The sequence below is a fragment of the Alcanivorax sp. P2S70 genome (assembly GCF_000475295.1).
Taxonomy (GTDB): Bacteria; Pseudomonadota; Gammaproteobacteria; order Pseudomonadales; family Alcanivoracaceae; genus Alcanivorax; species Alcanivorax profundi.
Genome location: NZ_AXBZ01000041.1, coordinates 1 through 40,779, shown reverse-complemented (window position 1 = coordinate 40,779; position 40,779 = coordinate 1). Strand labels below are relative to the sequence as shown.

The window sequence follows — 40,779 nt, the reverse complement described above, 5'->3', positions numbered from 1 at the left end:
TTCACTGTTCACTGTTCACTGCCCGCTCGCATCCAGAGAGTCTATTTTCCAGTTGCCGTCATACACCCAGTGGCTGTCGACTTGATAGCTATCGCCATTTTCCGGTAAGAGATTGCGCCCACCCCAGACGATGGCGGTGAAGCGGACCCGGGCGGTTTTACGGGAGACTGGATCCACTTCGATGCGGATGCCGGCCAGCGTGACCTGTCGTTTGGGGTAGCGGAAAAATGCCGCTATCAGGGTTCGCTGCAGCTCCTTGCGATTCATGGGGTGCCCGCGGCTGACGTTGGCGTTGTCGGTCAGGCGGTCCATGATGGTGCCGGTGTCGCCGTCTTCAATGGCCTGTTCCAGTTCGTCGAGTGCGTGACGGATGGCCTCTTCCGGCGGTGACTGGCTACAACCGGCAATCATCAGTTGCAGCACCAAAAGCAGCAGGTATGCTGGAATTTTTCTGACTGGCAGTCCTGTGCCCATGGCGTTGTTTCCCCCTATTGAATGTTATCGGCAAGGCCATTTTTCCGTTGGCCAAGGCCACCAGTTGTACCTTGAAGAGAGCGGTAATCGCGACGGCATACCGGTCGTGGTGCTACATGGCGGTCCCGGTGGAGGCTGCTCTCCCGTGCTGCGGCGCTTCTTCGACCCGCAGCGGTTTCGCATCATTGTGTTTGATCAGCGAGGCGCAGGGCAAAGCCGACCGCTTGCCAGCATCCATGACAATACCACAGCAGATCTGGTGACAGATCTGGAATCTATCCGGGCGCATCTGGGGCTGGATCAGTGGATGGTCTTTGGCGGTTCATGGGGCGCTACGCTGGCGCTGGCGTATCTGGCAGAACATCCTCAGCGTGTCTCGGGCATGGTGTTGCGTGGTGTTTTTCTCTGCCGGCAACAGGACAGGGACTGGCTATACACAGAGGGCGGCGCCGCCCGGCTCTTTCCACAGGCCTGGCAGCGATTGTTGGCGGCGGCCCCGGAAGGAGAGGGTGGCCTTCTTGAGCGATATCGTCGTGGGCTCGAGACTCCCAAGGCGCGTCACTACGCTCGAGCCTGGTGTAACTGGGAGGCGACGCTGGCGTTGATGCCAACCCTGGCGGACGGGGCTGGCAGTGATGATGAGCTATGTATGGCAACGCAGGAAATCCACTATTTCCTGCATCAGGGGTTCTTGCCGTCTCCCCTGCTTGAGCGATGTGCGGGTAGCCAGGTTCCCACGGAAATCATTCAGGGTGATCGGGATTTTGTGTGCCCGGCGGATCAGGCTCTGGCGTTACACAAGGTGCTCCCCAACAGCGTACTTCACTGGGTTGAGGGCGGTTCTCACTCGTCGTCGCACCCCGCGATTGCCGAAGCGCTTGTGCAGGCCGTACGGCGGATGGAAACAAGGATAAGCGTGTGAAGGTATTGATGCAGCGGGTGCAGTCCGCCAGCGTGCAAGTGGACGGGCAGACCGTAGGGGCGATTGGCCACGGCCTGCTGTTGCTGGTCGGGATTGAGAAGCATGACGATGAAGCGCTGGTGGCAAAAATGGCGAAGAGAGTGGTTGGCTATCGGGTGTTTTCCGATGACGACGGAAAAATGAACCTGGACCTGCGCGATGTACAGGGCAGCGTGCTGGCGGTATCACAGTTCACCTTGGCTGCTGATACCCGCAAGGGGCGGCGTCCCAGCTTTAGTGGCGCTGCCGCGCCGGATGACGGGCGCAGGCTTTATGAGCACAGTGTAACTTGTCTGCGAGGGCTCGGGGTGCCGGTGGAAACTGGAGTGTTTGCTGCCGATATGAAGGTTTCACTGGTCAATGATGGGCCCGTGACCTTTATGCTCGAGTTGTGATGAATTTGGAATAAGCTTATTGCAAAGCCGTTGCCCTTGTTTATGATGAGTTGAGTTGCCTTGTAAAGGGGTGACGGGGAGAGCACCGCGAAGGGCACATTGGCTGTTTGCGGACAGCAGTGGTTGCTTGGCTGCATCCCCAGGGATGATTAATAAAAACTTGGAGGAATTCAGGATGAAAAAGACGCTGATTGCTGCCGCCATGTTGGGCGCATCAACTTCCGCCATGGCTGTTGCACCCGGTGGCCCGGGTTGTGGCTGGGGCAATATGCTCTTCGAAGGCCAGTCTGGTATGCCGATGCATCTGCTGGCAACCCTGGTGAACGGCACCACCGGTAACGCTACTTTTGGTATGACCACCGGTACCAATGGTTGTGACACCAGCGGCGCCCTGACCTACAGCGGCCAAAGCCTGCTGGGTATGACCGGTGTGATGGAAGAAGTTGCACAGGATATGGCCACTGGTGAAGGCGAAGCGCTGACCGCACTGTCTGTATCCATGGGCATTGAAGCGTCTGACCGTGCGCATTTCAACACGGTAATGCACGAAAACTTCGCTGCCATCTTCCCGCATCAGGACGTGACCGCCAAGCAGGTTATGGCCAGCATTAATGATGTGATGAAGAAAGATCAGAATCTGTCCAAGTACACTGTATAAGTACCCGGACAGGTGATCGCAGGCCCCGCCCATGGCGGGGCTTTTGTTTTATTGGGGAACGTGATTTCGTTTGACCCGCCTGATGGATTTTCCCATGCGCACTGGATTGCTGTGTGTGCTGCTGTGCTGGGCAGCAGTTTCTGTGGCGGTCACGCCACCCCGACCTGATGTTTCCATGGATGCCCTGGCGGCCAGTGACCGCTGGCAAGCGCTGTTGCACATCAATCCGGGGGCAACGCTACGCGACCGTCACCGCAGCTATGTGGATGATGATAACTTCTTCCTGTCGGAAACGGGCAAGGAGGATCCGCTTGCCGAGCTGCTGGCGACCCATGAGGCATTGCAGTCGCCCGGCGCGCAAGCTCGTTGCCGCTTTCCGGCCCGGTACCGTTTTCTGGCGCAGTCGCTGGGTTGGGAGCAGGCTGGCGCGTTTGATCATTGCGCGCAGTACCGTGAATGGCGGGCAGCGGTTACCGCTAGCCGAGCGGTATTGGTCTTTCCTGCCGCTTACCTGAATAGCCCCTCTTCCATGTTTGGTCATACGCTGCTGAGGCTGGACCAGGGCGAGGACTCGGCCGTCTGGTTATCCTGGGCGGTAAATTTTGGTGCCGTGTCCACGGCCCAGGACAATTCATTCTTCTATATTTATCGTGGGCTCGCCGGAGGGTATCCCGGGCGTTTTGCGCTGGTGCCCTATGTCCAGAAGATCCAGGAATACTCTCACATGGAAAATCGCGATATGTGGGAATACACCCTGGACCTGGACCAGCAGGAGCTCGACTGGTTGATTGAGCACCTTTGGGAGCTCAAGGATATCAATTTCGACTATTACTTTTTCGACGAGAATTGTTCGTTCCGGTTGCTGGAGTTGGTTGAGGTGGCCCGCCCTGGCTCGCAATTGCTCACGGAGCTGCGCTTTGCCGAAGTGCCGGTCAATACCGTGCGGGCACTGGATGACCGCGGCATCATCCGTGAGCGCCACTACCGGCCGTCCAAGGCGGTAGAGCTCAATAATTTGCGTGAGCAACTCAATGGTAATCAGCAGGCCCTGGCACGACGACTCGCCGATGATCCGTCGCTGCTGACCAGTGACGCCTTTCTGGCCGAGTCGGCATCGGACCGGGCGATCATGGCGTCGGTGGCTTACCGCTATTTGCGACTCAAATACCGAAAGGAAGAGCGTACCGATGCGGTGGCCAAGGACTCCTTTGCATTGCTCACGGCCATGAACCAGCTGCCGCCGGTAGCCGTGCCGGAGACCCTCGATCCGGAGCCGCCAGAAAAGGGCCATGGCACCCAGATGCTGGCGATCAGCGGCGGCCAGCGTGAAGGGAATCAGGATTTTGGCGAGCTCAGTTATCGCCTGACCTACCATGACTTGCTGGATAATCCTTATGGGTTTTTGCGTGGAGCAGAAATCGAAGGGTTGGATCTCACATTGCGCAGTACGGAATCAGGGGATGCCAAGCTGGAAGACCTGCAAGTGGTGAGTATTCGTTCGCTGGCCCCACGGAATCGGTTCATTCAGCCATTGAGCTGGTACGTGGACGGCGGTCTGGAGCGCGCCTGGGCTGGACGCAGGCGGTTGGTGCGTTATCTGCAAGGGGGGGCAGGAGGAAGCTGGCAGTGGGGGAATTGGCAGCCGTATCTGTTAACCAGCCTGCGGATGGAGAATAATAGCGAGTTCGACACCTTTGTGACCCCGGGGGCCGGGCTGGATGCAGGCATCCTGTATCGGCGGGGACGCTGGCAATGGCAGGCGGGCAGTGTCGGGCATTATTTCACCAACGATTTCTATCGCTATACCTCGCAACTGGCCGTGCAATGGGCGGTGACCCGTCAGCACGGTGTGCGTGCCTCTCTTGAACGTGAAGGCTGGCGAGGGGATGGCGATAACGAGTTTAAACTGCAATGGCGATGGTACTTCGACTGATAGCGCTGGGCTGGCTGCTTACCCTGATGGCAGGCTGCTCCAAACTGTATTTCTACCCCATGAAGCCCTGGGTGCAGAACCCGGAAAATCAGGGCCTGGCCTACGAGGATATTGTGCTGTTGCACCCTCGTGGCATGCGTATTCATGGCTGGTGGCTGCCTGCCCAGGAGGCTGCCGGAGTGAAGGGGACCGTCTATTTTCTGCACGGCAATGCCCAGAATATTTCGACTCATCTGGCCAATGTGCAGTGGTTGCCGGCACGGGGCTATAACGTTTTTCTGATCGACTACCGGGGTTACGGCCTCTCTGAAGGCAAACCAAGACTGCCAGAGGTCTATGACGACGTGCAGCTGGGGCTGGATTGGTTGCGGAGCGTGCACGACGACGCGGGGCCCTTGATTGTTTTCGGGCAAAGCCTGGGGGGCGCCATGGCGGCAACGGTGCTGGGTGAAGAGGAAAATGCCGGTGCGGCGGACTGTGTGGTGCTGGAGGCCGCGTTTGCCAGTTACCGGGATATCACTGATGACGTGATGAAGAAAAGCTGGCTGTTATGGCCGTTGCGCTGGATGGTGGTGCCCGGTATGCCTGCGCGTGAGCAGGATCCGGAGAACCGGATTGCCGGCATCGCGCCAACCCCGTTGCTGATACTGCATAGTGACGAGGATGAAGTGGTCCCTTATAGCCATGGAGAGCGGTTGTATGCCGCCGCTCAGGCGCCCAAGACCTTCCAGCCTCTGCATGGGGGGCACACCCAGAGTACCCGGGATCCGGACGTGCAGGACCGGCTGGTGGATTTCATGGAAACCTCTGGGTGTTCAGCCCGGGCTCCAGAACCGGTCAGCGACAAGCCTGCCCCACCGCCAATCCAGGGGCCAATCGTGCCCCCGCCGTCCCCGGACACCGGGAATGGGGCTTATCGGTTCTAGCAGGCTGTTGAACAGCCCCTTGCTGAAGGGGCGAGGCGTCTTGGCGACAGCGACAGGGGCGCAAGGAGGATGAGGGCCTTCTTGCGCCCGCCGCAGGCTGTTACTGATTCAGGCGGGTCTCAATCAGCTGATCAACGACGCCGGGGTCTGCCAGGGTGGAGGTATCCCCCAGGCTGTCCAGTTCATCAGCGGCAATCTTGCGCAGAATGCGTCGCATGATTTTGCCTGAGCGGGTTTTGGGCAGGCCTGGTGCAAAGTGGATCAGGTCCGGTTTGGCGATGGGGCCGATTTCCTGAGTGACCAGATCACGCAGCGCCTGTACCAGCTCATCACTGCCTTCCTTGCCGGCCATCAGCGAGACATAGGCATAGATGCCCTGACCCTTCACGTCGTGCTGGTAGCCCACCACGGCGGCTTCAGAAATGCTCGGGTGCAGCACCAGTGCCGACTCGATTTCCGCTGTGCCCAGACGGTGGCCGGAGACGTTCAGGACGTCGTCCACCCGGCCGGTAATCCAGTAGTAACCATCCTCGTCACGGCGGGCGCCGTCGCCAGTGAAGTAATAGCCTTTGTAGGTGCTGAAATAGGTATCGATCATGCGCTGGTGATCACCGTAAACCGTGCGGATCTGGCTTGGCCAGCTGGAGCGAATGGCCAGATTGCCGGAGGTGGCTCCCTCCAGCTCGTTGCCGTCGGGATCCATCAGTACCGGTTCAATACCGAACATGGGCAAGGTGGCAGAGCCTGCTTTCAGGTCCACAGCACCGGGCAACGGGGCGATCATGATGGCGCCGGTTTCGGTTTGCCACCAGGTGTCGACGATCGGGCAGCGCGATTCCCCCACGACCTTGTAGTACCACTCCCAGGCCTCGGGGTTGATGGGTTCACCTACGGTACCGAGCAGTTTCAGGCTGGCACGGGAGGTTTGTGTTACCGGTGCATCGCCCAGCCCCATGAGGGCGCGAATGGCGGTGGGGGCGGTGTAGAAGATGTTGACCTTGTGCTTGTCCACCACCTGCCAGCAACGTGAGGCATCCGGGTAGGTGGGTACCCCTTCGAACATCACGGTGGTGGCGCCGTTGGCCAGTGGGCCATAAACGATATAGCTATGGCCGGTAATCCAGCCCACATCGGCGGTGCACCAGTAGATGTCACCTTCCTTGTAGTCGAAGACGTACTTGTGAGTCAGTGCCGCATTGAGCAGGTAGCCGGCAGAGGTATGCAGCACACCTTTGGGTTTGCCGGTGGAGCCGGAGGTGTACAGGGTGAACAGCGGATCTTCTGCAGCGACCCATTCCGGTTCGCAGTCTGCCGAAGCATCGCCGATGGCGTCGTGGTACCAGACATCGCGAGCCTCCTGCCAGGCCACATCGCCGCCAGTGCGTTTCACGGTCACACAGGTGTGGACGCTGTCGATACCGTCCATGGCCTTGTCCGCATTGACCTTGAGGGGCACGATCTTGCCGCCGCGAACGCCTTCATCGGCGGTGATGACGGCGCAGGCGCCTGCATCAATGATGCGATCTTTCAGCGCTTCGGGAGAGAAGCCGCCAAACACAACTGAGTGGATGGCGCCGATACGGGCGCAGGCCAGCATGGCATAGGCGGCTTCGGGGATCATGGGCATGTAGATTACGACCCGGTCGCCTTTTTTGACGCCGCGCTGTTTGAGGACATTGCCGAACTTGCTGACTTCCTCGAACAGCTGCTGATAGGTGATGTGCTTGTCCTGGTCGGGCTCGTCGCCCTCCCAGATGATCGCGGTCTGGTTGGCCCGCTCGGGCAAATGACGGTCGACGCAGTTATAGCAGACATTCAGGGTCGCGCCCTGAAACCAGGCCGCGCGGCCCTCTGTGAAGTCCCAGTCACTGACCTTGTCCCAGGGGGTTTTCCAGTCCAGAAACTGATTGGCACGGTCTGCCCAGAAGGTCTCCGGGTCATTGATGGACTGTTGGTACCAGGCATCATATTGCTCGCGGGTCATCAGGGTCTGGGCTTTGAAATCGTCTGGAACAGGGTGAACGATGGGCTTGGACATCAGGGCCTCCTTGGAATACTGCCTGTAGAGAGCCGCGTACACCGCTCTCCGTTTTTCCTTCATTATTGTGGCTCGTTCCGCCTACGGGTATTCCACCATGGTCGTAGGGGAATCGGCGTGCCCCAAGAGTAAACAATGCGTAGAGGAATGGCCAAGTAGAAGAGCCGTGAATAGTGAATAGTTAACAGTGAATCGCGGGTTAGAGGGGCGGGGGGCTGTGCTTTGGGTGGGCACGAATCAGAGCTGGGGTGAAGCTGCTTTGGGGGCCTGTTGCCACGTAACGACATAAAAAAAACGCCGGCATGAGCCGGCGTTTCAGAATCCTGGCAGTAACGGATCGGGTATCAGGCAACCTGTACCGGGATCGCGTTGCTGGTGCCCTTAACTGCGTTGCCTTCATCCATGTAAATAAGGCTGGGCTTGAAGTTGACCAGTTCGGCGCTGGAGTAGCTGGCATAGGCGCAGATGATCACGCGGTCGCCGGGCTGGGCCTTATGGGCGGCAGCACCATTTACCGAAATGATCTTGGAACCGGCTTCGCCACGGATCGCGTAAGTTTCAAAACGCTCGCCGTTGTCGATGTTATAAATCTGGATTTGTTCGTACTCCAGGATACCAGCCATGTCCATCAGATCACCATCGATGGCGCAGGAGCCTTCGTACTCGAGTTCCGCGTGGGTGACACGAGCCTGATGGAGTTTTGCTTTCAGCATGGTGCACTGCATGTTGGTTACCTCTCACACTACCTGAAGCCTGCGATATACGTTGTTTCTACCAAGCAGGCGCTTCAAGGGGCCCGAAGTATGCACGAATCACTGGTTGTCTACAACGGCCAGTGAGACATTGTCTATCAATCGCGTTTGCCCCAGTTTGGCGGCTACGGCAATCACCAGATCGGTGTCGTTTTCGGCTGCGGGAGCGAGGCTTCGGGCGTTGGAAATGGTCAGGTAATCCACCGCAAATCCGGCTTCGTTCAAGGCATCTGAAAAGCGCGCCTCCAGGCTCCGGTAGTCGCGCTCGCCGGCCTCGACGGCCTGCTGGATCTGTTGCAGGTTGGCGTAGAGCTGCGGGGCAAGTTTGCGCTCACTTTCGCTGAGAAAGCCGTTGCGCGAGCTGCGCGCCAGGCCGTCTTCTTCGCGGCTGGTCGGCGCCCCGACAATTTTGACCGGAAACAGCAGCTCTTCGGTCATGCGGCGCAGGATGGCCAGCTGCTGAAAATCCTTTTCCCCGAAGACGGCGACATCCGGTTGGACGATATTGAACAGCCGCGACACGACTGTCGTCACGCCGCGAAAATGCCCTTCACGACTGGCGCCACACAGGTAGTCACCCAGGCCGTCTACGTCTACCCAGGTCTGGTTCTGGCCCAGCGGATACATTTCGTCGACGGAGGGGGCAAACAGCAAATCGGCTCCGGCATCGACCAGTGCGGCTGCATCGGCATCCAGCGTGCGCGGGTAGCGGTCGAAGTCTTCGTTAGGGCCAAACTGGGTCGGATTGACGAAGATCGAGACCACGACCACATCGCAGCGGGCCCGTGCTTCGCGCACCAGGCTGATGTGGCCATCATGGAGGTTGCCCATGGTGGGCACGAAGCCGACGGTGTGTCCCTTGCGGTGCCAGCCACGAACGTACTCACGAACCTGAGCGACAGAGTGAACAGTTTGCATCAGAAGCCCTCAGCAGTATGTTGGCGACAGCCGCCATGCCATTTGGCGTGATGGGGATGGTGCGCCGGGCCCGGGATGCCGGCCCCGGTCATGATCAGAAACAGTGCTCGTCGGCCGGGAAACTGACGTCCTTGACGGCCTTGTCATAGGCGGCAAAGGCGCCACGGATATCGCCAGCCTCGGCCATGAAGTTTTTCACAAAGCGGGCGGGTTTGCCGGGGCTGATGCCGAGCATATCGTGCATGACCAATACCTGGCCGTCGCATTCAGGCGCGGCGCCGATACCAATCACCGGTATGGCCACTTCCGCAGTGATGCGCGCGCTCAGTTCACGGGGGACGCATTCCAGCAGCAGCATGGCGGCGCCGGCTTGCTCCAGGGTGCGCGCCGCCTCCAGCATTTCCAGCGCGCTGGCGTCGTCCTTGCCCTGCACCCGGTAACCGCCCAGAGCATTTACTGCCTGCGGTGTCAGGCCCATGTGGGCGCAGACAGGGATGCCATTGCGGTTGAGAATGTCAATGCTGTCGGCCAGCCAGGCGCTGCCTTCCAGCTTGACCATGTTGGCGCCCGCCTGCATCAGGGCGGTGGAGGCTTCCAGGGCCCGTTCTACGGTGGCGGCGCCCATAAAGGGAACATCGGCAATCATCAGGCTGCCGCGATTGCCTCTGGCAACGCACTCGGTGTGGTAGGCCATTTGTTCCAGTGTCACCGGCACGGTGCTGGTTTGCCCCTGGATCACATTGCCCAGGGAGTCGCCCACCAGAATGGCGTCTACACCGGCTTCGGAAACCAGCTGGGCGAAACAGGCGTCGTAAGCGGTGAGAACGGAGAATTTTTCGCCGTCCTGCTTGCGTTTCTGCAGGGTACGAATGGTCACGGACATGGGAAACCTCCCAGGGAAATTCAGATGAAAGTTGAAAGTTTAAAGTTGAAACGCGGGCCTGTCTGTCGCTGCGTAAGGGTTGTGCCTGCGAGGCTGTCAAAAGTGTCGCGGGCAGTGCGTCATCAGTAAGCGACGTGCTGTTCCGCGCTTTTGAACTTTCAACGTTAAACTTTCAACTCAGCCAACCAGCGGCCGGGGGTTAAAATAGTGGCGCCCGGAACGGATGTCCAGCAGCTCGCTGACCAGTTGCTGATAATCCCGGTCGTGACTGACCAGATCAATCTCGGCGGCGTTGACAATCAGCAGTGGCGCGCGGTCATAGAAGTGGAAAAACTCGGTGTAGGCATTGCTCAGGCGGTCCAGATAGTCCCCCTGGATCCGCTGCTCGAAGTCATTGCCACGGCGGGTGATGCGTTGGCGCAGCACAGGGGACGGTGCCTGCAGGTAAATCACCAGATCCGGTTGCGGGGCATCGACAGTCAGATGGTCATCCACGTTCCGGTACAACTCGAACTCGTCCTCGTCCAGGGTGACCTGGGCAAACAGGCGGTTTTTGTCGATCAGGAAATCCGCGATGCGGGGGCCGGCAAACAGGTCCTGCTGCTGGATCTGGCGTAGCTGGTCGGCCCGCTGAAACAGGAAGAACAGTTCTGTCTGCAAGGCGTAGCGGGCCGGATCCTGATAAAAACGGGTCAGGAAGGGGTTGTCTTCCGCCTGCTCGAGAAGAAGGTCATAACCGAAGGTCATGGCAAGCCGTTTGGCCAGGCTGGTCTTGCCCGCGCCAATGGGGCCTTCCACGGCGATAAAGCGTGGCAGGCTGCCCACACGGCGGCGCTGTTCGATCCGTTCGTTCAGGGTTGTCTCATTCAATGAGTGCATCTCTGTCCAGTTCTGACATCGGGGTCACGGCCTGCTCGGCCACCTCTTCCAGAAAACTACTCAGTGCGGTGCCGTCCGGCAAGAGGGCGCCGGGGGCAATCTCCAGTAGTGGCTGCAGGACAAAGGCCCGACAAGTCATCTGTGGGTGGGGAACGTGCAGGTCAGGGGCGTCGATGTGCTGGCTGTCCAATAACAGGATATCCAGATCCAGCGTGCGCTCGCCCCAGTGCCGAAGCCGTTGGCGGCCAGCGGCCAGCTCCAGGGCCTGGAGGGTGTGAAGTAGCTGGTGGGGCGTGCCGTTGACCTGTAACCGGGCGACGGCATTGACGTAATCAGGTTGGTCCTGAGGGCCGATCGGGGCGCTGCGATAGAGCCGGGAGTGACTGAGCAGATCGATGCCGGGCAGCCGCTGCAGAGCATGCAGGGCGCTGATCAGCCGCTGTGCCGGCTGATCCAGATTGCTGCCAAGTCCGATAAATGCCTGCATGAAACCTGCCTGAAAGGGATTTTAACCTTCTGCCTTGGGCTTGCGAGGGCGGCGACGTCGACGGCGCTTGCCAGTGCCCCCCTGGTTACCCAGCTGGGTGATCATGTCGCGACGGCCGGTTTCGTCTTCTTCCTGGTAACGGGTCCACCAGTCGCCCAGACCCGGGTTTATCTCCCCTGCCTGCTCACGTAGCAGCAGGAAATCGTAGGCGGCCCGGAAGCGTGGATGCTCCATCAAAGCGTCGGCCCGGCGGCCTGCGCGTTTGTCCAGGCGGAATTGCAGTTCCCACATTTCCCGCATCACGGTGGAGAAACGGCGCGGGATGGCGGTGTGCTGAATCTGCTGATTGAGCGCACGGGTAGCGGCCTTGTGCAGGGCTTGTGCCGGCGGCAGACCGCTGGACAGGTAGCCTCCCAGGCGCTGCTGGATGACGGGCCACAGCAATACGGCATAGATAAAGGCCGGAGTGACGGGCTTGTCCGCTTCCAGGCGGCGATCGGTATTGTCCATGGCTGCGAGCAGCATGGTCTCCCAGATCTGGCCTTGCTCCCCTTCGAGGGCCTGTTGGGTTTCCGGGAACAGGAAGCGGAACAGGTTGAGCTGTTGCAGCTGCTCATAGGAGGCGCGGGCATGGCCGCTGAGGAATAGCTTGAGCACTTCATCAAACAGCCGGGCAGCCGGAACCTGCAGCAACAGCTCGGCGAGCTCGGGAATCGGATCGGCCGTGGCCGGATCGATATGGAAGTCCAACTTGGCGGCAAAGCGTGCGGCGCGCAGCATGCGGACCGGGTCCTCGCGGTAACGGGTCTGGGCATCGCCGATCAGGTGAATCACCTGATCGTTGATATCCTGCATGCTGCCGGTGAAATCATGCAGGCTGAAATCGGCAATGTTGTAGTACAGGGCGTTGATGGTGAAATCCCTGCGCAGGGCATCTTCCTCAATGCTGCCCCAGGTATTGTCACGCAGTACCAGCCCGGTTTCTTCATGGGCGTGATGCTGTTGTTTGTCCGGGTTGTCGTCAGTGTTCATGGCCCGGAAGGTTGAAACCTCAATGACCTCTCGGCCAAAACGGACATGCACAATCTGAAAGCGGCGGCCAATGATCCGGCTGCGCTTGAACAGGCGATTGACCTGTTCTGGTGTGGCATCGGTAGCCACGTCGAAATCCTTGGGCTCGCGGCCGCTAAGGATGTCACGCAGGCAGCCGCCGACAAGGAATGCTTCAAAGCCTGCTTTATGTAGCCCGTAGAGCACGTTGAGTGCGGCGCGGGACACTTGCTGACGGGAGATAGGGTGGTGGTCCCGGGGGATGATCTCCAAGGAAGGCAACGTTTCTTCTTGCGCTGAGGAACTTCCCCGTCGTCTTTGCGTCATAATGAAGAGTGCGATCAAGGCTACGGCGATGGTTGCGATGACGGTCGCCAATATAGACGGGCTGGTTAGCTGAGAAAGCATTAGGTGGCGTGCGACTCGTTAAAGGCTGTGAAGGGGCGATGGTAGCACTTTTTATCGCCAAGCGAGATGTTGCTGGCTTATACTCGGCAATTGGTGTGCGCCACAAAGTAAAAAGGAGCCACAACCGTAGTTGTGACTCCCATATTTTGCGCTGATTCTGTTGTTATTATTGTTTGTGTTGTTTTCTGCCTTGTCGCTGCAATCATCAGTTGCAGCAGCACTGCATTGGCTCGTGAAATTATTCTTCTTCTTTCTTGTTGTTATTGTTGAGCCGTTACGCCGTTGTTTTTGTTGTTTGCTGGCGTGGGATTCATAGTGCCCGTACGTCCCTGGCAATGCAACAAAGCAAAAAATCCATAAAAAACAGCTACATACGGAATTGTCTCAGAATTCCTCTTAAATCCCCCCTCACCTGAGTAACGAAGTTGTTACTCTCCTGAGTAGTGAGGTAACACTTGCTACTCAATTGCGGTAACAGGTCACGTTTTCACCCTGTCGGCACAGCTCACCCTGAAAATTTCTGTTTGGCAGTAGAGACCGGCGGCATGGAATCTCCGGTCAATGGATCGCTCTGGCTGAGTGGTCGCAGATGGGGGCTCAGCGGCGGCTTCCCGCCTTTTTTCTAGGAATTCCAAGGCGTTGGCGGCGTTCCCACAGGCTCTTGCGGCTGATGCCGAGTTTCTGGGCCAATTCCGTTTCGGTCATGCTGTCCTGGTTTTCCATGACGAAACGGGTGAAATAATCCTCCAGTGACAGGTCTTCACTGGGGTCCAGACTGGCGCGGCTGACGCGTTGAGGAGTGCGGTTGGGGTTCAGGCCCAGCTGCGCCGGGCCGATGCCGTCTTCCTCGCAGAGGATAATGGCCCGCTCTATGACATTCTCAAGCTCACGTACATTCCCTGGCCAACTGTAATTGTGCATGGCCTGGCGTGCGGCTGCGGTAAAGACGAGGTCTTGACGATTCAGCTTCTCACAGCCACGCGACAGTAACGCATCGGCCAGTGTATCGAGATCGTCCTGGCGTTCGCGAAGCGGGGGCAATGTCAGCTCCATGACATTCAGGCGGTAGTAGAGGTCCTGACGGAAATGGCCCTCTGCGACTCGGCTGGGCAGATCCAGCTGGCTGCTCACCAGAATGCGCACATCGACCTTGCGCGGTGCCAGGGACCCTTGGCGATGAATCTCGTGGTGGGTCATCAGTGTCAGCAGACGACTTTGGGCGTCGCTGGAGAGCTCTCCGATTTCATCCAGAAAAAGGGTGCCCCCGTCGGCTTCCTCTATGCGTCCGGCCGTGTCTTCATCGCCAAACAGTTCGGTCAATTGCAGGGTCTTGGGAAGGGCGGCGCACTGTACTGAGATCAGCGGCCCGTTGGCGCGTTCGCTCTGTTCATGCAGCGCGCGGGCAGTGAGTTCCTTGCCGGTGCCCGCCTCCCCCATAATCAGTACCGGCGTGTTGGTGGGGCCAACCCGGCCAATGCGATGTTTCAGTTCTTCCATGGCAGGGCTGTTGCCAACCATGTTGTTGACGGGGTAGCTGCGCTCCATATCCCTGCGAAGGGCGCGGTTGCCCCGGTTGAGGCGCCCCTCTTTTAGTACCCGATCCACGGCAATCAGCATTTCATCGTGATCAAAGGGTTTGGGGATATAGTCCACGGCGCCCTGGCGCATGGCATCCACGGCCGAGCGCAGGCTGGCGTAGCTGGTCATGATCAGTACCGGGGTATTGCCCGCGGCGTCAATCAGGGTAGTGCCGGGTTCACCGGGCAGCCGCAAGTCACTGATGATGAGATCAAACTGGTTCAGGTTATTGTCACGCGCTTGCTCGACAGAATCGGCTTCAGTCACTGAGTGGTCGTGGCGCTCGAGAAGTTTGCGCAACGCACCGCGAATCACTGGCTCGTCTTCAACAATAAGAATGTGACTCATGTTCTGCTTGTATCCTGTACTGACCGGTCGTCAGAAAAATTTAACCCTACAGTGCAGTGGCGTGAATCGGTAGCCGGATAATAAACCGGGTGCCCCCGGCGTCGCAGATCGGGCTTTCCACGCTGATGCTGCCAAAGTGCTCTTCGATAATACTGTAAACCAGCGCCAACCCAAGCCCGGTACCTCGCCCGGGGGCCTTGCTGGTGGCGAAGGGTTCGAACAGGGTGTCACGCATTCGATCAGGAATGCCGTGTCCCTGATCTTCGACGCGGACTTCCAGGTACGCCTCGGTCTCTTCGCAGTAAATGCTGATCGCTTGTTCTGGTGAACTGGCATCTGCGGCATTTCCCAGCAGGTTGATAAAGACCTGTAGCAGGCGTTGGGGATCCCCCTGGGCCCAGCCGTCACTCACACAGTGGTTGATAAACTGCTGCTGGCGGTGATCAGGATCAAGCAGCAGCAGTGAGATTGCCTCATCCACGGTGTCGCGAAGATTGACCGGGACATGGTGCACGCTTTGCTTGATGCTGCCGGAATGGCTGAACGTTACCAGGGATTCGACAATGCGGGTAATGCGCCGGGTCTGTTCGAGAATTTGCTGGCTGGTTTCCAGTTGCTCCTCGGCATCGCTTTCGCTGTCGAGATTCTGCGCCAAACAGGCGATCGCCGTGACCGGGTTGCCGATCTCGTGGGCGACCCCGGCGGCCAGGCGGCCGATGGAAGCCAGTCGCTCGTTATGGGCCAGATGCGCCTCCATATGACGCAGCTCCGTGATGTCCTCAATCACCAGCACCTGGCCGCCGGCTTGTTCGGCACTGCCAATGCCCATCACAGAGGACTTGTGCAGGCTCAGCCAGCGAGTCTGTCCTTGAACCTCCAGCGACAACTGCGGTTGGTGGGGGTTGTCGTCTCGGCTGAAACGGGTGAAAAACTCGCCCCAGGGTTCAACCAGATCTGAAAGACGGGACCCGATAGTGTCCGCGGCGCTGATGTTGGTGAGCGCTTCCATCGCTTGATTCCAGCCAATGATCTCATCGTCCGCCCCCAGCGAGATCACCCCCATGGGCAGTTCCAACAGGGTTTGCCGATGGAAGCGGCGCAGGCCGTCGAGCTCCGCCGCCAGCCCGGACAACCTGTCGCGATATTGTTCCAGTCGGGATTCAATGAACTGGATGTCCTCGCTGGAGCTTTGCTCTTCTTCGGGCAGGTAAGGGAGGTGGTCATCCATTAACTGATGCGAAACCGAGGGACCGAGCAGGCCTGATAGATTGGTCTCCAGTTGGTCGCGAAGACGACGCAGGGCGTAGGGGCGTGTTTCGGTGCGGGGAAGGCGCAGGTCGCGCAAGGCCATTTCCACTTCACGGGTGGCGGTGATCGGCCCCAGAGGTTGGCTCAGGGCATCAATGAAATCATCGACACTTTTCGCTTCCAGTTCCCAGCGATAGGGGCGGCGCAGGCTGTCCACGGCACAGGCTTCTGCGGCGTTTTTTTCTGCCCGGGACATGGGGGTGACGATGGAGACAATGGCATACACCAGGGCATTGGCGGTGACCGAGGCAATAGCCACGTGGTGCCACTGGTCGGGTCCGGTGTGGAAACGCATTCCCAGCAATTCCATCAGCTGGGAAAGCTGCCAGCTTGGGTAGGTGATCGGCAGCAGTAGCAGCAGCAACCAGCACAGGAAGCCGACGGTGAGTCCTGCAAACAGGCCGTTGCGGTTGCCGCTGGGCCAGAACAGCGCACCAATCAGTCCGGGGACGAACTGAAGGGTTGCCACGAACGACAATACCCCCAGCTCAACCAGGGTATGACCGGCCCCCGTAAATCGGTAAAAAAGGTAGGCCAGTGCCAGAATAGCGGCGATCAGAATGCGCCGTGTCCATAGCAGGTTGCGGTACAGGTTTTGTCCCTGATGTAGCGGGCTGGCGGGTAATACCAGATGATTGAGGCACATGCCTGATAGCGCCAGCGTGGCAACGATCAGCATGCCGCTGGCGCCAGCCAGTCCGGCCAGGTAGCCAAGCACAGCCCCGTGTCCGCCGGTTACCAGGCCAACCCCCAGCGCATAGTAGTCCGGGGAGGTGGGAGCGTTGCTGGCGGCGGCGGCCCAGAGGATTACCGGTACGCACAGGGCCATCACCAGAAACATTAGTGGCAGCGCCCAGCTGGCGGTAATCAGTGCCCGTGGGTTCAGGTTTTCAGTGAACGCCATATAGAACATATGAGGCAGCACCACGGCGGAGACAAAAAACGCCATGATCATGGAATGCCAGGTGCCATCCTGTAGAGGGTAATACAGTCGCGACAGCATCTCAGGGTGATCATCCAGCCACTGCCCCAAACTTTCCGGACCGTCGAAAACACCGTACAAACCGAGCAGTGCCACCGCGCCGAAGGCCACCAGCTTGATCAGCGATTCTGTGGCAATGGCTACCACCAACCCTTCGTGTTTTTCCCGGGCGGTGGCGTGGCGGGCGCCAAACAGGATGGCGAAGATCACCATCATCATGCAGAAGCCCGCGGCCAGTGAGCGAGGATCATCGGTGCCACTGAGAATCTGGATCGACTCCGCTACCGCCTTGAGCTGCAAGGCAAGCAGTGGCAGCACACCTATCAGCATTATGATGGTAGTCATGGCCCCGGCCATGCGGCTGCGGTAACGGAAGGCAAACAGGTCAGCGAGGGAGCTGAGCTGGTAGGTGGCTGTCAGGCGCAATATCGGGGCCAGCAGGATGGGGGCCAGCAGGAACACGCCTGAGATACCCAGAAAATAGGACAGGAAGTTGTAGCCGTACTGGTAGGCGTAACCGACTGAGCCATACACCGCCCAGGCACTGGCATAGACTCCAAGGGAAAACACATACACGGCCGGGTGGCGCACCCAGTGCGCCGGCAGCCAGCCGCGCTCGGTGATCCAGGCAACAAAGAAAAGAAACAGCAGGTAGCCACCGGCGATGGCAATCAGCTCACTGACACTATAGACCATCGACATCTTTGCTCTTTGCAATCCAGTAGCTCAGGGCGATCAACCCCAGCCAGATCAGATAAGGGCGGTACCACGCTCGCCCCCCTTCGCTCCACCAGTCAATAATGGCAGGGGACAACAGGTAGGTTCCCAGAATAAAAATGATAAGCAGGCGATCTGTATACATGTTGTTAGGGCCCTCTGGCCGAAGAGGATACGTCAGGTGAGGGAGGCGTGTAAAAGCGGGGGGAGTTCAGTTGACAGTGGACAGTTGAGAGTTGACAGCGAAAAGCAAGAACTGTGGCCTGGTTCGGGGGGCTGAGTTGAAAGTTGAAACGCGCGAGATGGGGTTGTTGCGTAGGGTGGAAATGGGCGTCAGCCCATCTCTGCCCTACGAGAGTGACGTGGGTAAAGGTTGCTGGCGGCCGGGGGGCCAGTGGTGTTCGGGGTAATGGAGTTTACCCCATTCCAGCAGGGAGGCAGGTGGTGCGCCCTGGAGATCTTTCGGCGGTTGCAGACCCATGCAGTGCAGGGCCGCAGAGAGGAGTTGGCTGGCACGGGCGGGGGCGAGTGCTTCGCTGCCGCCGGACTTGGATAGCTTGGTATCGCGGCCGTCAGTGACCACGGGCAAATGGGCGTAAAGCGGAGCGGGGCGCCCCAGGCATTCCAGTAGCCAGCGCTGGCGCAGGGTGGAATCTATCAGGTCGGCGCCGCGTAACACATGGGTAATGACGTCGTTGGCATCATCCAGGGCGCAGGCCAGTTGGTAGCCGAACAGACCGTCACGGCGACGGATTACAAAGGCGCCGCCGTCCTGATGGAGGTTGTTGCAGACCCGCCCCTGTATGCCATCGTCGAAGCAAAGCTCACTGTCCGGCACGGCAAGGCGAACCGAGGCATCGTCACTGCCGGGGGCCGCAGCACTGATGCCCGGATGGTTATGATTCAGGGCCGTCAGCTGCTTGCGGGTGAGGGTGCAGTAAAAGGCGTGATGGTCTGCCAGAAGTTGCTCCACCGCCCCCTGATAGGCCTCATGGTGCTGGCTTTGATAACGCACCGAGCCATCCCACACCAGCCCGAACTGTTCCAGCTGCAGCAGAATGGCATCGGCCGCCCCGGGCACTTCCCGGGGGGGATCCAGATCATCTATCCGCACCAGCCATTCCCCACCATTGGCTCGTGCGTCCAGCCAACTGGCCAGCGCCGCCACCAACGACCCGAAATGCAACGGGCCGGAGGGCGTGGGGGCGAAACGTCCGCGATAGCTCATAGGGCAGTGAACAGTGAATAGTGAATAGTTAACAGCGGCGCGCCAGATGAATGCAGTGACGTAAAACGCAGGAAGCCGCGCACAGAGTATGGGCGCGGCCTCCTGCGTAGCAAAGAGCGAAAGCCCGCTATCGCGAGCTGTTCACTATTCCCTGTTAACTCTTCACTGCTTCTAACCTGCCAGCTGCTTTTCCTTGATCTCCGCCAGTTCCTTGCAGTCAATGCACATCTCGGCGGTTGGGCGGGCTTCGAGGCGGCGGATGCCGATTTCGATGCCGCAGGCTTCGCAGTAGCCGTAGTCATCCTTGTCGACCAGGTCCAGGGTCTTTTCGATCTTCTTGAGCAGCTTGCGTTCTCGATCACGGGTACGCAGTTCCAGGGCGAATTCTTCTTCCTGGGTGGCGCGATCTGCAGGGTCGGGCAGATTGGCTTGCTCATCCTGCAGGTGATGCATGGTGCGATCGGCTTCTTCCATTAGCTCCTGGCGCCAGGCCAGTAGAATCTGCCGGAAGTGTTCGCGCTGTTTCTCGTTCATGTATTCCTCATCCTTGGCCGGCTGATAAGGTTTGAAACCGTGCAGCAGGGCCTGGGATGAAGTGGAGGAGGTCTTTTTCACTGTCTTTTTTACCTGAGCTGAAGAAGGGGATCGGCTCGGCGACATTCCTTTGCCGGCAAGCGCAGTCCTGGCGGTACCGGAGTTCGATGGTCGTTGAGCGGCAGGAGTTCCTGCCGGTTTTGCCTTGCCGGAGGCAGGCAGCTTTGTTCTTGGTGCAGCGGGTGCTGCTTTCTTGGCCGCAGCCTTGGGGGCTGCTGGCCGGGTAGCCTTTGCCGGTTTGGCAGAGGTCGCCCTGGTTGTCTGTTTTGCAGCGGGTGTCTTGCTCTTGCCCGCGACGGATTGGTTTGCAGCCTTGGCCGGCGCTTTTTTAGCGGGGCTTTTAATGGCGGCCTTGGGCTTGGACACAGCGGCTTTCTTCACGGTGGCCTTTTTGGCTGCTGGCTTGCTGGTAACAGCTTTTTTGGCGGTGGGCTTCGCTGCGGTCTTCTTGGCTGGGGCTTTTTTCGCCGGTGCTTTTTTTACTGCCGCTTTCTTGGCGGCGGGCTTTTTGACCGCAGCTTTCTTCGGCGCTGGCTTCTTGGCAACAGCCTTTTTCGCTGGTGCTTTTTTTGCCGCAGCCTTCTTGGCCGCAGGCTTTTTCACGGCAGCTTTTTTGGCTGGCGTTTTCTTGGCGGCGGGTTTGCTGGTGGCTGTCTTGCTGGCAGATTTGCTGGCGGGTTTGGTAGAGGCTTTGCGGGTGCTGGCAGCAGTTCCGGTGGCTTTTTTGGTAGCCGCCTTTTTCGGGGCTTTCTTTTTGCCGGTGGCCATCTTCAGTAACTCCCTTAGCATGGTCTTTAACTCTCTATCCTGTGCCCGCACTTCCCTGATGGGCATAATGTAATCTTCGACCTTACCCCTTATAGGCAAGTCTTGTCACCAATTACAGGGCCTGCTTCCGGCAGGGAGCCTGATTGATGAAAATCTGGCCGATTATAGCCATGCCGGTCCGTCTTGGAAGAGGAAACTTGTGATGACGCTATCCCGTTACGCCAGCCAGATCCCGCCTTTTCATGTAATGGCGTTGTTGGAAAGGGCGCAGCAGCTGGAAGCTGAGGGGCGCGATATTTTGCATCTTGAGGTGGGGGAGCCTGATTTTGGCACGCCCCCACCGGTGATGGAGGCGATCCAGCGTGCCATGGCGCAAGGGCGAACAGGCTATACGCCCGCGGCGGGACTGCCGGCGTTGCGTCAGGCGATCTCCGATGATTACCGGGAACGTTTTGGCGCCGAGGTGCCAGCTGCGCGCATTGTAGTAACCCCCGGAGCGTCGGGTGCCTTGCAATTGGCTCTGGCAGCGTTGATCAATCCAGGTGAGGGGGTGCTGTTATGTGACCCGGGTTACCCCTGCAATCGGCAGTTCGTGAATCTGGTCGGCGGGGATCCGCAGCCTTTCTTGCTGGATGCGGCCTCCCATTTTGATCTTTCGGCAGCGGCGTTGGAGGCTGCCTGGCTGCCCTCGACTCGCGTGGCCATGGTCGCCAGCCCGGATAATCCCACGGGCAATATGCTCAGCCCTGACACCCTGGCCGAGCTGGTCTCGGTGGTGCGCAGGCGCCACGGCACCTTGCTGGTGGACGAGATCTACCAGGGGCTGTGTTATACCCAGCCAGCGTCCACTGTTCTGAGTCAGACTGACGATGTGGTGGTCATTAACAGCTTCAGCAAATATTTCTGCATGACGGGCTGGCGACTTGGCTGGCTGGTTGCTCCCGAACCCCTGGTGCCGGCCATCGAGCGGCTGGCCCAAAATCTGTTTCTGGCGCCATCGACACCGGCACAGTACGGTGCGCTTGCCGCATTGGAAGAAGCCTCTATGGCGATTCTTGAGCAGCGCCACCAATTGTTGGCTCGCCGCCGCCAGTGTTTGCTCAATGGTTTGGCGCACCTGAAGTTACCGGTGGTGTCTCGCGCTGACGGCGCCTTCTATGTGTATGTGGATGTGAGCCGCTATACCCATGATAGTCACGCCTTCTGTGCCGATCTGCTTGAGCGCGCCGGAGTGGCCATCACGCCGGGCGTGGACTTTGGCGAGGGGCATGACCACAAGCGCTATGTGCGGCTCGCCTATACCTGCACAGAATCACGACTGACCGAGGCGTTACATCGTCTGGAACACTATCTGGAGTCCTTGTGAAATTTTCCCCGCAGCTGGAGCGCGTTACCCTGTTACGTCGCTACAAACGGTTCATGGCCGACGTGGTTCGTGATGATGGCAGCGAAATCACGGTGCACTGTCCCAATACCGGGTCCATGAAAAACTGTGTGCTGGGCGAGCCGCAGCAGGCGTTGATTTCCGATAGCGGCAATCCCAAACGCAAGTACCGCCACACCCTGGAGGCATTGCAGGTGGCCCATGGTCACTGGGCGGGGGTGAACACCAGCCGCACCAATGCGCTGGTGGAAGAGGCGGTTCGCAGTGGGTGGGTGGCGGACCTGGATCCGTGCAGCGGAGTGGAGAGAGAGGTCAAATACACGGACAGCCGTTTTGATCTGGCACTGGGTGAACGGGCGGAGCCGCATACCTTTATCGAGGTGAAGAATGTAACGCTCGGGCCGGGGCCGGAGGATGCGGATGATGGGGTCATTGCCTTTCCTGACTCGGTCACCGAGCGCGGGCAGAAGCATCTGCGTACCCTGATGGAGGTGGTGGCGTCGGGGCGCCGAGCGGTGCTTTTTTTCTGTGTGCAGCACAGTGGCGCTACGGCGGCGCGACCGGCGGATGAAATCGATCAGCGTTATGGTGAGCTGCTGCGTGAGGCGGTAGCGGCGGGGGTGGAGGTGCTGGCCTGGCGGGTCGCCCTGTCGCAAACCGAGTTTGTTCTGGAGGCGCCGGTACCGGTGCTGTTGGCGCGGGGGACGTAACCGCCGCGTGCGTCTATCTGTCTACGCTTGCCGGTCCAGTTCCCGCAGTTGCTGCTGTAACAGGGTGATCTGGTTGCCCCAATAATGCATTGATTCAAACCACGGGAAGGCCGGCGGGAAGGCGGGGTCGTCCCAGCGTTTGGCCAGCCAGGCGTCATAGCCGATCATGCGACGGATGCGCAGCGGTTCAATGAGCCCTTGTTGTTCCCAGGGAAAGGGCAGGAAGGTGTCGTAGCCCTGGGCAAGTACCCGTAACTGATGTTGCTGCTCGTCCTCTTCCCCGGACAACAGCATCCAGATGTCCTGCATGGCCGGGGCGCGCAGGCTGTCGTCCAGATCCACGAAATGTGGACTGTCGTCGCGCCACAGGATGTTGCCGGTGTGGCAATCGCCGTGAACATTCAGCAAGGGAAAAGCGGTGTCTGCCAGGCGTTTTTCAATGCGTTCCAGCAATTGCCCCACCGTGTCCCGGTACTGGCCGCGGTAGTTGAGATCCACCACGTCATCGATCAGGAAGGTGCTGGCGGTGCGGATATCCTCGACCACATCCAGTGTGGGGCGATGCTGGTAGGGGCGGTCGCTGCCACAGGCATGCCAGCGTGCGAGGGTGCGCCCCAGTTGCTCCAGATGGCTGTCGTTGGCCAGTTCCGGTGCATGGCCGCCGGCGCGCCGAAACACCGCAAAGGCGAAGTGATCACAGTGAAACAGGCTGGTGCCGTTCTTCGCGATGGGGGCGACCACCGGCAGGTCGCGCTCCGCGAGGAACAGGCTGAAGGCATGCTCCTCAAGGATCTGTTCGTCGCTCCAGCGTTGTGGGCGATAGAACTTCACAATCACCGGGGCACCGTCTTCCTGGCCGACCTGATAAACCCGGTTCTCGAAACTGTTCAACTGCAATAGCCGGCCGTCACTGAGAAAGCCGGCGGCGTCTACGGCATCAAGCATGTAGTCCGGGGTCAGCAGATCGAAAGGGTGCCCTGTGATGTCGCTCATGCGGGTTGCGGAACCTCTCCCAGCCAGATTTCGTTACCACGCACTTCCACCGGTACCGGGACCAGCTTGTCGCCCATGCACGGGCCCGATAGACAATGGCCGGATTCCACCTCGAACAGGGCGCCGTGATTCGCGCACATGATGAACTGGCGATCGCTGTCCATGAATTCGTCGGGCATGAAGTTCAGTTCAATCCCCAGGTGCGGGCACCAGTTGATATAGGCGTGGACCTGCCCGTCAAATTTGGCCACCACCACGGGCTGGCCATCTTTCTGAAATTCCCGGGCGCTTTCGTGTTCGATGTCGTCCAGGTTGCAAACGTGTTCCATGGAGCTTCCAGTATTTCCTGGTAGGTGGAGTTCAGGTTATTCGCCCAGTACTGACTTGCGAATGGCAGTATGTGCTTCAGCGGGCAGGCGCGGGCCGAACTCGCTGACCAGTCGCGCCGAGGCGGCAGAGGCCAGTTTGCCCGCTGCGGCAAAGTCGTGGCCGTGGGTGATGGCATAGAGAAAGGCGCCAGCAAACATGTCGCCCGCCCCGTTGCTGTCCACGGCCTTCACCGCGATCGGGTCGATGGTGTGGGTGGTCGTGCCATCCCATACCAGGGCTCCCTTGGCGCCCAGTGTAATCACTGCAGAGCGGCACACTGATTTCAGTGAGGCCAGAGCGGCGTCCACGTTGTCGGTATCGGTGTAGCTGGTGGCTTCGGCTTCATTGCAGAACAGCAGGTCCACGCCATCACCGAGCATTTCGGTCAGGCCATCCTTGAAGAACTGCACCATGGCCGGGTCGGAGAAGGTCAGCGAGGTTTTTACCCCGTGTTTCTCCGCCAACTGGCGAAGCTTGACGGTGGCCGCCCGTGAGCTGTCACCGCTGACCAGATACCCTTCCAGATAGACATACTGGCTGGCGGCGATGGCGGCTTCGTCCAGCTCGGATTCGGAAACCTGGCTGGAGATCCCCAGAAACGTATTCATGGTGCGCTCGGCGTCCGGGGTTAGCATCACCAGGCACTTGCCGGAGATGCCGTTTTCCCGGTGGCTGTTCATGTTGGTGTCCACGCCGGCCGCGGTCAGGTCGTTGACGAAAATGTCGCCGGTGGCATCGTCGGCAACCTTGCAGGCGTAGTAGCCGCTGCCGCCAAAGTAACGGGTGGCAATTACGGTATTGCAGGCAGAGCCGCCACTGGTCTGTTTGCGTGGTTCGGCTTCGTCTTTCAGGGCGGTGAGCAGTTCTGTCTGGCGAGCTTCATCCACCAGGGTCATCAGCCCCTTGCCGACCTCCATGCGTTCCAGAAAGGCGTCGCTGACCTCGATTTCGGTATCTACCAGGGCATTGCCGAGGGCATAAACGTCATATTTTTTGGTCATGAAGGCTCCGTTCTGGATTATGCAGGGGGAGCTATTATGGGCTGCCGGGCGCGGCTTGCAAAACCCTGGCTGCCGACTCGGCGGAACATAATCGTCACCTTGTACTCATAAAGTACCCACACTTTTCTCTATACTGCGTCCCCATGGCGAAGAAAACGAACAAGACCCCGGCGCGATCGCGGGGGCAGGCACAACGCAAGAAATCTCCATCTCGCAAGAAAGCGGCGGCCCCGCGCCGCCGTTGGTTCAGCTGGGCCTTTGTGGCCAAGTTCAGCTTGGTGCTGCTGGTGATCGGCGCTGCCGGGCTGGCGTACCTGGATGCGATGGTCCGTGAGCGTTTCGATTCCCACGTCTGGCAGCTGCCGGCACGGGTCTATGCGCGCCCTGTGGAGCTGTATGAAGGGCGGGTATTGTCCCGGGAGGACATGCTCAAGCTGCTGGACCTGATGCGCTATCGTCGTGATGCGGCAGCCTCGACGCCGGGCAGTTTTGCCGTTCAGGGCAGCCGTTTGCTGATTCATACTCGTGGATTTAAGGATAGTGACGGCGGGGAAACGCCCAAGCGTATCCGAATCAGTCTGTCGGGCGGCCAGATCCGCAATCTGGACGCCGGTGGTGACGGTCTGGCGCGACTGGAGCCGCTTCAGATCGGCAGCATCCATCCGCAGCATGCGGAGGACAGGGTGCTGGTGCCTCTGGAGCAGGTGCCCCCGTTGCTGGTGGATATGCTGGTGGCCACCGAAGATCAGAGTTTCTACGAGCACCATGGTATTTCCCTGCGCGGGCTGGCTCGGGCCATGGTGGCCAACGTCAAGGCGGGAGGGCTGGTGCAGGGGGGCAGTACGCTTACCCAGCAGCTGGTCAAGAATTTCTGGCTGACTTCAGAACGAACCCTGTCGCGCAAGCTGTTGGAAATGCCCATGGCCATCCTGCTGGAGCTGCACTACAGCAAGCAGGAAATTCTCGAGGCCTATCTCAATGAGGTCTATCTCGGCCAGGACGGGGCGCGCGCCATTCATGGCATGGGGCTGGGTGCGCAGTTCCTGTTCGGGCGACCCCTCGAAGAGTTGGAGCCGCATCAGTTGGCCACCCTGGTGGCGCTGCTCAAAGGGCCCAGCTGGTATGACCCCCGGCGCCGTCCGGAGCGGGCGATGGAGCGCCGCAATACCGTGTTGCGCGTGGCCATGGAAGAGGGCGCTTTGTCCAAAGCTGACTTCGACAAATACAGCGCCCGCCCGTTGGAAGTGGTCCCACGCGGGGCGTCGGCTCTCTATGCCTTCCCGGCGTTTATTGATCTGGTGCGCCGCCAGCTGGCCCGAGACTACCCGCCGGAAGTGCTGAGTGACGAGGGGCTTAATATTCATTCCACCCTGGATGTGCTGGCCCAGCTGGCGTCTGAAGGGGCGTTGAAAGAGCATCTCAATAACCGCGACCCGGGTGAGAAGCAGAAACTGAATGGCGCCGTGGTGGTGGTGGCTCCAGCGCAGGGGGATGTGCTGGCTCTGGTCAGCAATCGTAATTCCCGGGAGGCGGGGTTCAACCGTGCCCTGGATGCCCAGCGGCCCATGGGGTCGCTGGCCAAGCCAGCGGTGGTGCTGGCGGCGGTACGCGAACCAAAGCAGTGGTCTCTGGCTTCACTGGTCGAAGATGGCCCGATTCAGGTGAAACTGCCAAACGGCGATGTGTGGGCGCCCCAGAATTTTGACAAGCAAGCCCATGGGGCCATGCCCATGGTGGATGTGCTGGCCCAGTCCCGTAACCAGGCCACCGCTCGTCTTGGGCTGGATGTGGGGCTCGACAAGGTGGCCAAGACCATGGAAACCCTGGGCGTGACCCGCAAGGTTCCGCAGTACCCCAGTATCCTGCTGGGCAGCCTGGCGCTGACCCCGTTTGAAGTGGCCATGATGTACCAGCCGCTGGCCACTGGCGGGTTCAGTACCCGTTTGCGCTCCATTACCGATGTGCTGGACAAAGAGGGCAAGCCGTTGGCCCGTTACCCGGTCAGCACCGACGAAGTGGTAGAAGCGGGGCCAGCCTTCCTGACCCAGTGGGCCATGCAGCAGGTCGTCGAAAAGGGCACCGCCCGTTCTGCACGGGCCTACTTGCCAAAAGATTTGAAGGTGGCAGGCAAGACCGGCACCAGTGACGATTTCCGCGATGCCTGGTTCGCCGGGTTCTCGGCCAATCACCTGGCGGTTGTGTGGGTGGGTCGTGATGACAATGCCGGGGCGGGTATCACTGGATCCAGCGGCGCTTTGCCAGTGTGGGCGAGGTTGATGGGCAAGCTGCCCCAGCGCAGCCTGTCGCAGACCCCACCTAACGGCGTAGAGTGGGTATGGATGAACCCGGACGGCCAGCGTGTCAGTGCCGAAGGTTGTGGCGACGCCCGTCGCTTCCCGATGATGGAAGCGTCCATCCCTGAAGACGCCGATGGCTGCGGCAGCGTGAAACAGTCCGGCAAGGGCATCAAGAAATGGTTCAAGGGATTGTTTGATTAGGGCCTGTTAGCGCGGTCAGGACTCAACCTGGAGGGCTGATCCGTTGTTCCGCCCGGCAGCGCCAGCCGCTGTTTATGTAGAATGACTACACTGCACACTAGCTGGCACGACTGGATGAAAAATGCATTCAGCAGGAGCCGTACCGGTAGTGTTAACAGGCTCCAAGGCTGCCAGGCCCGAAGAACACACAAAGGAACAAGTATGCAGAACAGGCAAGGGTGGATTCGGATACTGGTCGTTGCGTTAGTGATGTCAGGCTGTGCCGTGCGGCCTCCAGACGCGCCGGTTGAACCCATGACGGCCAGTGTCGAGCTGGAAGGTTCGCCTGCAATGGCGTTGCTGCAGCGGGCGGAAAGTGCCCGGCAGCAAGGCCAGGGGGCGGCGGCAGAGCGCTATCTGGAGCGAGCCCTGAATATTGCCCCGGATTCCTCCTGGTTGTACCGGGCGTTGGCGGATCTGCGGTTGTCCGAGGGCGATGCCCGAGGCGCGGAGGGCTTTGCGCTCAAGGCGCTGCGGTTGGCACCGGACCATGATGATTACCAGGCGAGCCTGTGGGAGATGGTGGCGACGGCTCGTGAACGGCAAGGGGACCGAGACGGTGCCCGCGACGCACGCAGCCGGGCCGCGGCGTTACGTAATCCGGTGGCGCGACCGGTATGACGCCCGCAGTGCAGGCGGCAAAAAAGGCCAAGGTCGCTTTCCAGTTGCACAGTTACGAACATGACCCCAAGGCGGAAAGCTACGGGCTGGAGGCCGCCGAGCGACTTGGGCTGCCACCGGCACAGGTCTTCAAGACGCTGGTGGCCCTGGTCGATGAGGTGCCGGTGGTAGCCATGGTGCCGGTGGCCCATCAGCTCGACCTGAAGTGTCTGGCCCGGGCACAGGGTGGCAAAAAAGCGGTGATGTGTCCGCCGGACAAGGCGCAGCGACTGACGGGCTATGTGCTTGGTGGGATTAGCCCGCTGGGACAGAAAAAACGGTTGCCGCTGGTTCTGGATAGCAGCGCGCAATCGCAGCAGGACATCTATATGAGCGCGGGGCGCCGCGGTCTGGAAATCGCCATGGCGCCACAGGATCTGCTCACCCTCACCGGCGGCAAACTGGCCGCCCTGGTCCGCGACTGAGCAGCCTCTCCCTTTGTAGGAGCGTCGCTGGCGGCGCGATCCCCCGAGTTTCGAGTCACGAGTACCGAGTTTCGAAATTCAAAAGCGGAAACCCGCATTGATTGGAGGTTTTCGCTTCTCGTAACTCGGTACTCGCAACTGCTTTCATCGCGCCGCCAGCGACGCCCCTACGGATAGGTTTGGTTAGAGCTTGCCGAAGGCCTTGCGCGCGGCGGTGAGGGTGGCGTCGATGTCTTCGTCGCTGTGGGCGGCGGATACGAAGCCGGCTTCAAAAGCGCTGGGGGCAAGGTAGATGCCCTGATCCAGCATGGCGTGGAAGAAGCGGTTGAAGCGCTCGCTGTCGCAGGCCATGACTTCGGCAAAGCTGCTCACCCGGCTCTGGTCGGTAAAGAACAGCCCGAACATGGCGCCTGCCTGGGCAGTGGTGAATGCGACGCCTTCGGCGTGGGCCGCTTCCGTGAGTCCCGCCAGCAGGCGGGTGGTTTTTTCGGTGAGAGCCTCGTGGAAACCGGGTTCGCTGATCAGGTTCAGGGTGGCCAGGCCGGCCGCCATGGCCACCGGGTTGCCGGACAGGGTGCCTGCCTGATAGACCGGGCCCAGCGGGGCCAGGTGCTCCATGATGTCTTTCTTGCCGCCAAAGGCCCCCACCGGCATGCCGCCACCGATGATCTTGCCCAGGGTGGTCATGTCCGGCGTGATCCCGTACAGGGCCTGGGCACCGCCCAGGGCAACCCGGAAACCGGTCATGACTTCGTCGAAGATCAGTACGCTGCCGTGGTCATCACAGTGCTTGCGCAGGGCCTGCAGGAAAGCGGGTGTCGGCGGTACGCAGTTCATGTTGCCTGCTACCGGTTCCACGATCACGGCAGCAATCTGATCGCCATAGTCGTTGAACGCATTTTCCACGGCAGCGGCGTCGTTGTAGTTCAGGGTCAGGGTGTCCGCCGTGACCGATGCCGGGATGCCCGGGGAACTGGGGTTTCCCAGGGTCAGGGCGCCTGAGCCGGCCTTCACCAGCAGGCTGTCCACATGGCCGTGGTAGCAGCCTTCGAACTTGATGATCTTGTCGCGGCCGGTATAGCCACGGGCCAGGCGAATGGCGCTCATGGTGGCTTCGGTGCCGGAGTTGACCATGCGGACCATGTCCATGGACGGCACCAGCTCGCAGACCTTGTTGGCCATGGCGATTTCGGCGGCGGTGGGGGCGCCGAAGCTCAGGCCGTGGCTGACCGCCTGATTCACGGCCTCAATCACTTGTGGGTGGTTATGGCCGAGAATCATGGGCCCCCAGGAGCCCACATAATCGATGTAGCGATTGTCGTCTTCGTCGTACAGGTAAGGCCCTTGGGCCTCGTGGAAGAACACCGGGGTGCCGCCGACGCCTTTGAAGGCCCGCACCGGGGAATTGACGCCACCGGGAATGTGTTGTTGGGCCTGACGGAAAAGCTTTTCGGATTGCTTGCGGCTCATGGTTGTTCTCCTGAATCTGGGATCTGAACGGATCAGAAAAGGGCGCTGAGTTGACGGGCGGCAGCTTCGATTTCGGCCGGATCGGAATGGCCGAACAGGGCATGAATGACGGCGACGGCAGCGGCGCCAGCCTCAATCAGCTGCGGCGCATTATCCGCATTCACTCCACCGATGGCTACCACAGGTACATGAAATGCCTGACAGGCAGATTGCAGGGTGGACACCTCGGCCGGCGGCGCCAGGGGTTTGGTGCGTGAGGCAAAGAAGCGGCCAAAGGCTACATAATCGGCGCCTGCGGCGATGGCTTTCCGGGCCAGCGCCAGATCGCTATGGCAGGTGACGCCGATAATGCGGTCGGGCCCCAGCAGCTGACGGGCCAGCGCAATTTCCGCATCGCTCTGCCCAATGTGCACCCCGTCTGCCTGCACGTCGGCGGCCAGTGCGGGATCATCGTTAACGATAAAGCTGGCGTCATACTGGTGGCACAGGGCCCGTAACTGGCTGGCCCGGCGGCGTCGCTGGTCGGCAGTGGCTGTCTTGTCGCGATATTGCAACAAGCGGGCGCCGCCATGCAGGGCCGCCTCTGCGGCGGGCAGCAGCAGTGCGTCCGGGGTCAGCGCCGGGTCGGTGATGGCATACAGGCCTTGAATGCGTGAAGTCATCAGCGGCGGTCGGGGACGTGCTGTCCGTTGCCGGGCCGGAAGGCGCCGCGCAGAAAACGGTCCACATGGGCCTGGCCATCGGCGACGGCGTTGGCCAGGGACTCTCCGTGCCCTCGCAGGCAGGCGATGGCGGATGCCAGGGTGCAGCCGGAGCCATGGTAGCTGTGTGGCAGACGCTCCCATTGCCAGGCCTGCTCGCCGCTGTCAGTGAACAGGTGGTTGGTGACCTGCTCGGTGGTGTCGTGGGTGCCTGTGATCAGGGCTGCGCGGCCGGTGCGTTGCACCAGGGTTTCGCCGCAGTCGGCAACGCTGTCCTTGCCGGTGAGCAGCTGGGCTTCTGGCAGGTTGGGCGTCATCACTTCGCAGTGAGGCGCCAGGCGGTCAAGCATGGCATCGGCCAGGGATTCCCGGGTGAGACTGCCGCCGGCCTCGGCGGCCAGAACGGGATCGAGTATCACCGGGATACCGGGTAACTGCTCAAGCAGGCGGGCAATAAAATCGATGATGGCCACTGACCCGGTCATGCCAATTTTGACGGCCTGATAGGTGTAGTCTTCCAGCAAGGTGTCGGCCTGCTGCTGCAGCAGGTCGATGTCGGTGAGCTGAAAGCCTTTCACGTTCTGGCTGTTCTGGACGGTAAGCCCGGTGATCAAGGTGGAGGCAAAGCCGCCGAGAGCGCGAATCGCTTCGATGTCGGCATGAATGCCGGCTCCCCCGGAGGGGTCATGGCCGGCAATGACAAGAATATTCGGTTTCATAAACGGCGAACCTGAGCGAAGAAAAACGATCGTCAGAAGGGTCTGACGATCACCAGAATAACAATGGCGACCAGCAGGAAAACAGGGACTTCATTGAAGATACGAAAGAATTTGTCGCTCTTGGTATTGGCGTCGGCGGCAAACTTCTTCATGTACGCCAGACACATGTGGTGGTAACCCACCAGCAGAAACACCAGAGTCAGCTTGGCGTGCATCCAGCCGCTGCCTTTGTAAGCTTCCATGTTGGCCATGAACATCCATAGTCCCAGCACGATAGTGATGATCATGCTGGGATTCATGATGCCGCGATACAGCTTGCGTTCCATGATCTTGAAACGGTCCTTGCTGGTCTGGTCTTCGGCCATGGCGTGATACACGAACAGCCGCGGCAGGTAGAAGATGCCGGCAAACCAGCAAATCACGGCGATCAAGTGGATGGCTTTAATCCAGAGAAAGTGGTCTAGCGCGAACTGCATCATGGGCTTCCTGTGTGGGTGGCATTGGAGTGTCGCTTGGCTGGGCGTACACTATACAGCCTTCCCTTTGTCGTTACCGAATCCGAAAGGAGTCCTGTGAACAAGCGCTCCCGTCAACGTCGTCTGATGCGTTACTACCTGTTTCGCACGCGGCGCTTGAGTCGGCGGCAGCTGGGTTCCTGGCAGGACTGGAAGCTGCGCATGGTGTTCTGGACCGGTGCCGTGCTGGTCGGGTTGCTGGTGGTGGCGTTTGCCTGGGTGGCTGAGCTGGCGTCCCATACCTTTGTGCAGCTTCATGAGCGGTCTCCGTTGCTGCCTATCCTGGTGACCCCGCTGGGTATGCTGATCATCGTCTGGTTGATGCGCCAGCTCGGTACCGAGTCCCAGGGCAGTGGTATTCCCCAAGTGTTGGTGGTGCTCAAGCAGCGTTATCACTGGTTGCGCCCCACGTTTTTGTCCCTGCGGGTGATTTTCGGCAAGTTCGTCCTGACCAGCCTGGGGTTGTTATGTGGCGCCAGCATTGGTCGCGAAGGCCCCAGTGTGCATATGGGGGCGGCGATGATGTACTCGGTGGGCCAGGTGGGGCGCTTGCACCAGAAGTACGTGGACAATTCGCTGATTGTGGCGGGGGGCGCTGCCGGGGTCTCTGCGGCCTTTAATGCGCCGTTGGCCGGGATTGTGTTTGCGATTGAAGAGCTGGCGGGTTCTTTCGAACAACGTACCAGCGGTACCCTGATCCTGGCGATCATCCTGTCCGGGGTGGTGGTGTTGATGATCATGGGGCACTACAGCTTTTTCGGACACCCTGGTGGCAAGCTGGATATCACCACAGATTGGGTGGCCATTGGCGTGACCGGTCTGGTCTGCGGATTGTTCGGCGGGATTTTCAGCCGGTTGCTGATTCGTGGCAGCCAGTTTCTGTCTCCCTTCGCCAAGGCTCATCCCTACCGGGTGGTGTTGCTGTGTTCGCTGGTGCTGGTGTTTCTGGGGTTGGCCACCGGTGGAGCCACTTACGGTAGTGGTTATGAGCAGGCCAGCATTTTGCTGACCGGTGAGCACCCGGGTAACTGGAGTTTTGCGCTGGCAAAAATGGCGGCCACGCTGGCATCGTATTTCACCGGGATTCCCGGTGGGCTGTTCTCGCCGAGTCTGGCTGCCGGGGCCGGTTTCGGGAATGTGATCGGCGGCTTTTTCCCTGAAGTGTCGCTGGTCGGGCTGACCCTGGTGGCTATGGCGGCGTTTCTGGCCGGGGTGATTCAGCGCCCGATTACCTCATTTGTGATTGTCATGGAGCTGACGGGTAACCGTCACGATATCCTGCTGCCGCTGATGGCCGGGGCGTTTCTGGCCGCTGCAGTGGCCAAGCTGGTCTGGGCACGGCCGTTGTATGACTCTCTTGCCGAGCGCATGGCTGATGGTCAGGGCATGGCGCTGGAAAAACCTAAACCCGAGGACAAGGCTCCGGAGACGGATAAAACCGATCAGGAGCGACAGCTGCCGGGTTGAGCCGGGCGTTGGCGGCGGCAAAGTTGCCGCGGTGGGTGGGCGCCCCTATCATGCGTGCCTGCCTTTTATTGCAGCAGTACAGCAAACAGTGGAGTGAAGTTATGGCAATCCTGAAGGTCGGCGTAGTCGGCGGCACCGGGTATACCGGGGTCGAGTTACTGCGTTTGCTGGTCAATCATCCCCAGGTGGAACTGGATGTGATCACGTCCCGAGGCGATGCCGGTACCGCTGTGGCTGACATGTTTCCCTCGCTGCGTGGCCGCACCGATCTGGTGTTTAGTGAGCCGGACGTGACGCGGTTGGCGCAGTGCGATGTGGTGTTCTTTGCCACGCCACATAATGTTGCCATGCGCATGATGCCAGAGCTGATGGCGGCTGGCGTGCGGGTGGTCGACCTGTCTGCTGATTTCCGATTGCGGGATCACGAACTGTGGAGCGAATGGTATGGCGAGCCCCATGCCTGCCCCGAGTTGCTGGCGGAAGCGGTATACGGCCTGCCGGAAGTGAACCGTGAGAAAATGCGTAAGGCGCGCCTGGTCGCGTGCGCCGGCTGCTACCCCACCTCCATCCAGCTGGGTTACCTGCCGTTGCTGGAGAATGGCTGGATCAAGCCTGACCAGCTGATTGCCAATGCCGCCAGCGGCGCCAGTGGCGCGGGCAAGGGGGCCAAGGTGCCGATGTTGCTGGCGGAAGCCGGTGAAAGCTACAAGGCCTACGGAGCCAGTGGTCATCGCCATCTGCCGGAAATCGAGCAGGGCCTTGGGGACATTGCCGGTCGGCCGGTAAAGGCCACCTTTGTTCCCCACCTGATTCCCATGATTCGAGGTATTCATGCCACGCTTTACGGTCAGCTGGTAGAAGGTGCGCCGTCTCTGGAAGAGATCCAGGCTGCCTATGAAAAACGCTATCAGGATGAGCCCTTTGTGGATGTCATGCCGCTGGGAAGCCACCCGGAAACCCGCTTTGTGAAAGGGGCGAACACATGCCGGATTGCCTTGCATCAGCCCCGTGGCGAGAACGTGATCGTGGTGTTGTCGGTGATCGATAACCTGGTGAAAGGGGCCTCCGGGCAAGCCGTGCAGGCCATGAATATCATGTTTGGGCTGGACGAATCGGCCGGCCTCGCGGTCGTGCCGTTGATGCCCTGATCATGGCGAAGAAACCGCAAAGCCGCGCGGGTATCGATGATGTGGTACTCATGCCGGTCAGTCCTTCCCAGCAGAAGAAACGCCGTCGTTTGCTCATGGTGGGGGCGGCGGTGTCTGCCCTGGTCCTGTTTGTCGCGGGGCTGTGGGTGGGCAATAGCGGCTCCCTGGATACCTCTGCCACCAATCAGCGTTTGCGCGCCGAATTGAAGAGCAAGAAACGGGAACTGGATGCTGCCCGCAACGAACTGGCGCTGTACCGCACCGACACCGAAGTGACCCGTCAGGCCCGCGAGACCCTGCGCCAGGAAATCAAGGGCCTGCGTGATCAAGCGGCCGAACTGGAAGAGGCGGTGGCATTCTACAAGAATGTCATGGCGCCGGTGGGGACTGAAGGTGGGCTGCAAATTGAAAAGGCCACGCTGCAACCGACCGACGAGCCCAACCTGTACAGTTACAAAGTGGTACTGGTGCAGGCGGGGGATAACCGTAATTATCTGTCCGGCGATATTCGCTTGACCCTCAAGGGAACCCGCGACGCAGAGGCCTTTGCACTGACTGGTGAGGACTGGTTAGCCGATGGCAGTGAGACACGGTTCCGGTTTCGCTATTTTCAGGAGCTGAGTGGCCGTTTTCGGCTGCCGGAAGGGGTAGAGATTGGCACACTGGATGTGGAAGCTGAAAGCGGCGGCAGAAGCCGACACCAAATACAGAAAACCATAAAGTGGCAGTAGGAGAGAGCAGTGCTAGGCCGAGACAAGAAATCCGCATCTTCCGGAGCATCCGCCTCCCAGGATTACCGCAATCACACCCTCATCGCCCCGAGTGCCAAGGTGACAGGCGATATCGAATTTACCGGTGGCCTGCACGTGCAGGGGGCTGTTGAAGGCAATATCAGTGTCGGCAAGGATGGTGGCCGACTGGTGATCGGCGAGACGGGGGTAGTAAAAGGCGAGATTCAGGTTCCCCAGGTAGTGATTAATGGCCATGTGGAAGGTGACGTCCACGCTACTGAAAATCTGGAGCTGGCTGAAAAAGCCTCTGTCGAGGGCAATGTTTACTACCTGATGATCGAGATGGTGATGGGGGCCCGGGTCAACGGCAAGCTGGTACGCCTGGACGATGAGCGTCGCAATCTGCCCGCCCCGGAGAAAACAGCGGACAAGCCTGCGGCGGCCAAAGAGGCCGCTGCGGATAATTCTTGACGGTTTTAGTCAGGTACTGGAACATATTGAACCCGTGTCACACCGGCGTTTGTGTCACGGGTTCTTCCGTTTTACAGCAATAGCGAGCCTATGATCGACCCAACCCCTATTTCGTTCACCGACGCTGCCGCCGCCAAAGTCAAAGAGCTGCGCGACGATGAAGGCAATCCTGAGCTCAAGCTGCGGGTGTATATCACCGGGGGTGGCTGTGCGGGCTTTTCTTATGGCTTCACGTTCGATGAAGCCGTGAACGATGACGATACCATTGTCGAGAAAGACGGTGTCACCCTGCTGGTGGACGCCATGAGTATCCAGTACCTTGATGGCTCACAGGTAGATTACGAGCAGGGTCTGATGGGGTCGCGTTTCGTGGTCAGCAACCCCAATGCCGCTACGACCTGCGGCTGCGGTTCTTCCTTCTCGGTCTAGGGCGCCCTGAGTCACTCCTTGCCATTCTGTGGGAGCGGTGGTTTCACCGCGATACCCGCTTTTCCGAGTATCACGTCCTGTCAGCCTCTTTCGCGGTCGAGCGACCGCTCCCACAGGGTTTCTGTGTGCGGCGCCCGCTGTCACATAACCTTCATTATTTGATCAACATTTCGTCGTTTTCAGGGTGGACACTAAACTCATGATGACGACACGACCGAGTTTTCAACGAATGACCGCTGCTGATACCCGCGCCATGTGCTGGTTGCTTCAGCAGCCTCAGGCCGCGCGGCGGGCGCGTATGGCGCGCATGGTCTCGCGTCTTGGAGATGGCCCTTTCTATGTGGCGCTGACCCTGCTGATCTGGTGGGTGGACCGTCTGGGCGGCAGTGAGTTTGCACTCACTGCGATGGCCGCCTACGCACTGGAAGTCCCGTTGTTCGTTGGGCTCAAGCATTTGATCAAGCGTCCGCGCCCGGCCGATGCGCTGGAAAGCCTGTCGGCGTTCATCCAGCCGGCGGACCGCTTCAGTTTTCCTTCCGGGCACACCGCAGCGGCCTTCGTGATGGCTACCCTCCTGTGTGTCTTTTACCCGCCGGTCATGGCGCTGGCATTGGCGCTGGCAGTGATGGTCGGATTGTCCCGGGTGCTGCTGGGGGTCCATTACCCCAGTGATATTCTGGCAGGGGCGACGCTGGGCTTCAGTTGTGCCCTGATCGCTCTCTGGCTGGTTTGACTGGCAAGCTACTCGGTTTCCGTAATCCTTGGTTCGCGCCTGGTGACTCATAGCTCATAGCTGGCTGCTGCTCTTACGGCAGTGTGACCTGCCCCAGAATCGCTTCCCTCGAGGCTCCGGTGACGACCGGGGCGTTGGCCGGCTTTTCATTCCAGCGCGCCCATGCCAGCCAGGCGAACGCGGCGGCTTCCACCCAGTCAGGATGAAGACCCGCTTTTTCCGTGGTGTTCACCGCGACGTCGGTGAGGGCGTGGAGTCGTTGTAGCAAGTAATCATTATGGGCGCCGCCGCCACAGATGAGCAGGGCGTCGGGGCGAAATGCGGCAAGGGCATCGGCAATGCTGCGTGCAGTGAGTTCGGCGAGCGTGGCCTGGATGTCCGCAGGGCGGGTCTGGGCGGGCAGCCGGGAGGTTAGCCACTGGGCGTTGAAGTGTTCCCGCCCGGTACTCTTGGGCGGCGGCAGGCTGAAGTAGGGATCGCTCAGCAGGGTGGAGAGCAGGCCCGGGTCCACACGGCCGCTGGCAGCCCAGTCGCCATTGCGGTCAAAAGGACCAAGGCCTTGTCGGGCGATCCAGTCATCCATCAGCACATTGCCCGGGCCCGTGTCGAAACCGCCGAGCAGTGTGCGGCCTTCCAGCAGAGAGGCGTTGGCCATCCCGCCAATGTTGATCACCGCAAGCCGCTCGCCAGAACGGCCAAACTGCTGGCGGTGAAAGGGGGGCACCAGGGGGGCGCCCTGGCCGCCGAGCACCATGTCCTTGTTGCGAAAATTGTGTACCACCGGGATGCCGGTTTTCACCGCCAGGGTATCGGCGCAGACCAGTTGCAGGCTAAAACCCTGAGTGCCCGGACGGTGGCGAACGGTCTGCCCGTGGCAGCCGATGGCGCGTATGGCGGAAGCGGCAATGCCGCGAGTCTGCAGCAGGGCGTGGCAGGCATTGGCATAGAGGCAGCCAAGCGTCTGACTGACGCTGCCGCACAGGTCGATCTCTCCGTTGCCCGGCTGGCAAAGCGTCAGAATGTCGGCCCGCACAGGATCGGGGATGGGCTCGCTATGGCTGCCCAGTAGCGTGACGCGATTATCATCGATCCGCACCAGTACCGCGTCGATGCCGTCAACGCTGGTGCCGGTCATCAGGCCGATATACAGCTCAGAAGACATTGCTGCTGGCCAGAGTCGCGGCTTCGGCGAACAAGGTCATCTGTGCCTTGAGCCGGTTAGCTGCGATCAGGAATTCCGCCCGCTCGTTGTCGTTAACGCCGCGCGCCTTTGGTAGCGGGACTGTTTGCGGGTTTCGGTGTACCCCGTTGATGCGGAACTCGTAGTGCAGGTGCGGCCCGGTGGAGAGTCCGGATGTGCCCACATAGCCGATGGTTTGTGATTGCTTGACCCGTTTTCCGACCCGGATTCCCTTGGCAAAATTGCGCATATGCGCATACAGGGTGGTGTAGATCTGGCCGTGCTTGATAATCACCACATTGCCGTAGCCGCCTTTGACCCCGGCAAAGATCACCTTGCCGTCACCCGCTGCGCGAATCGGGGTGCCTCTGGGGGCGGCATAGTCTGTGCCCCTGTGGGCGCGAATGGTGTTGAGGACTGGGTGGCGGCGGCCCAGATTGAAGCGTGAGCTGATGCGTGAAAACGCCACCGGGGTGCGGATGAACGCCTTGCGCATGGAGTCACCCTTGATGTCCAGGTATTCCACATCTCCGGACAGGGTTTCGTAGCGAAATGCCGTCAGGTGGCGCCCCTGATTCCAGAATTCGGCCATCAGGATGTCGCCTTCGCCGACCTTTTCGCCGTCCAGATACAGTTCTTCGTACAGGATCCGGAAGCGGTCGCCCTTGCGGATGTCGAGAACGAAATCCACATCCCAGGCAAACAGGTTGGCCAGCTGCATGGTCAGCTTGTCGCTGATGCCGGCAGCAGCGCCGGCCAGAAACAGGGAGTCGGTAATGTCTGCCTGGGCGAAGCGGGTCTGTTTCTGATACTCGCGCTGGCTCAGGCGCACGGTCCAGCCACCGCCGGTCAGTTTTGCCATCAGGGTTTCCACCCGGGAGGGGTGGTAACGGACAGCGGTCAGTGAGCCGCTATCATTGACAATGACTTCCAGGGTCTCGTCAGGGCGAAGACGGGTAAGGCGCTGGAGTTTTTCGTCGCTGTTGATCAGCGCATAGACCTGGCCGGCCCCGACACCCAGAGGCTGTAGCAGGGATGACAGGCTGTCGCCGGCTTGCACTGTCAGGGTTTGCCACGCGGGGGCTGCAGGGGGTTGGGCTTTGTTAGCAGGGTTGGGGGTGGTCTTGGCAGCGGGGCGAGCGGGTAGATCGAGGGCCTTGACGGTTTTCGCGGCGGGCTCGCTCCCCGGGTGGTCGGGGCGCAGGGCGATAAGGATGACGCCACCCAGCAGTACCATGCTCAGCAGTAAATGGGTGCGTGGGAACTGGCGCACCAGTCTGCCGATAGCAGAAAAAAATTGTTTCATGAAGGTTCGCGGGGTCTGGTTAGGTAAAAGACGGGCCGATGCCCGGCAGGCTCGGCGAAAAAACAGACCTGCAAAGATACCCGCCTTCTCTGGCCGCGTTCAAGTGCTACAATGGCGCGCTTTGACGGGCCCGGTTGGTCCGAATCAGTAGTAGTGGAATCTCAAGAGGTAGGCATGGCCACGGTGGAAGAACAACTGGCACTGATTTCTCGCGGAGCGGACGAGATCATCCAGGAAGACGAGTTGCGGGAAAAGCTGGCCTCCGGGCGCCCTCTGAGAGTGAAAGCGGGCTTTGATCCCACCGCGCCGGACCTCCACTTGGGGCATACCGTGTTGATCAACAAGCTCCGCCAGTTTCAGGTGCTTGGGCATGAGGTTATCTTCCTGATCGGGGATTTCACCGGCATGATCGGCGACCCTACCGGCAAGAGTGCGACCCGCCCCCCGCTGAGTCGCGAGGATGTGTTGCGCAATGCGGAGACCTACAAAGAGCAGGTGTTCAAGATTCTGGACCCGGCGCGAACCCGGGTGGAATTCAACTCCAGCTGGATGAATGAGGTGGGGGCCGCAGGCATGATCAAGCTGGCGGGCCAGTACACGGTGGCGCGGATGCTGGAGCGTGATGATTTCGACAAGCGCTATAAAGGTAATCAGCCCATTGCCATCCATGAATTCCTCTATCCCCTGGTGCAGGGCTATGACTCTGTGGCCCTGGAAGCGGATGTGGAGTTGGGCGGTACCGACCAGAAGTTCAATCTTCTGATGGGGCGCACCCTGCAGAAGAGCCACGGTCAGCCACCGCAGATCTGTCTGACCATGCCGATCCTGGAAGGGCTGGACGGGGTGCAGAAGATGTCCAAGTCGCTGGGGAATTATGTCGGAGTCAACGACGCCCCGGGGGAGATGTACCGCAAGCTGCTGTCGCTTCCCGATGCGTTGACCTGGCGTTATTATGAACTGCTCAGTGCCAGATCAAACGAGGAGATCGAGGCCCTGAAGGCTGAGGCTGACCAGCAGGGAACCCCGCAGGAGGCCAAAAAGGCCTTTGCACTGGAAATGGTGACCCGGTTCCATGGTGAGGCGGCGGCACAGGCGGCGCCAAAGTCTGCCGGTAACCAGATCGCTCTTGGGGAGATCCCCGATAATGTGCCGGAAGTGGTGGTGGAGCTGGGCGAGCAGCCCGATATCCACATTGTCCCCCTGCTGCGCGAGGCGGGGCTGGCCCAGAATGGCAAGGCGGCCAAGGATGTCTTTGCCCGCGGCGCGGTGTATCTGGATGGGGTTCAGCTGCAAGAAGAGCGTGCTTTCCGGGCTGGCGATACTCATGTGATCCAGGCAGGCAAGAAAAAGATCGCAAGGGTGGTTATCAAATAAGCAAAAACGGCCCGAAAAGGGCCGTTTTGGACAGAAAGTGAGCGGTCGGAAGGTTTTTTAAAAAAAGTGCGAAAAAGGGTTTGACACCCTCAGGGAAATCCCTAGAATGCGCACTCCTCGACGGGGCAACAACGAAACGCCACGGACGAGAAGCTCTTTAACAATCAGGCA

The 40,779-nt window shown here is 59.9% G+C and carries 40 protein-coding genes; 18 read left to right on the top strand and 22 right to left on the bottom strand.

Annotated features, from left to right (window positions below):
• Nucleotides 1–15: 15 nt before the first annotated feature.
• The gene (locus Q672_RS29755) at nt 16–474 is read right to left on the bottom strand and encodes a nuclear transport factor 2 family protein (RefSeq protein ID WP_022986176.1); all 459 of its coding nucleotides are present in this window, start codon (nt 472–474) and stop codon (nt 16–18) included.
• Between Q672_RS29755 and pip the strand changes: the two genes are divergently transcribed.
• From pip to Q672_RS29730, 5 genes are all read left to right on the top strand, one after another.
• Nucleotides 473–1,396, top strand: a complete 924-nt coding sequence (pip, locus tag Q672_RS29750; RefSeq protein ID WP_022986175.1) for a prolyl aminopeptidase — start codon at nt 473–475, stop codon at nt 1,394–1,396. The genes Q672_RS29755 and pip overlap by 2 nt on opposite strands.
• Nucleotides 1,393–1,830 carry a D-aminoacyl-tRNA deacylase gene (dtd, locus tag Q672_RS29745; protein ID WP_022986174.1) on the top strand — a complete coding sequence of 146 codons (438 nt, stop codon included), beginning with the start codon at nt 1,393–1,395 and terminating at the stop codon, nt 1,828–1,830. The genes pip and dtd overlap by 4 nt, the downstream gene beginning before the upstream one ends.
• Before the next feature lie 175 nt (nt 1,831–2,005).
• Nucleotides 2,006–2,488: a DUF3015 domain-containing protein gene (locus Q672_RS29740; RefSeq protein ID WP_022986173.1), complete on the top strand. Its 483-nt coding sequence runs from the start codon at nt 2,006–2,008 to the stop codon at nt 2,486–2,488.
• Between the two features lie 94 nt (nt 2,489–2,582).
• Nucleotides 2,583–4,421 carry an Lnb N-terminal periplasmic domain-containing protein gene (locus Q672_RS29735; protein ID WP_022986172.1) on the top strand — a complete coding sequence of 613 codons (1,839 nt, stop codon included), beginning with the start codon at nt 2,583–2,585 and terminating at the stop codon, nt 4,419–4,421.
• Nucleotides 4,400–5,347 (top strand): alpha/beta hydrolase, encoded by a 948-nt coding sequence (locus Q672_RS29730; protein WP_022986171.1) that lies wholly within the window; start codon nt 4,400–4,402, stop codon nt 5,345–5,347. Before Q672_RS29735 ends, Q672_RS29730 begins: the two co-directional genes overlap by 22 nt.
• Before the next feature lie 100 nt (nt 5,348–5,447).
• Here Q672_RS29730 and acs read toward each other — a convergent pair whose 3' ends face one another.
• The 12 genes from acs to dksA form a co-directional block, all read right to left on the bottom strand.
• A complete protein-coding gene (acs, locus tag Q672_RS29725) occupies nt 5,448–7,385 on the bottom strand; it encodes an acetate--CoA ligase (RefSeq protein WP_022986170.1) in 1,938 nt (645 codons plus the stop codon).
• 344 nt (nt 7,386–7,729) lie between these two features.
• Nucleotides 7,730–8,110, bottom strand: coding sequence for an aspartate 1-decarboxylase (gene panD, locus Q672_RS29720; protein WP_022986169.1), 381 nt, complete (start codon nt 8,108–8,110; stop codon nt 7,730–7,732).
• Nucleotides 8,111–8,197: 87 nt separating this feature from the next.
• Complete coding sequence (gene panC / locus Q672_RS29715; protein WP_022986168.1) at nt 8,198–9,055, bottom strand: pantoate--beta-alanine ligase; 858 nt, start codon at nt 9,053–9,055, stop codon at nt 8,198–8,200.
• Nucleotides 9,056–9,149: 94 nt separating this feature from the next.
• Nucleotides 9,150–9,938 (bottom strand): 3-methyl-2-oxobutanoate hydroxymethyltransferase, encoded by a 789-nt coding sequence (panB, locus tag Q672_RS29710; RefSeq protein WP_022986167.1) that lies wholly within the window; start codon nt 9,936–9,938, stop codon nt 9,150–9,152.
• Nucleotides 9,939–10,115: 177 nt separating this feature from the next.
• Complete coding sequence (locus tag Q672_RS29705; RefSeq protein ID WP_022986166.1) at nt 10,116–10,817, bottom strand: deoxynucleoside kinase; 702 nt, start codon at nt 10,815–10,817, stop codon at nt 10,116–10,118.
• Complete coding sequence (gene folK, locus Q672_RS29700) at nt 10,801–11,304, bottom strand: 2-amino-4-hydroxy-6-hydroxymethyldihydropteridine diphosphokinase (RefSeq protein WP_022986165.1); 504 nt, start codon at nt 11,302–11,304, stop codon at nt 10,801–10,803. The genes Q672_RS29705 and folK overlap by 17 nt, the downstream gene beginning before the upstream one ends.
• Before the next feature lie 21 nt (nt 11,305–11,325).
• Complete coding sequence (pcnB, locus tag Q672_RS29695) at nt 11,326–12,681, bottom strand: polynucleotide adenylyltransferase PcnB (RefSeq protein ID WP_031226808.1); 1,356 nt, start codon at nt 12,679–12,681, stop codon at nt 11,326–11,328.
• A gap of 678 nt (nt 12,682–13,359) precedes the next feature.
• Complete coding sequence (locus tag Q672_RS29690; protein ID WP_022986163.1) at nt 13,360–14,688, bottom strand: sigma-54-dependent transcriptional regulator; 1,329 nt, start codon at nt 14,686–14,688, stop codon at nt 13,360–13,362.
• A 46-nt stretch (nt 14,689–14,734) separates the two neighbouring features.
• Nucleotides 14,735–17,674, bottom strand: coding sequence for a sensor histidine kinase (locus tag Q672_RS29685; protein WP_119918487.1), 2,940 nt, complete (start codon nt 17,672–17,674; stop codon nt 14,735–14,737).
• Nucleotides 17,664–17,840, bottom strand: a complete 177-nt coding sequence (locus tag Q672_RS34290) for a hypothetical protein (RefSeq protein WP_007149317.1) — start codon at nt 17,838–17,840, stop codon at nt 17,664–17,666. Before Q672_RS34290 ends, Q672_RS29685 begins: the two co-directional genes overlap by 11 nt.
• A 204-nt stretch (nt 17,841–18,044) precedes the next feature.
• Entirely contained in the window at nt 18,045–18,923 is an 879-nt protein-coding gene (gene gluQRS / locus Q672_RS29675; RefSeq protein ID WP_022986161.1) for a tRNA glutamyl-Q(34) synthetase GluQRS, read from the bottom strand.
• 171 nt (nt 18,924–19,094) lie between these two features.
• Complete coding sequence (gene dksA, locus Q672_RS33845) at nt 19,095–19,457, bottom strand: RNA polymerase-binding protein DksA (RefSeq protein ID WP_255407684.1); 363 nt, start codon at nt 19,455–19,457, stop codon at nt 19,095–19,097.
• 253 nt (nt 19,458–19,710) lie between these two features.
• Between dksA and Q672_RS34285 the strand changes: the two genes are divergently transcribed.
• The 3 genes from Q672_RS34285 to sfsA all read left to right on the top strand — a co-directional run bounded on the left by Q672_RS34285 (nt 19,711) and on the right by sfsA (nt 22,379).
• Complete coding sequence (locus Q672_RS34285) at nt 19,711–20,358, top strand: hypothetical protein (protein WP_200866020.1); 648 nt, start codon at nt 19,711–19,713, stop codon at nt 20,356–20,358.
• Between the two features lie 129 nt (nt 20,359–20,487).
• Nucleotides 20,488–21,651 (top strand): aminotransferase class I/II-fold pyridoxal phosphate-dependent enzyme, encoded by a 1,164-nt coding sequence (locus Q672_RS29670; RefSeq protein WP_022986158.1) that lies wholly within the window; start codon nt 20,488–20,490, stop codon nt 21,649–21,651.
• Entirely contained in the window at nt 21,648–22,379 is a 732-nt protein-coding gene (sfsA, locus tag Q672_RS29665; RefSeq protein ID WP_022986157.1) for a DNA/RNA nuclease SfsA, read from the top strand. The genes Q672_RS29670 and sfsA overlap by 4 nt, the downstream gene beginning before the upstream one ends.
• Nucleotides 22,380–22,400: 21 nt before the next feature.
• Here sfsA and Q672_RS29660 read toward each other — a convergent pair whose 3' ends face one another.
• The 3 genes from Q672_RS29660 to Q672_RS29650 are packed head-to-tail and all read right to left on the bottom strand — an operon-like array spanning nt 22,401 to nt 24,742.
• Entirely contained in the window at nt 22,401–23,372 is a 972-nt protein-coding gene (locus Q672_RS29660; protein WP_022986156.1) for a serine/threonine protein kinase, read from the bottom strand.
• Entirely contained in the window at nt 23,369–23,701 is a 333-nt protein-coding gene (locus Q672_RS29655) for a Rieske (2Fe-2S) protein (protein WP_022986155.1), read from the bottom strand. Before Q672_RS29655 ends, Q672_RS29660 begins: the two co-directional genes overlap by 4 nt.
• Before the next feature lie 36 nt (nt 23,702–23,737).
• Nucleotides 23,738–24,742 (bottom strand): adenosine kinase, encoded by a 1,005-nt coding sequence (locus tag Q672_RS29650; protein ID WP_022986154.1) that lies wholly within the window; start codon nt 24,740–24,742, stop codon nt 23,738–23,740.
• Nucleotides 24,743–24,885: 143 nt separating this feature from the next.
• Between Q672_RS29650 and mrcB the strand changes: the two genes are divergently transcribed.
• From mrcB to ybaK, 3 genes are all read left to right on the top strand, one after another.
• Entirely contained in the window at nt 24,886–27,240 is a 2,355-nt protein-coding gene (gene mrcB, locus Q672_RS29645; protein ID WP_022986153.1) for a penicillin-binding protein 1B, read from the top strand.
• A 201-nt stretch (nt 27,241–27,441) separates the two neighbouring features.
• Entirely contained in the window at nt 27,442–27,900 is a 459-nt protein-coding gene (locus tag Q672_RS29640) for a tetratricopeptide repeat protein (protein ID WP_022986152.1), read from the top strand.
• Nucleotides 27,897–28,364, top strand: a complete 468-nt coding sequence (ybaK, locus tag Q672_RS29635; protein WP_022986151.1) for a Cys-tRNA(Pro) deacylase — start codon at nt 27,897–27,899, stop codon at nt 28,362–28,364. Before Q672_RS29640 ends, ybaK begins: the two co-directional genes overlap by 4 nt.
• Before the next feature lie 183 nt (nt 28,365–28,547).
• Here the strand turns inward: ybaK and hemL are convergent, their stop codons facing one another.
• The 4 genes from hemL to hemJ are packed head-to-tail and all read right to left on the bottom strand — an operon-like array spanning nt 28,548 to nt 31,730.
• A complete protein-coding gene (gene hemL / locus Q672_RS29630; protein WP_022986150.1) occupies nt 28,548–29,834 on the bottom strand; it encodes a glutamate-1-semialdehyde 2,1-aminomutase in 1,287 nt (428 codons plus the stop codon).
• Nucleotides 29,835–29,866: 32 nt separating this feature from the next.
• Nucleotides 29,867–30,496: a thiamine phosphate synthase gene (thiE, locus tag Q672_RS29625; RefSeq protein ID WP_022986149.1), complete on the bottom strand. Its 630-nt coding sequence runs from the start codon at nt 30,494–30,496 to the stop codon at nt 29,867–29,869.
• The gene (thiD, locus tag Q672_RS29620) at nt 30,496–31,254 is read right to left on the bottom strand and encodes a bifunctional hydroxymethylpyrimidine kinase/phosphomethylpyrimidine kinase (RefSeq protein WP_022986148.1); all 759 of its coding nucleotides are present in this window, start codon (nt 31,252–31,254) and stop codon (nt 30,496–30,498) included. Before thiD ends, thiE begins: the two co-directional genes overlap by 1 nt.
• Nucleotides 31,255–31,286: 32 nt before the next feature.
• Nucleotides 31,287–31,730 (bottom strand): protoporphyrinogen oxidase HemJ, encoded by a 444-nt coding sequence (gene hemJ / locus Q672_RS29615; RefSeq protein ID WP_031226799.1) that lies wholly within the window; start codon nt 31,728–31,730, stop codon nt 31,287–31,289.
• A 96-nt stretch (nt 31,731–31,826) separates the two neighbouring features.
• On the opposite strand from hemJ, the gene Q672_RS29610 reads away from it, so the two are divergent.
• The 6 genes from Q672_RS29610 to Q672_RS29585 all read left to right on the top strand — a co-directional run bounded on the left by Q672_RS29610 (nt 31,827) and on the right by Q672_RS29585 (nt 36,748).
• Nucleotides 31,827–33,236, top strand: a complete 1,410-nt coding sequence (locus tag Q672_RS29610; protein WP_022986146.1) for a chloride channel protein — start codon at nt 31,827–31,829, stop codon at nt 33,234–33,236.
• Nucleotides 33,237–33,343: 107 nt separating this feature from the next.
• The gene (gene argC, locus Q672_RS29605; protein WP_031226797.1) at nt 33,344–34,384 is read left to right on the top strand and encodes an N-acetyl-gamma-glutamyl-phosphate reductase; all 1,041 of its coding nucleotides are present in this window, start codon (nt 33,344–33,346) and stop codon (nt 34,382–34,384) included.
• Nucleotides 34,385–34,386: 2 nt separating this feature from the next.
• The gene (locus tag Q672_RS29600; RefSeq protein WP_022986144.1) at nt 34,387–35,115 is read left to right on the top strand and encodes a DUF6776 family protein; all 729 of its coding nucleotides are present in this window, start codon (nt 34,387–34,389) and stop codon (nt 35,113–35,115) included.
• A 9-nt stretch (nt 35,116–35,124) separates the two neighbouring features.
• On the top strand, nt 35,125–35,586 hold the full coding sequence (locus Q672_RS29595) for a bactofilin family protein (protein WP_022986143.1): 462 nt from the start codon (nt 35,125–35,127) through the stop codon (nt 35,584–35,586).
• Between the two features lie 90 nt (nt 35,587–35,676).
• Nucleotides 35,677–36,015 carry an iron-sulfur cluster insertion protein ErpA gene (gene erpA, locus Q672_RS29590; protein WP_022986142.1) on the top strand — a complete coding sequence of 113 codons (339 nt, stop codon included), beginning with the start codon at nt 35,677–35,679 and terminating at the stop codon, nt 36,013–36,015.
• A gap of 199 nt (nt 36,016–36,214) precedes the next feature.
• Complete coding sequence (locus tag Q672_RS29585; protein WP_235047203.1) at nt 36,215–36,748, top strand: phosphatase PAP2 family protein; 534 nt, start codon at nt 36,215–36,217, stop codon at nt 36,746–36,748.
• 73 nt (nt 36,749–36,821) lie between these two features.
• On the opposite strand, the gene Q672_RS29580 is transcribed toward Q672_RS29585, so the two are convergent.
• Nucleotides 36,822–37,910, bottom strand: a complete 1,089-nt coding sequence (locus tag Q672_RS29580; protein WP_022986140.1) for an anhydro-N-acetylmuramic acid kinase — start codon at nt 37,908–37,910, stop codon at nt 36,822–36,824.
• On the bottom strand, nt 37,900–39,234 hold the full coding sequence (locus Q672_RS29575; RefSeq protein WP_022986139.1) for a peptidoglycan DD-metalloendopeptidase family protein: 1,335 nt from the start codon (nt 39,232–39,234) through the stop codon (nt 37,900–37,902). The genes Q672_RS29580 and Q672_RS29575 overlap by 11 nt, the downstream gene beginning before the upstream one ends.
• 174 nt (nt 39,235–39,408) lie before the next feature.
• Between Q672_RS29575 and tyrS the strand changes: the two genes are divergently transcribed.
• A complete protein-coding gene (tyrS, locus tag Q672_RS29570; protein ID WP_022986138.1) occupies nt 39,409–40,608 on the top strand; it encodes a tyrosine--tRNA ligase in 1,200 nt (399 codons plus the stop codon).
• Nucleotides 40,609–40,779: the final 171 nt, after the last annotated feature.

Bases quoted from the DNA above. Each gene is read 5' to 3' on its own strand.
- Q672_RS29690 (WP_022986163.1), bottom strand. From the start codon at position 14,688: ATGAGTCACATTCTTATTGTTGAAGACGAGCCAGTGATTCGCGGTGCG.
- panB (WP_022986167.1), bottom strand. From the start codon at position 9,938: ATGTCCGTGACCATTCGTACCCTGCAGAAACGCAAGCAGGACGGCGAA.
- acs (WP_022986170.1), bottom strand. From the start codon at position 7,385: ATGTCCAAGCCCATCGTTCACCCTGTTCCAGACGATTTCAAAGCCCAG.
- Q672_RS29740 (WP_022986173.1), top strand. From the start codon at position 2,006: ATGAAAAAGACGCTGATTGCTGCCGCCATGTTGGGCGCATCAACTTCC.
- Q672_RS29640 (WP_022986152.1), top strand. From the start codon at position 27,442: ATGCAGAACAGGCAAGGGTGGATTCGGATACTGGTCGTTGCGTTAGTG.
- panC (WP_022986168.1), bottom strand. From the start codon at position 9,055: ATGCAAACTGTTCACTCTGTCGCTCAGGTTCGTGAGTACGTTCGTGGC.
- gluQRS (WP_022986161.1), bottom strand. From the start codon at position 18,923: ATGAGCTATCGCGGACGTTTCGCCCCCACGCCCTCCGGCCCGTTGCAT.
- pip (WP_022986175.1), top strand. From the start codon at position 473: ATGGCGTTGTTTCCCCCTATTGAATGTTATCGGCAAGGCCATTTTTCC.
- Q672_RS29655 (WP_022986155.1), bottom strand. From the start codon at position 23,701: ATGGAACACGTTTGCAACCTGGACGACATCGAACACGAAAGCGCCCGG.
- Q672_RS29650 (WP_022986154.1), bottom strand. From the start codon at position 24,742: ATGACCAAAAAATATGACGTTTATGCCCTCGGCAATGCCCTGGTAGAT.
- tyrS (WP_022986138.1), top strand. From the start codon at position 39,409: ATGGCCACGGTGGAAGAACAACTGGCACTGATTTCTCGCGGAGCGGAC.
- Q672_RS29660 (WP_022986156.1), bottom strand. From the start codon at position 23,372: ATGAGCGACATCACAGGGCACCCTTTCGATCTGCTGACCCCGGACTAC.
- Q672_RS29600 (WP_022986144.1), top strand. From the start codon at position 34,387: ATGGCGAAGAAACCGCAAAGCCGCGCGGGTATCGATGATGTGGTACTC.
- pcnB (WP_031226808.1), bottom strand. From the start codon at position 12,681: ATGACGCAAAGACGACGGGGAAGTTCCTCAGCGCAAGAAGAAACGTTG.
- Q672_RS29735 (WP_022986172.1), top strand. From the start codon at position 2,583: ATGCGCACTGGATTGCTGTGTGTGCTGCTGTGCTGGGCAGCAGTTTCT.
- erpA (WP_022986142.1), top strand. From the start codon at position 35,677: ATGATCGACCCAACCCCTATTTCGTTCACCGACGCTGCCGCCGCCAAA.
- panD (WP_022986169.1), bottom strand. From the start codon at position 8,110: ATGCAGTGCACCATGCTGAAAGCAAAACTCCATCAGGCTCGTGTCACC.
- thiE (WP_022986149.1), bottom strand. From the start codon at position 30,496: ATGACTTCACGCATTCAAGGCCTGTATGCCATCACCGACCCGGCGCTG.
- Q672_RS29730 (WP_022986171.1), top strand. From the start codon at position 4,400: ATGGCGATGGTACTTCGACTGATAGCGCTGGGCTGGCTGCTTACCCTG.
- Q672_RS29755 (WP_022986176.1), bottom strand. From the start codon at position 474: ATGGGCACAGGACTGCCAGTCAGAAAAATTCCAGCATACCTGCTGCTT.
- Q672_RS29685 (WP_119918487.1), bottom strand. From the start codon at position 17,674: ATGGTCTATAGTGTCAGTGAGCTGATTGCCATCGCCGGTGGCTACCTG.
- Q672_RS29585 (WP_235047203.1), top strand. From the start codon at position 36,215: ATGATGACGACACGACCGAGTTTTCAACGAATGACCGCTGCTGATACC.
- Q672_RS29670 (WP_022986158.1), top strand. From the start codon at position 20,488: ATGACGCTATCCCGTTACGCCAGCCAGATCCCGCCTTTTCATGTAATG.
- Q672_RS29575 (WP_022986139.1), bottom strand. From the start codon at position 39,234: ATGAAACAATTTTTTTCTGCTATCGGCAGACTGGTGCGCCAGTTCCCA.
- thiD (WP_022986148.1), bottom strand. From the start codon at position 31,254: ATGAAACCGAATATTCTTGTCATTGCCGGCCATGACCCCTCCGGGGGA.
- Q672_RS29580 (WP_022986140.1), bottom strand. From the start codon at position 37,910: ATGTCTTCTGAGCTGTATATCGGCCTGATGACCGGCACCAGCGTTGAC.
- folK (WP_022986165.1), bottom strand. From the start codon at position 11,304: ATGCAGGCATTTATCGGACTTGGCAGCAATCTGGATCAGCCGGCACAG.
- mrcB (WP_022986153.1), top strand. From the start codon at position 24,886: ATGGCGAAGAAAACGAACAAGACCCCGGCGCGATCGCGGGGGCAGGCA.
- Q672_RS34290 (WP_007149317.1), bottom strand. From the start codon at position 17,840: ATGTATACAGATCGCCTGCTTATCATTTTTATTCTGGGAACCTACCTG.
- Q672_RS29705 (WP_022986166.1), bottom strand. From the start codon at position 10,817: ATGCACTCATTGAATGAGACAACCCTGAACGAACGGATCGAACAGCGC.
- hemL (WP_022986150.1), bottom strand. From the start codon at position 29,834: ATGAGCCGCAAGCAATCCGAAAAGCTTTTCCGTCAGGCCCAACAACAC.
- hemJ (WP_031226799.1), bottom strand. From the start codon at position 31,730: ATGCAGTTCGCGCTAGACCACTTTCTCTGGATTAAAGCCATCCACTTG.
- dksA (WP_255407684.1), bottom strand. From the start codon at position 19,457: ATGAACGAGAAACAGCGCGAACACTTCCGGCAGATTCTACTGGCCTGG.
- ybaK (WP_022986151.1), top strand. From the start codon at position 27,897: ATGACGCCCGCAGTGCAGGCGGCAAAAAAGGCCAAGGTCGCTTTCCAG.